This is a genomic window from Bifidobacterium ruminantium DSM 6489 (assembly GCF_000770925.1).
GTDB lineage: Bacteria > Actinomycetota > Actinomycetes > Actinomycetales > Bifidobacteriaceae > Bifidobacterium > Bifidobacterium ruminantium.
Genome location: NZ_JDTK01000008.1, coordinates 57,672 through 110,144 on the forward strand (window position 1 = coordinate 57,672; position 52,473 = coordinate 110,144).

Genomic DNA, 52,473 nt, shown 5'->3' on the forward strand with positions numbered 1-52,473 from the left:
GCCGGCCTCCTTGAGCTTGCTGGCGAGGGCCTGCGCGGCCTCTCCGCCCTTGGCCTGGCCACCCGCGATCGCGGTGGCGAGCTTGTCCACGCAGTCGGGCACATCGTCGGCTTTGGGCTGGCTGATGGAGACGGCGTCCGCCTTGGCTATCTCCTTGTCCGTCGGCACGTCTGGCATGATGCCGGTCTCCGTATAGGTCAGGCCTTTGGAGGTGCGCGAAGGATAGATGGCCGACATGGTGTCGGTGTTGTAATAGAACGAATCGGCATCCGATGATTTGGCGAATTCCACGCTGGAGGCCGCGCCAGATAGAGGCAGCCAGTAATCGTTCAAACCATCGTCGACGGTGAATTTCGCGGTGAACCGCTTGCCTTTGGCTGTGTTCTTGATCGTATCGCCAACACGGTGGTAATTGGAGGAATCCGTGGCCATGGTGGAATCGGACAGATTCCATACATTGCCGTCGAACCGATCCATGACCGCTAGGCGCACCGTCGAGCCGGCCGGCAGATCCCTCGCGGTCAGCAGCACATCGGTCTTGTGGCTCTTGATGTACGAGCGCATGCCGCTCAGCGGGCTGGTGTAGTCGTAGGGGCTCAGCGGCGGTTCATACCGGTCGCGCAGGATGGTGCGGTCCTGCCCGACGGCCAGACATCCGCCGATCGCCAGCGCGGCCGACAACAGCACGATGATGACGGAGCTGATCCAGCGGCCCAACTCCAGCAGCTTCCAACGCGCGCTGATCCAGATCACCAGCGCAATCGCGGTGAACGTGCCGACCGCGATGCGATGGAAGCCAGTCGAGGAACCCAGCAACGCGCAGATCGTAAGATTCGCGACGACGGGAATGATGGCGATCGTGGTGAATCGTCCATCCTCCGCCACCGCGAAAATGCCGGTGAGCAGCGCGGCCCATAGGCAGATCGTCCAAACGGCGAGCAACGAGCCGTCGCCAGTGCCGGTGGGCGGGTCGATGGCCAGCAGGTACTTGAACGAGCCGAGCATCTGCATCCAGCCTCGGGTCAACGTGCGCAGCGTCGGAACGACATGGGCGATGGTGGTGTCGTTCAGGAATATGACGGGACCGACCACCAGCTGTGCCAGTGCCATGAACAGCATCTGCCACCACAGACGCAATGCGGGGACGAGCCCGGCGAGCGCGACGAGCGAACCGATGATGGTGGCGGGAATCGCCGCCACCGCCCATGCCTGGGCCGATCCGTACACGTCGATGAGATTGCTGGCCGCGGCGAGCGTGAGCAGCGAGGATACGAGCAGACCCACGTACTGAGCCATGCGGGGGCGGTTGAGGTTCGGCAGCGCCTGCGATTTGCCGTCTCGGGACATCCAGATGACCGAGTGCGTGGAATCGGCCCACGATCCGGTGACGGTTCCGGTTCCGGTGAGGTTCGTGGTGTATGTGGAATTCGTAAGATTGGTGGTGCTCATGCCAACACCCCCATGATCAGGGGAAGATCGTTGAGGTCTCCCACGGTTGCCAATGTGAAGTCGGAATATCGTTTGATGGCGCGGGGTTGGTCGGTCACGGCCTGCAATACAACGCAGGTCGCGGAGCGGGGGAGCGCGAGCACCATGCGTTTGATGGAGTCGATGTCTTTGTTCCTGCCGACGGTGAAGAAGTAGAAGGTCGAGTCCGGGGCGTTCGCAAGCGTTGCCTGGGCGAGGTTGGGATTGTCGTCGAGATCCGGTTCGATGGCGCTGCACCCGTCGAGGAACTCTGTGGTGTTACGCGGCTTCGCATGCTCGGTTCCGGCCTGCGTGCTCACGGGACGGTGTTGTTGCAGGCATTGCACGCCGATGGAGGCGTGGATGGACACGGCTAGCTCGAATTCCCGGGCGTCCATGTAGTCGTCCGGATTGATGCTGATGGTCAGGGCGGTGTCGGTGCGGCGCGTGGCCTCGTATTGGCGTATCATCAGTGAGCCGGTTTTCGCGGAGCTGAGCCAGTGAACGTTGCGCACATCATCGCCGGGCTCGTATTCGCGCAGTCCGTAGAAATCGAGGTCGTCGTCCACGATTTCGCCGCTTGGCTGCCCCTCCAGATCGCGTGGAATGCCGGCGTTCAGGGTGTTGAGCATGACGGTCTGCGGGTGGATGAACACGTTGATCTGGTCGACGAGTTTCTTTTCGTGACGGATCAGTCCGAACGGGTCGCCTTTGCGGATCGACAAGGGGCCGATGGGCAGCACGGCGCGGGAGACGGCGGTGAATTCCACGTTCGTCTGGCGTGATTGGCCGGCTGCGAGCATCGGAATGGCGAACTTCTCGTGGTTGTCTCCGATGGGCAGATCTCCGCGGGCCGAGGCGGTGGGGGTGCGTCCGGGATTGTCCACGCAGACTTCGACCTGCACGGTGTCCGATACGGTGACTCGTTTTTCAGATACGTCGATGGTCGCTTTGAACGACGTGTTGCCAAGCGAGAGGATGACCGCTGTGACCAGCATGACGATGAACACCGCCGCCATGGCCAGCAGCTCATGCCATCCGAGGAGGCTGAACGCCACGAGCGAGGCGATGGCGAGCGCCATCACGACCCATCCGAGCGGGGAGACGTATGAGGTGACCAGCCGTTTGATGCGATGCCTGATGCGGCGCAGCGACCGTTTGAGGGTTCGTCTGCGCTGCATTGTCTGCGATTGCCGCATTCCTTGACCTTTCAGGTTGTGTCGGAGTGTATGCCGGGGTTCGGTTGCGTGGCCGGGTCCGGTTAGGGGATGGCTGGATTCAGGCGTTGGCGCCCAGCGTCGGGGCGGGGACTTCCTCGAGGATCTGCTTGATCATCTGCTCGGGGGTCGTTCCTGCGAAGGTGGCTTCGGCGGTGAGGGTGATGCGGTGCGCGAGGACGGGCACGGCGAGGTTCTTGACGTCGTCCGGAACCACGTAGCCGCGGTTGTCGGAGGCCGCCCATACGCGTGCGCAGCGGGTCAGCGCGAGCGCGCCTCGCATGGAGGATCCGACTTGGATGCGTTCGTTGTGCCGCGTGTTTTCGACCAGTCGCACGATGTATTCGAGGATGGCGTCGTCGAGATGCACTTTCTTGCTGATCTCGCGCATGCGCAGCACGTCGTCGCCGCTGAGCACCGGGGACACGGTGGAGGCGCGGTCGGTGACGTTGACCTGCTTCAGGATGTCGACGCTCACGTCATGGCTCGGATAGCCGATGGTGGTTTTGATGAGGAAACGGTCCATCTGCGCTTCCGGGAGCTTGTAGGTGCCGAGCTGTTCGATTGGATTCTGGGTGGCGATGACCATGAACGGCTGGGGCACTTCATGGGTGACGCCGTCGACGGTGACCTTCTGCTCCTCCATGACCTCGAGCAGCGCGGACTGAGTCTTCGGCGAGGCGCGGTTGATCTCGTCTGCGAGCACGATGGACGCGAAGATCGGTCCTTCGCGGTATTCGAATTCGCCCTTCTTCTGGTCGTAGAAGGTGACGCCGACCACGTCGGACGGGAGCAGATCCGGGGTGAACTGGATACGCTTGAAGGATATGGCGATGGAGTTGGCGAGGCCTCGGGCCAGCTGGGTTTTGCCGGTTCCCGGGTTGTCCTCGAGCAGGATGTGGCCTCCGACCACCATGGCGGTGGCGCATTGGCGGATCGGCTCCTCCTTGCCGACCACGACTTGGGAGACGTTGTCGACGAGTTTGGAGAACTTCTCATGGAATTCGACGATGTCCTCGCTCGGCGCGGACATCATGGAGGTGTCGATGACCGGCTGCTTTTTCCCGGATGGGGTGTTTTCGGCCTGGCGCGACTGCTGCTGGTTCGGAGTCACCGGGGTCGTCGGCTGTGCCGGAACCGTCGGGGAGACGGGCGCGACCGGAGAGACGGGGGACTGCTGCACGGTCTGCCGGGTCGGCACGGCCGGCGTGAACTGCTGGCGGGCGTTGCCCGTGGATGGTGCCACAGGTTTCGTGGCGACCGGGTTTTTGACGTTGTGCGTGCTCAGCACGGTGCCTTCCAGATCCTCGTCATCCTGCGGAAGGTGCGGCAGGCTGGGGGCGGGGAAGGCAGTATGCGGCTGCTGCGCTGGCGTGGCGGGTTGGGCGGGAACTCGCGGATTGTGTCCGATGGAACCCAGCTGGGTGGCGTCGTCGAATTCGTTGCTCATGGGATTGCTCCTTGTTGTGGTGGTGCTCGGATCGGTGGGTTGTGGTTGATTTCGATGGTCTCGTTCGCGTGCTGTCAGCGTCTCGCGTAGTAGGCCAGGCCGCGAATCCAAGGTTTGGATTCGCCGTCGATGGTGGACAGGGCGACGGATGCGGCTACGGGCTTGGTTTCGCGGGCGGATTGCGCGTCCTGTCCGGAATCGGTGTCCGGATCGGGATCCGGTACCGGTGCCGGAGGCGTGTACCGGTCCTTGTCAAGCAGCCGCTTGCCGTCGGCTTCGTTGTTCAACGCGGGATCGGATCCCACGACTCTTGCCTTCCACTCGTAATCGGCGCCTGTGGGCAGGATGTCCTTGACGTCCAGCGTTCCGTTGGTGCTCGGCGTCCAATCGAAGTCGTGGGGTTTGCCATTCACGGTGAAGGTGATCAGGGTCCTGCCGGGCTGGCCGTACATGGTCGCCGACCCGCCGCTGACCTTGATGAGGTTCGTGTCGTTGGCGTCCCATGTGAGCGTCGGCGCATTGATAACGGCCTTCACCTTATGGACGTATTCCGGATTGGCTTTGCCGGGCGTGGCGGCGCTTTGCGCGCCGTTGAATTGCTGGATGACTGAGGCTTCGGAGCAGGATTGCCATTCGGAGAGGCGGAAATCATGCTTTTTTTCGGAATCGCTGGCGGTATAGGAGCCGAGTCCGGTCGCGTTCACGATGAATCCGTCGGCATGCCCTGACGGCGTCCAGCTGACGGTGCACACGTCGTCATGTCCTTTGATGGTGACTGACTTCGGCGCCTGTATTGTGTATTTCGGTGTGAACTTCACGACGACTTCGTCGCTGTGCACGTTTTCCTTGCCGACCACTGCCGCTTTGATGGTGTATTCCTTTGTGTTGAGATCATGCTCGGGTATGCCGAACTGCGCGCTTCCGCCGCATTTCATGGTCTTTGTGACGTCTCCGGAAATCTCGACGGCACTGCATCCGGCATTGCGGGTGTTGCCCACCGATTCGATGGTGATGGTTCCTTCGGTGTCGTCGTTCGTCACGGAAATCTTCGGAGCATCGGGCTTGCTCCACGGTTTGACCGAGTCGGAGGACTTGGACGGCTGGCTCCAGTTCACCTTGTTGTGGGCTCTCACCGTTGCCGTATACGAGTCGCCATCGGTGATCGCGTTGGCTTCAAATTCGAAGTCGATTCGGGTGGAATTCGTCGTCTGTTTCGCCGGTGCGTTCCTGCCGGACAGGGTCACCTCGTAGGTGTCGATCGCGGAGAAATTGCCGTTTGGCGCCTTCCATGTGACGCTTATCGTGTTTCCGTTGACTTCGGCCTTCACGTCCGTCGGTGCATCCGGCAGCTTGTCCGGCGTGCCGTCCACGGTGTTGGATTCCTTGGACCAGCCGACTTCGTTCTTGGCTTGCACCTTGAACGAATAGGTTTTGCCGTTCTTCAAGCCGTCGATGAGGCAGGAGGTCTTCTGCCCGCACGATTGCTCTCCGGAACCATCGCCACTCCAGGCCACCTTGTATTCGGTGATCGGGCTGCCGTTCGCCGAACCGGCCGTCCAACTCAGATTCACGGCACCGTCCTGCGGGTCGCCGGACACTGCGGACAGCAGCGGCGCATCCGGCTTGTCCATCACCGAGACGCTGATGGTGCCGGTCACTTCGCGTTCCTTCGTCTTGGTGGCGTCGCGCGCGGTGATGATCACTTTGTTGGTGCTCGCGCCGATGTCGGATGCCGCCGTGATGGAGATCACGCCGCCGGATGGGCATTCCACGGTCAGTTTCGAAGCACCGTCGGATGTGCAGCCGGTTACGGTCAGTGGGGTGTCGGGGAACGGGTTGTAGGCGTCGGACAGCATATTCACCTGTTCTCTGGATCCGGCCTTGATCTTCACGGTTTTGTCGCCGAGCCGGGCCAACGGCCTGTTGGACGCGGTGACGCGAACGGTCATACCGGCACTCACCGTGCCCTTCGAATACTTGATGTCGACCGGCACGCTGATGGTAGTGCCTGGGGTGGCCGTCTTGTCCGCCGACACAGTCAATGTGCCGTCAGAACTCACCTTGGCATCCACGCCATTGGCGCTTGAACCGCCGGAATATGTGTACTGCTTCTCATCGTCGTACAGTCCGGAGACCGAATGAGTCAGTGCCGTCAGATCGATAGTGGTGACGCTTTCTCCGGCCACCACGTCGACGGTGGAGGAGGAGAACGTCGGCGCGGGCACGTCTCGTCCGATCACGGTGATCGGCAGCGTGAGCACCGCCGAATTGACGATTTTCACCTTGTCGCCCTTGCCACGCTTGCCATCCACCGCGGTGAAGGTGATGGAGGCAGGGCCCGCGTAGTCCTTCGGCGCGGTGAATTTCAGCGTCTGGTCGTTGACGTACAGGTCGCCGTCGGCCGCCTTTGTGGCGCTCACCGAATCGGCGCCGTCCACGTAGGCGGTCTTGCCCACGCCCACGCGCACGTAGTCGGCGATGTTGATGGTGATGGTCTCCCTTGCGTTCACCTTCAACGCCGGAGCCTTCGGGCGCAGGGTCGGCGGGAACACGCCATATGCGGGCACTTGGATGAACGCGGTGGATGTGATGCCATACGTCGTGTTGGTGACGGTGTATGGCACCGCGCGGGCCTCGCTGGTCAGGTCCACGGTGATGGTGGTGGAGCCTTTGCCGCCCTTGACATGCGCATGATCGGTGGCGGAGGCATCGACGCCCACCTGCAGTTCGTCCGCTGTGCCGGATGGGTTGGCGATCCACTGCGACACATCCACATCCACTGATTTCTTGTCGATTGTGGCGGCCGCGGGAACGCGGTAATCGTAGGCGGTCGGCGGATCGATGGGAGCGTTTTCGTCGACGTTCACCGTCAACGTGGCCGTGTCGGACAGACCTGCCTTGTCTTTGACGGTGTAGACGACGTAGTACGTGCCGGCCTGCTTCGGCGTGGTGAACGCCAGCATGTTGTCGACGACCGTGATGCCGTTGATGCCTTGTGATTGGACGTCCTTGGACACCGTCAGATTCGTGTTGTCGCCGGAGATGTCGTTCTGCGACACCGGTACGGTGGCCGCGATGTTCGGTCGCAGCGTGATCTCGTCGTCGCGCGCGTACACGCCGGAATCGTTGCCGGATTTGAACACGCCCACGCGGATCTGTGCGGTGGCGCGCTGTCCGGTCCAATCCTCCACGGCGTAGGAGAAGGTGTCGGTGCCGGAGGAATCGCTGTACGCCTCGTAGACGAGATAGGTGGCGCCCACTTCGGTGATGCGTCCGAGGGTCGGCGCCTTGTTGCCCAGGCCCAGAAGCTGCACGTCATCGCCATCCGGATCGATGCCGGTGAGCGTGATCGGAATCTGCACCTTCTGCCCGGCGGCCACCTGCGCCTCGACATCGGACGGTGTCGGCGCGGCCTTGTTGGACGCGTCCTTCTCATGCACGTTGATGGTGATGGTGGCGGAGGCCGCGTTGCCGAGGTTGTCCTTCACCGTATAGGTGACGGGGAAGGATCCGGTCTGTCCGGTGGCTTGGTAGCGCACGGTGTTGCCGGAGACGAACACCAGACCCTTGAACGTGTTCTTGTCATACTGCAGGTCGTTCTGCAGGCTCACCGTGGTACCGTCGGAATAGGTGACATGGTCGAGCACGTCCACGGAGACGATGCCTCCAGTGCGTACCTGCGCGGTGATGTTCTCGGCCTTCGGCACGGAGTTCGATGTGGTCAGCGCCGGCGGCTGCAATACGATCACGCCTGTCGACGATCCCGCGGCGTTGGCCACGGTGTAGGTGAGCCGCACCGGCTTCGTCGGCACTTGGCGGGCGGTGATATAGACCCTCTTGTTACTCACCACGCCTGTTTTGATGCCGCTTTGCGCATCGGCGGTGACGTTGGTCACCGACAGCACGCCGCCCATCGGATCGACGTCGTTGGCCAGCGGCTCCACAATCGCGGTATTGTCCGCGCCGAGCAGCGCCACATCGTTCGCAGCGACCGGCTTGGCCGCGTCGCCGGTCACTGCCTGTACTTCCACGCGTGCCAGACCGGTCGTCGGAATGGACCCCTGCGTGATGGTGTACGGCACATAGTAGGTGCCCGGATTGGAAGCGGTGAACGTGATCGACATGTCGGTGGCGTTCATGGTGGTGGACGCGCCGGACGGGGTTTCCGCCGCGGTCAGCTCGGCGGGCTCTACGGAGGTGCCGTGCACATACTGCTTGAGCGCGATCGTGGTACGGGTGTCGGGCGTGGTCTGCTTGACCACGGGGTCGATCACCGCGGCCAAAGTCTTCGCCGGTTTCACGGAGAAGTAGATCATGCCGGTGCCGGTCTGCTGGCCATCGGACACCGTGACCTCGATGCCGGCGCGGCCCGAGGACATGGAACCGGCGTTGAAGACGAGCTGGCCGTCGGCACGCGTGGACACGGTCACTTGGTCGGTGTTCTGCGGCGTCGCCGACACCAAAGTCAGCGGATCGCCGTCGGGATCGGAGAAGCTGCCCAACGCGTTGGTGGTGTATGAAGCGCCCTGCTCCACATCGATTTCCGGCGGAGTGTCGGTCTGCGCAGGCGCCTTGTCTGCATCATCGGCCAGCGTGAGCGACACGTTGGCGCTGGACGTCTGCCCACGGCCGTCGGAGATCTCATAGCTGAAGGAGACGTTGCCTGCGGTGGCCGCCGAAGCGTCGAGCTGCAGGTACCGCCCGTCGTATACGGGGGAGACGGTGATGTTGGCGCCGTCCGGTGCGCTCACTGAAGTGATGCGCAGCACGGAGCAGTCGGTCTGCTCGTCGTTGCGCAGCACGTCGAGGATCTGCTCCGATCCCACGCGTGCGCCGAAGGAATCGTCCTCGGCCTTGATCTGTCCCGATTGCGAGGAGCAGTTCTTGCTGAAGTTGTGCTGGTTGTTGGCGCTGTCGTTGTTCTGTTCCTGCTGCTTCGACTGCTTGGTCTCTATCTTGTTCCATTGGATCTTGATGACCTTGGTGGATTCCTGGGGATTCCATACATTGCCGTTGACCACGTCGTTGAGCACCACCAGACGATGGTTGGTGCGGAACACGAGCTGCGATGTGGCGTTGATGTCCTCGAGCGAGCCGAATTGCGCGGTGGCGTCATCCGCGGCGCACACCTTGACGTAGTTGCTGGCCTGCTGGGCCCATGCCGCGAACACGCATCCGTTGGTGGACACCGGCTGCGCGGCCTCGCCCTTGCCGGAATTGCGCAGTGACGTGACCTTCTTGCTGTGAAGATCGACCATGGCGATGCCGCGCGGCGTCGAAGCCGCCACCCAATCGGACTGTTTGCCATCCGTGGAAGGCGCCTGCAATGTCGTCTTGCCTTGCAAGCCAATGTCCGCGCTGCCTTTCGGCCAGAAGATCTTGCCTTCGCCGGCCACGACCGGCGTCTTGCCGATCACGGTGAACGATTCGGCGTTGCCTGCGCCCTTGATCGTATCTTCCTTGCCGAGCGTGCCCTGTGGTCCGTCGATGCTGAACACCGTGCCGTCGGATGGACGGTAGCCATATACGACGCCGTCGTGCGTCACCGCGATTTTGCCGCCGGATCCCAGTTTCATCTTCGGAGTGTCGGTGGTGGGGTTCATCGACTTCACCTCGCCGGCTGATCCAACCCAGACGTTGCCGGTCTTGCTGTTGATGAATGCCGCCGTGTCGCCGCCGATGACGGTTTCGATATCGGATTTGATGGTGGTGCTGCCACCTTCGCTGACGGTGGAGGCTTCGATGTTGCTGGCCTTCGTGCCTTCGGAGATCACGGTGTCGCCGTTGTTCTGGGCCACGTCGAACCGTGCCGCCGCCGAGGAGACGCCTGCGTTGGCGTCCTTGTTCTTCACGTTGAATCGGGCTGCCTTGCGGTCTTTGAGCGAGGTGATCCACACGGTGCCGTCGTCGAGCTGCACATGCCGTTGTGTTACCGAGCTGACGATGATGGCTCCGGCGACGATGCCGAGCAGCAGAAGCAGCATGACGATCGGTGTGATCCACTGGCGTCCGCCGGACGGACGCAGCTTGCTCAGCATCGATCCGAATCGCATTTGCCGTTCGTACGATTGCGCCGACTGGTTCTCGACGTTCCTATGCTTGCTCATGTGCTGGCTCTTCCTTGGCTGTGTTCGCGTTCTGTTCGGCTGCCGTATGATTCATTGGTTGGCCACGCAGTAGATCGCGGGGTCATCGGACATCTGCCGATCCGCCCGCACCAGACTGACTTGGATGCAGGTTTGAGCGCCGTCGGATGGATCGATCTCGACATGCGTCGACTTCGTGGAGGTGCCTTGCGTATTAGGATCGCTGCCCGAATCGCCGACCGGCGACCATACGTACGAGTCGCCTTTCTCCGGGGAGGGATTGACCCATGTGAACTTCACTTTGCCTCCGTCGGAGACGTAGGTTCCCGTAAGATCCTGCACGCTGGGCACGCTGCCCGTGGTGATGGCGGAATCGGAATCGTCCTCGGCATGGTCCTTGGTGCCTCGGTTGCGCACCTGCGTAGTGGTGTTGTCGGAGGCTGTGTCCATGTTCGGCGCGACCACGAAAACGAATGCCAGAACCAGCGCGACGATGGCCGCCGTCACGGACAGACCGATCGCGACGGGTTTCACCCATGACGAGCGTTTCGCCGGCTGCGGCACGGCGTTGCCTGAATCGTTGCGACGACGCAGATTCTGCGGATAATTCGGAATGCCCTCGATGATGGCCTGCGTCATGTGGCCATACAGCTCGTATTGCACGTTCTGCAGGGCGCGCGCGAATTCCAAGGCGGAGTAGAAGCGATTCTCCGGCGTCTTGTCCAAGGCCTTGCGGAGCACCTTCTCCACCTGTGGCGGAATGTCCGGCCGGTTGAACTTCGGCAACGGATTGTTGAGGATGATGGTTTTGAGCCGTTCGGCGCGTTCTTTGCCTTTGGCATCGCCAAGCAGCCCGGAATAGAAATATTCGTAGGGCGATTGGCCCGTCAGCGTGGCGAACAGCGTGGCGCCCAGCGAATAGATATCGGATGACTCCTTGCCTCCGCCGCCCTGGGCGAGCACTTCCGGCGCGGCCCATGCGATGGTGAAGCCGATGCCCGGACGCCCGTAGACGGATCCTGCGATGCCGAAATCGGACAGCAACGGCATGCCCTGCGCACTGATGAGGATATTGCTGGGCTTGATGTCGCGGTGGATGATGCCTCGGCGGTGGGCGGTGAACAGCGCGCTGGCCAATCTGATGCCCAGGTCGAGCATCTGCTCCACGGTGAGCCTGCTGTGCGCGAGGAGGGATTTGTAATTGCCGCCCGGCGCGTATTCGAATACGGTGTAGCCGCTGCCTGTGGCGGTTACACCGCTTGCGTAGACGGTGAGGATATTGGGATGCGAGGAGATCTGCCCCATGAGGTTCGCCTCGGAACGGAAGCGCGCGGCGGCCTGCGGATCAAGTTTGCCTTTGCTGATTTTGATGGCTACCTGGCGGGTCGGTGAAAGCTGCTGGTACAGGTACACGTCGGCTTCGGATCCGGAGCCCAAACGCTTGACAAGCGTGTAACCGGGGATTTGAGGGGGAATGCTCCTCGAGGCTTCCATGCTTCTTCCTTCTGTGGATTCCATGCGAATTCGCCGGTGCGCGGCAAAAGTACGCCGTTCCTGCGATGCTCTTCCAGATATAGTATATGGGGACATATCCGTCAGCCATGCTAAGGGGGTATGGTATGGCGGTTATATTCGAGCGATGATGATTTGAGAGGAAGAGAGAGAACAGGCATGTTCTGTCCGTTTTGTGGAACGGTCGTCGAAGGCGGCGCGCAATTCTGCCCTAATTGCGGGCAGCAGCTGCCTCGGAGCGTGGATGCGGGGCCGATTCCGACTGGGGGAACGATAATCGATGCCACGGTGCCGGATGGAACCGTGGTCGATGGTGCGATGACCGGAGGAACCATGCCATTGGGGAATCAGGATTTCGGAACGATTCCTGTGCAGGTGCCTCCCGTGGATTCCGCGCCGGCGGCTGCGCGGCCGAACAAGCCTGGATTGGATAAGGGCGTGTGGGGCATCGTCATTGCGTCCGTGGTGGTCATCGCTCTCATCATCGGCGGAACCATCGCGTTCCTGCATGTCGGAAACGCGGACAATGCCAAGCAGGCCGAGCAGATACAGACGGAATCAACATCGAAGAAGCCGGCCACGCGGTCGTCGAAAGGCGGGAACAGCGCCGAAAAAACGACGGAATCCGGTAAAAACACCGGAAAATCCGGGAAGAAGACCGAATCCGACACGTCGAAGGATGGAAACGGTCAGGAAGTTCGAACGCTGGACAAGAAATCGATGGATGCCATCGTCGATGGCGTTTCCACCACCGAAGTGGGCGTCTCCGTCATGACCGAGGACGGCCTGCGCAGCTATTCGTCACGCAATGCGAGCCTGCCCTATGTGGCTGCGGGACTCTATCTGCCGGCATGGGTCGACTTTCGCGATACCTATAACCGGAAGCCAGATGACTTTACGGATTCGCTGACCAAGATGGACAACGATTCGGCGAATGCGTTGATCGATGCGGTCGGTGGCGAAAGCGACCTCAACGAATGGCTGAGCGACAACAAATACAGCCGCACGCGATTCGAACGCGCGTATGGTGACGTCCAAGCCTCGAATTCCGGTGACGAGAACTACTCGTCGCCCAACGACGCGGCTCGTATGCTGGTCGAGATGGCCAAAACCGGCGACGACTCGCTGATGAATTACGACATCGCCTCCGAAGGAGTGTCCATTCCGTCCGGCGCCACCGTGCACGCCCTCCGAGGGCAGGGTATCAGGGACGCCTACAACTATTTCATGGTGATCTCCAACGGCAAGCGGAAGGTCTCCGTGGCTGTGATGACGCAGGATCAGGGCAGGGATGCGGCCGCTCGGCTCACCTCCCGTGTGCTGGACCAGGTGTGGAACAACATGCTGAAGAACTGAGGGATTGGATCGAGTGACAGGGGGAGAAACCCCGATTATCCCTGCCCGGTTTTCCGGATGCCCGGAAGGCCGGGCAGATCGCTGTCTGACATGTCGTGCGCGGGCAGAGGCGTCGAGACTCTGACAGGTTAGGATGGAAGCCATGATGGATTTGGATGATCTCGACGATGCGACACTGGTTGTGGGGGCACCTTGTAGCGGCAAGACCCGATACGCGCTCGACGCGCTGATCGCCGCGATGCGCAGATACGGCGGGGAACGGGCCGTGATGGCGGTGTCCGGCAGACAGGTGGCCGACGTGTTGGGCGACGCCGTGATCCGCGAGCTGTCCGCGGTGTCGCAGGCCCGTCCTGTCACCACATTGCCGGCTGTCGCATTCCGCATGATGACCGCCGTGCGTTCGCGCGAGGGCAAGCCGTTGCCGAAGCTGCTCAACGGCGCCGAGCAGGATGTGATCATCCGTCGCGTGCTCGCGGCGCATACCGGGCATGTGGAACGCGGCGACGAATGCGATACCTGCGCGCTGCTGCGCACCTACTTCGCGGTGGCCGACTGGTCCGGCATGATCGCCGACGATTCCGCCGACGCCTTCGCTGGCCAATTCCGTGACATGCTCGCTCGTATGAACGAGATCGGCGCGAAGCCGGAATTCGAGGATGAGCTGATAGCCCGTGCGGCCAGCCGAGGCGAGACGGTCGACGCACATCGGGAGCGGTTGCGCGTGCAATGGCGGCTCGCTTTCGCGCTGCGCGGCGAATACGACCAGGCAGTCAGGGACGCCTATCCGGACCAGTTCCGTCTTGACGCCTCACGGCTCATGATCGACGCGACCGCGGCCGTGGATGAGGCGGAGGAGAAAGATCTGCCGAAGCTCATCATCGTCGATGATTTCCAGGACGCCACGCTCGCGGGCTTTGATTTCCTGTCGGCGTTGCACAACCGTGGCGTGCGACTGCTGCTCGTCGGCAATCCCGACGAGGCGGTGCAGACGTTCCGCGGATCGTACCCGGAATACCTGTTCAATGCGGCCCAATCCCGAATGGGGGCACGTCTGGTGCGTCTCGAACCGGATCATGCAGCCGACGGCACTGATCGCGGCGCGGTGGCGAGCCGTGTGAGCCTCACCATCGCCAGCACGGAGGAGATGGATGACGCGCTGCCGAAGCGTCCCGGCAAAATGCCGCCGATCGAGCCACCCAAGGAGCGCGACGGAAGTCTGGGCGCCGCGATGTACCGTTCCACGGTCGAGGAGCTCAACGACGTGGCATGGAGGATCAAAACCGAGCATCTCGAGCACGGACGCGATTGGAACGACATGGCCGTCATCGCCCACGACAACGCCACCGTGCGCGCGTTCGGCGAGCGGTTGCGTTCCGACGGCGTGCCGGTGCGCTATTCGAGCGTGACGCGGCCGCTCAAGGACGAGCCGTTCGTGCAGGGATTGTTCGCCATGATCGAACTGGCCGAATTGAAACGGCGGGGCATCGCCGCCTCCTCGATGGATATGCACGAGGCCGGCGCGTACATCCGATCCCGTGTGAGGCTGATCATGGATTCGCCGCTGATCACCACCACGGGGGAGCGTCCGGCTCGCCTGTCTGTGGTGGAGTCGGCGATGGACGCGCTCGGATCGTTGGCCGCCGTACTGGATGGCGGTTCCGACGCTTCGAATGGCAGTTCCGCGACCGATGCTATTGCGTCCGTAACGTCCGACAAGGCACTGCTTCCACGGCTGCTCTCTGATTGGAACGATTACGTAACCGACTTCCACGCGGCGCGCGAATCGGCTCGGGATGCCGAATCGCGTGAATCGGCCGTATCGTCGGTTGTGACCGATGACAGTCTGCTCGCGGATGATGGGAAAAGCGGCGACGCGGACGATCCTTCCTTCGGTGTGGCTGCGCTCTACATCCTGCTGCTGGAAGGGAACACGGCCCGCGTGCTCGACGCGATCGCCTCGGTATTGAGGAAGAAGGATCCGCAATCCGTAGCCTTCTCACACCTATGGAAGGTTCTGGACGATACGATGGCATCGCAGGCGCGTCTGACGTCACGCGAACCGCAATACATGCTTGATTGCGCCTGGCGGGCTTTTGGCAAGGCCACGACGTGGCAGAGGATGGCGTTGCGCAACAACGCGGAAGGCCGTGCGGCCAATGACCGGCTCGACGTGGCGATGCGCCTGTTCAGCTACGCGTCCGGCGGCGAATCCGACGGCATGATGGCCGCGCGCACCATCGGCGCATTCATCGAACAGGTCCGTTCGCTCACCATCGAAGCCGATTCCCTCGCCCACACCGCGCCGATCGACCAGGCCGTGACGCTGACCACGCCGGCGGGTGCGGCAGGACGGCATTGGAAACTGGTGTTCATGCCGGCCGTGCAGCAGGGCCAATGGCCGAACCTCACACCACGTAACACCCTGTTCGGCGGCGAGGAGCTTGCCGACGTCATGCTGCATGGAGGGCTTTCCGAAGACATCGTCACATCGTCCGGCCGTGAAAACGCGCAGTCCGCGGCGGTGCTTGCCTCGGAGCAGAAGAGCTTCCTTGTGGCGCTGACCCGCGCCGACGAGCGTGTGCAGGTGAGCGCAGTCCTGAACGATGACCATGTGCCGTCCGACTTCCTGTATGGCTATCTGCCGGAATGGTTCGACCGCGACCGTGACGCCGATCCAGAGCAACGCGTGTATGCGACGGTCGGCGGAACCGGCGATTACGCGGGACTCGAGGCGGATCCGCGCGGCCTGGTCGCCGCCGCTCGCAGCGTGTTGGCATCCGCTCCGGCCGATTCGGATCAGGCGCGAGACGCGGCCGAAGCCTTGGCATTGCTGGCTTCACACGGTGTGGCCGCAGCCGATCCCGACCGTTGGCAGTTCATTTCCGACACAACCTCGCAACCGAATCGGTCAGAAGGCAAATCCACGGAAAAACGGCCGTCCGATGTGGTCACCCTCTCGCCGTCCGCGGTGGACAGCCTGTGGGCCTGCCCGGTGTGCTGGATGCTGGAGAACCGCTTCGCAGGCCCCCGCATGGGCAGCGCGGCCACCGGATTCGGCTCAATCATCCACGCGGTCGCGCAGAAGGCCACCGAAGCCGGACTCGACCTGCCATCGAACCACACCGAAACGAGCGACGAGGACAACATCGAAAGCATCACCCAATGGATGCTCAGGCAATACGAGGGCATGCGCGCCGACCCCGACGCGATCGCCGACCCCGAGGAACGGTACAAGGCGCTCGGCAAGGATGCGAAGGCGGCCGACGCGCTGCGCAACATCGCCACATACTTCGTCAGATCGAATCATATGGAATATCCGGTCAAAAACAACGAGACCATCACCGTCGGCACGTTGGAACGCGCCGAAGCGGAAAAGCAGTTCGCCGCGCGGTTCGGATTCGACGACATCCTCGCCGCGTACAACGCCATCGACGGCATCAGTCCGATCAGTCGCGACGAACTCATCGCCACCATGGGAACGCTTGTCGGCGGATGGCCGGAAACCGGCATGAGCGAACGGCTCACCGTACGTCTGTCCGGACGCATCGACCGGCTTGAATACCGGCGTACCGACGACGGCAAGGAGCAGGTGCGTCTGATCGACTACAAAACCGGTCGGACGCCGAACGGGCGTAACATTTTCAGCGATTTGCAGCTCGTCTGCTACCAGCTTGGCCTCGCCTTCCCGGAAAACGGCGGCGTATGCGGCGCGCAGGCGATCGCGGCCATGCCCGACATCACGCAAAGCGCGCTGTTCCACGTCATGGACCACACGTCGCCCGCACCGTACGGCGACTACGACGAGACGTATCATCAGCAGGCGCTGTTTTCCGGCGGAAGCATCAACGCCGGCGACTATGTGCCCCGCAAGTACGCGAAAACACTCGACAAGGTCTTCGTGTCGGCCCTCGACGGGGCCGAACGGCCGGAACAGGTGAGCGAGGAGCATTGGAAGCAGCTGCTCGACTTGCGTCCGACCATGGCCGTGTGGTCGCTGTCCATGATCGCCCGCGTCTTCTATGCGGCCGCGGCCAGCCGCGCGATCCGCATCACCGCGCGACCCACCCCGGAACACGTCGGATACTGCCGGTGCAAGGACGTCTGTCCGGCCTGCCAAGGAGAACAGAACACCATATTCGAAAGGACCGTGGCATGAGCGGAGCCGACGGCATGAATGGAACCATGCGGAAGAACGAGGCCGCCGCGATGGCGGCCAAACCGAAGATCACCGACAGTCCGGAACAGGCCGCCGTCATCCAAGCGCCATCCTACGAGGATGTCGTCGTCGTGGCGGGCGCAGGATCCGGCAAAACTTACACCATGACCCGGCGCATCATCACCCTCATCGGACAGGGTGTCAGTCCGGAAAAGATCCTGGGACTGACCTTCACGCGTAAAGCCGCGTCTGAACTGCTGTCGCGAGTTTCCGCGGCCGTGGCGCGCAGCCAGGCCGGATCGGACGGACGTGGCGGACATGCCGTCGCGCGCGCGGCCTTCCTCAAACCGGAAGTCTCCACATACGATGCGTTCTTCCAATCCATCGTGCGCCAATACGGACTGCTTGTCGGCTTCGACCAGAACACGCAACCGCTGAGCGAGGCGGGCGCGATGCAGCTCATCCACACCGTGCTCGACAAGCATATGGACCAGATCGCCACCTTCAACGATGGCGGTGATGGACTGGGATCGTTCGGCACCATCGCGGGGAACGTGTACGCCTTGTCCAACGCCATATCCGGAGCCATGATCGGCGGCGACTGCTCCAGCTTCGACGAGGCCGTGGCACGTGTGCGTGAATGGGACGAGGCGTTTGTGGCGCAGGTCGCCAAAGCGCTGGAGGACGAGGATGTGCCCGAGGACGCGCCGAAACTCGGCAAGGCGCCAAAACAGCGGAAGAAGGAATCCGACGCCGATTTCGAAGAACGCAAACGTGCATATCGCGCCCAATGCCACCAGCTGTGCGTCCACAACACCGCCCGATTGGCCGGCGTGGCACGCGAACGCGACCTTCTGCTCGACCTTGTGGTCGACTACAACGCCGAGAAACACGCGCTCAACATGGCGGAATTTAGTGATTTCACCATCGCCGCATTCCAACTCGTCACCCGATTCCCCTCCATCGGAGCCACCTATCGCAAACGCTACACGCACGTCCTGCTCGACGAATACCAGGACACCTCCACTACGCAGGCCGCCCTGCTGACCGCCCTGTTCCACGTGGACGACGCGCGCCGCAGCGCCATCAACGCCGTCGGCGACCCGTTCCAATCGATTTACGCATGGCGAGGCGCCAGCCCGGGCGCGTTCCGCATGTTGCAACACGACCTCGGCCATGACGTGACCGACAGGCCATACGCGCTCACCGTCACCCGACGCAACTCGCGCATGGTGCTCGAAGCGGCCAACAACCTGACCAAACCACTGCGACTGCCCGCGAAACGCGCCGGAAGTTCGCTCATGCGCGAAGTGGACGTTCCCGCGCTCGCCAACACCAAAACTGCCCCCGAAGGCACGCTCGGCGTGCTCGGATACGCCACGTTCGGCCAGGAGGTCGACGCCGTCGTGCGATTCGCCAAACACGCGATCGCCCTGCACACCCCAAGCGCGGACGACACGGCAGACGGCGAAAAGGACAATCGGCCGCACGTGGCAATTCTGTTCCGATCCAAAGCGCAGATGCCCGCCTACGAGGACGCGCTCGGACAGGCCGGACTCACCACGCTCGTCGTCGGGCAGGCGGCGTTGCTGGAACGGCCGGAGATCAAGGACATCATCGCACTGCTGCACGTGGTGTGCGACCACACCGACAGCGGCGCGCTCATGCGTCTGCTCGCCACGCCACGGTTCGCTCTCGGAGCGGACGACCTGCAGGCGCTCGCCGGCATCGCGGAGAGGCTCAACACCGCGCAACGCTACCGCGCGCTCGTCGCGGCCGGCATCGTGGAGGAGAAGGCGGAACCGTCCGACGCGGACATCCGCGCCACCGTGCGCGCCTACCGGGATCAAGTGCCCAATGCCGTGTTCCTGATCGACGTGCTGTTACGGGGTGATCTGCCGAAGCTGCTCGACGGCACGTTGAGTGAAACGGGCGCGGCCAGCGTGCTCCGCGCCGCCGACGTCATCCGGCAGGTGCAGCGCACGGTCGGCCATCCGCTGCCCGAAGTGGTGCGCGCGGCCATCACCGCGCTCGACCTCGACATCGACCTGCTGCTCGCGGAACGGATGCGGCATCCGCACGGCGATGCCAGTGATGCCGACGAGACCGACGATGCCGGCTCGTGGAACGCGTCATTCGCAACATCTCCGCTCGATGCGATGCTGTCCCTGGTGGACACGTATCTGCAGGAAATCGTCGCCCAAGGCACGCCAAGCCTCCGCGCGTTCATGTCCTGGGTGGATTCGCTGCGCGACGCGTCGGACGACAACGCCACTGCCCCTGACACCCCCGTCGATGTGATGCTCATGACCGTGCACCAATCGAAGGGACTGGAATGGGACGCCGTGGCCGTGGTCGGCATGCGCGACGGCGTCTTCCCTTCCGAACAAGGCGACCGTCTGAACGTGACGATGGATGAAGACCATCCAGGCGGCATGAGGGATGGTATATGGAACCCGCCGGAATATGGCGAAAAAGCCCACACATGGCTGGAGGATCCATCCGCGGTCCCGGTACCGGTGCGTGCCGACGCGGACATCCTGCCACGCTTTCCGCACGACGCGACCGTCGGCGGCGACCCGCTGGAGGCGCTTGCCGGATTGGATGATGTGGAGCTCATCGACGACGAGGTGTTCGGCACCTTGCGGACCATGCCTATCGACGACATGGAAGGCGTGGATCCGTCGCAACTGTATCTGACGCAGCAGGAGGAGTATGGCCGTAGACTGCATGCCGATGAGCGCCGTCTGGCCTACGTGGCGTTGACCCGCGCCCGTCATGAGGCGCTGCTCACCTACAGCGGCTGCAATGAGACGAGCCGCGATTCCCGTCTGGTGGAAGGGAGAAGGAAAAGCGAGCCGTCGAACTTCTGGCAGGAGGTGCGCGATTCGATGAACGGCATCGTTTCGGCGGCACGCGAACCGCAGAATCTGGCCGATTCGCCGGTGGTGTCCGACGGGCTTGGACACGTCGACGGCATCGATTCGGACGGCTCCCTGCATACGCTCGGCTGCGAACTGCCCGAAGGCTATTTCGTGGGCGAACATGCCCGTGATTTCGAGGACGCCGTGGTCGGCGACGCATGGAACGCGCCGCTCGAACCGGTATCCGACGACCGGTTCCTGCCATGGCCGTGCAATTTGACGGATAATGTCGCCGGCAAACTGCGCGTTGCGGCGGATGGCGTGCGTGAAGCCGAGAAGACCGCCACAACCGCGCCGTCGGAGGAATGCGGCAACTCGCTGCTGCGCTGTGCCCGGTTGCTCGTGGCCGACAGGCAGCTTATTCCGGAAGCCGATTTGGCTGACGTGGACGAATCGCAGGAGGCTTTCGACGCAGCAGTACGTGCCAAAGGAGAGCGGATTCTCGCAGCTGGTCGTCAGAACGTCACTTCGCTGCAGGCGCGCGCCGGCACCATGAGCGAGCGTGACGCGCGCGCATACTGGCGTGGTCTGGTTCGTCCGATTCCGCGCGTCGCCTCGCCGACGGCACAGCTCGGCACACAATTCCACGCGTGGGCGGAACGTTTCATTATGGCCGACGTGAACGCCGACGGCATTGGCGGTGAGGACGGTTTCGACCGTGCGAACGCGCAATCGCGTGCGGATATGATCGCGGCGATCGGTACGCAATCGCAGAATATGCCAACACAAGATGCGCAGTCGCAGGGCGAACAGCGGATTGCCCAATGGCAACAGCGCCTTGTCGAGTCGAAATGGGCGCAACGCCGTCCAGCGTGGGTGGAACGCCAGCTCGTCGTCAACGTGCCGCAACTCGGCACCATCGTCAACGGCAAACTTGACGCAGTGTTCTTCGGGGGTCTTGATGAATCGAACAAGACGAAACGCTACACCGTGGTCGATTGGAAAACCGGCAGAAAACCACACAAAGACGAGGAAATCAAGGAGAAGCTCGCACAGCTCGACATGTACCGTCTTCTGCTCTCGGCGATGGAAGGGGTTCCGTTGGACAGTATCGACGCCTGTCTCTACTATGTGAGTGAGCCTCATGAGGCCGATCGCGAGCTGGACGCTCTCGATAAAACAGAAGAAGAGATCCTTGCCGAGTTGAGCTACGGAATTCCGCAGCAATCCGACAACGACTAGTGCCGGTGCGCACGACTCCTTATTTGAAAAGCAGGGGGCGCTTTCCGGCCTGCCTGCGGACTAAACGCAATGCAGGCAGCGTTGTGGAGGAACGCCGCTACCCTCGTGCAGCATGTGTGGGCGGGCGCACATGCCGGACGCAACGACAGTTAAGGAGTATTCGATTATGGCTGCGAATGACGCAACCACTATCCCGAACACTGGCATGAATGCCGGAATGACCAACGATTCCCAGCGCACGGACGATTCGACGAAATCAACGATTGTTTTCCGTCCACTTGGCTGGAACGATTTGGGCACGGTGACTGAACTATTCGATCGCACTTGGCCGCAGGACGTGGACGAGCTCGGTCCGGACATGTCACGGCTGATTTCCCGATATTTTGTACTGCATTACCTCAAGCCGACCACTTTCGCCAATGGCGCGTTCACTACCGACGGTACGCTCGCCGGCGTCACGTTCATCCGTGTGGCGGGCGAAGCGCCGCAACTCGACGAAATCGAGGTCGGCGAGGAAATGAAGGCGTTGGAACGCCGTATCTGCGCCGATTCGAAAGCCGTTAAACACATGGCTGCGCTGAAATCCGGCTTTTCGGTGGAAATCGACCTTGAACGCGAAGGCCATGCCAACGAAACCACCATGGGTGAGCTGGAACTGTTCATCGTCAATCCCGATGTGCGTGGCCACGGTGTGGGCGGCCAGCTGTGGCGCCGCATGCAGCAGCATTTCGCCGCATGGGACGTGCCCGCATTCTATCTGCACACCGATTCCGACTGCGACGTAAGCTTCTACGACCACAAGGGACTGGACTGCATCGCACATCGCAGCGCGGAACGTCCGGCTGGCGCCCCGATCGAGGACAGCAAGGAGCCGTTGTTCGACGACATGTTCATTTACAGGGGCCGGGTGAACGCCTGATGGCCGCCGATAACGGACCTTCCAACACGACGGCGTCCAACGGCAAGAACGCATCCTCCGGCAAACGGCGCTCGCCGTACGCGGTGCTGTTCTCCATTCCCGGAACGAAGGCGTTCTGCGCATCGGGTGCATTGGCTCGCCTGCCAATGTCGATGATGGGCCTGGGCATCATCCTCGCCCTGAACCACCTGTACGACAACTGGACGATCGCCGGCACCATGAGCGCCGCCTACGTGCTCGCCACCGCAGCCGTCACCCCGCTGTATGCGCGCCTATTCGACCGCTTCGGCCAACGCAAGGTCGGCAAGATCGTACTTGCCATACAAATCGTCGCCATGCTCGGCTTTGCGTTCGCCGCGCTGGTGCGAGTGCCCATTCCGCTGCTGTTCCTGCTCGCCATCATCATGGGACTGACCCAGTTCGCCTTCGGCGCGCTGGTGCGCACCCGCTGGGCGTATGTGCTCGATCGCACCGGCAATAGCGAGATGCTCAACACCGCCTATGCGCTGGAATCCGCCATTGACGAAATCGTGTTCATCTTCGGACCGATCCTCGCGGCCTTCCTTGCCGCATCCGTGCATCCCGTCTCGCAGCTGTTCGTGCCGACGGCAGCCAGCGCTATTGGCGGCACGATTTTCTTCACGCTGCGCGGCACGCAGCCGCCTGTGGTTCAAACCATCGAAGTGAATGCCGCTAGCGCGGATGACGAGGACGTGCGTGCCGCCAACGTGCCGGGTCGCGCTGACGCGAAAGCCACCAGGCTGAGTCTCAAACAGCTGAAAGGAAACGGCACTAAGGCCAAGCGCAACGTGCTCACCTATGCCGGCGTGATCCCGCTGCTGCTCGCCTTCATCATCTTCAACATGAGCTTCACCGCGTTCGACACCTCCATGACCGCCGTGATGAAATCGCTGCACCTCGACTCCGTGCTTGGCGTGCAGCTCGCCATGCTGGCTGTTGGCTCATGCATCGGCGCGCTCGCGTTCGGTTCCCGCGAGCTCAAGGGCTCGCGCTGGCTGCACATGGTGTTGTTCCTATCCGCCATGACCGTCGGATTCGCGATCATCCACGCCTGCATGGGCAATCTAATCGTCATGGGTCTGATGGAGATCCTCACCGGCCTGACCGTCTCGCCGGTGTTTGCCTCCGGCAACCTGGTGATGAAGGATACGGTGCCTGAGGAATCACTCACCGAAGGCCTGTCATGGGTGTCCACCGCCGGCACTGTGGGCGCATCCTTCGGTTCCATGATCACCGGCATCGTGCTCGATCACGCCACGCCGAACACCGGCCTGATGATGCCATGGATCTTCGTATTGTGCTCGATTCCATTCGCGTTGCTCGGCTGGGCCATCGTCCGCAAACGCGGCTAGTCTCGAACGCATACGCACTATGTCGGATTCCGACGGGAGCTTCCGTGCGAGGAAACTCCCGTCTTCGCATATACAGTTTGCATATACAGAAGGAGCAACCATGATCAAGGTCTCGGTCGTAGGCGCCAAAGGACGCATGGGGTCGCACGTGGTCGATGCGGTCAACGGCGCGGAAGATATGGAATTGGCGCTCGCGCTTGACGCCGGCGATGACCTTACCCGCATCGAACCGGCCAATACCGACGTGGTCGTGGAATTCACCGTGCCATCCGTCAGTCTGGGCAATGTACTCGCGTTGATCACGCAGGGCGTGGATATCGTGGTCGGCACCACCGGTTGGACCGACGAGAAGCTCGCCCAGGTGCGCGAAGCCATCGCGGCCGGCCCGCGCCCTGATACCCAGAAGGTGTTCATCGCGCCGAATTTCGCCATTTCCGCAGTGCTCGCCGACTACTTCGCGACCAAGGCCGCCAAGTATTTCGAATCCGCCGAGGTCATCGAACTGCACCATCCGAACAAGGTGGATGCGCCGTCCGGCACCGCCATCCATACCGCGCACGGTATCGCCGAGGCGCGCAAGGCGGCCGGCTTGCGCGAGGTTCCGGACAACACCGAAACCGACGGTGGGTCCCGTGGCCAGGTGGTCGATGGCATCCACGTGCACGCCGTTCGTCTGCGCGGTCTGAACGCCCATGAGGAGGTGTTGTTCGGCAACGCCGGTGAACAGCTGACGATCCGCGCCGACAGCTTCGACCGCGGCTCCTTCATGCCGGGAGTGTTGCTGGCCGTACGCAAGCTCGCCGCCGACGCTCCCGCCGGTCTGACCGTCGGCCTTGACAACTTCCTCGACCTGTAACCCCCGCGACTGCTTCGTTTCCCACGCGATCCGCCGACGTGCCGCCCATGGCCGTCGGCGGATCGCGTCTTATTTCACCAGTCTGGCGATGGCGGCGCTGACCTCGGCGAGCTTCTCATCGGAGACGGCGCCGCCTTCCCTCGCCGCCTTGCTGACGCAATGGCCCAGATGGTCGTCGAGCAGCAGCAGCGCCACCGATTTGAGCGCGCTGTCCGCCGCCGAGATCTGCGTCAGGATATCGATGCAGTATTCGCCGTTCTCCGTCATCTGGCGGATGCCACGCACCTGTCCCTCGATGCGATTGAGCCGCGCGACGATTTTCCTCTGGTCGTCCGCGTATCCGTGCTCCGTGGTGTTCATGGCATGCTCCTCGCAACGCTGAAAACTTTGTCCTATGGCTAAAGATAGCGTACCGACACATGGAAATATACCCCATAGGGGTATATGGTGGTGGTATTCGTTAAGGCACGGACAACAATTCTGGAAGACAGGTGAATGATGCACATCGCAATCGCCATCCTGCTGGCGCTGCTCGTCACCGCGGGAGTGCTGTGGTTCTTCTTCGCGCCACGAAAGGCGCACCGCGCGCACATCCGCGACGGCGTGCAGGAGGCCGTCGTCGAAGTCAAAGGAGGCTACGATCCGGCAATCGTCGAAGCGGAGGCCGGCCTGCCGCTGCGGCTGATCTTCGACCGCAAGGAGGACGGCGAATGCTCCTCGCACGTGGTGTTCCCCGACTTCGGCATCGACCTCGCGCTGCCCGCCTTCCGCACGACGACGCTGACGATCCATCCCGACCAACCCGGCGACTACCCCTTCGCCTGCGGCATGAACATGCTCCACGGCACTCTGCGCGTCCTGCCGGGCAGACATTCCGGCACCGGCACGGACACCGACGCCAACGCGAATACCGCAACGGACACTGACATCACCACGGCCCACGGAACCGGCCCATCCAACGCCGGATCCACCGCCGAACCCTCCACTCATGCGGACTCTGGCACCGGCAGCACGACCGACGACGCGAAACCAGGCATCCGCATCCTCATCGCACGTCTCGTCGTGGCCGCCATCTGCACAATCCCCGTATTCGCCTCCACCATGCTCATGCTCTACCCGATGGCGAACTGGGTGCAGTTCCTGCTGATGCTGCCGATCGTCGGCTACGCGGCACTGCCGATCTTCCGCAGCGGATTCGCGGCCATCATCCACCGCTCACCGGAAATGAACGCGCTGGTCAGCCTCGGCATCGTGGCCGCATTCGCATACTCCTGCGTCGCCACCTTCATGCCATCGATCCTGCCCGCCAACGCACGCGAACCGTATTTCGAAGCGGTCGGCGTGGTCGTCACGCTCATGCTCATCGGTCAGCTGCTCGAAGCGAGGGCACGCGCCGGCACCGGCGAAGCCATGCGCGCGCTCGCCGGACTGCGCTCGAAAACCGCACGCGTGATACGCGACGGCAGGGAATATGACATCAGCGTCGACGACGTGCGCGTCGGCGACATCATCGCCATCCGTCCGGGCGAAAAACTGCCGGTCGATGGCATTGTCACCTCCGGCAGATCCACCGTCGACGAATCCATGATCACCGGCGAATCCATGCCGGTCGCCAAAGCCGAAGGCGACGACGTGACCGGCGCCACCATCAACGGCAGCGGCTCGCTACGCTACCGGGCCACGAAAGTCGGCAAGGACACCGTGCTCGCGCAGATCATCGGCATGGTCCAGGCCGCGCAAAGCTCGAAAGCGCCGGTGCAACGGCTCGCGGACCGGATTTCCAGCGTCTTCGTGCCCATCGTCGTGCTGATCGCGGTCTGGTCCTGCGCGATGTGGTACGCGTTCGGCCCGCAGCCACGCGTCACGCACGCGCTGGTGGCCGCGGTATCGGTACTGCTCATCGCCTGCCCATGCGCGCTCGGACTTGCAACACCCCTGTCCGTCACGGTCTCCACCGGGCGCGCCGCACGCATGGGCGTGCTCATCCGCTCCGCGGAAGCATTGGAAGCCTGCGGAAAAATCAATGCCGTCGTACTTGACAAAACCGGCACTATCACCACCGGACGGCCCACGCTGACCGACGTGCTGCCGCTCGGCACCTGGCGTAACGCCCCTGACGACCTGCTGGCGATCGCAGCCACGGCCGAACGCGACTCCGAACATCCACTCGCCGCCGCGATCGTGGCCGCGGCGAAGCAACGCGCGGCCACACCAGGGCAATCCACTGCGTTCCGCGCGATTGCCGGGCAAGGCGTCACCGCCGACATCGTCTTCCGCGGGCTGCCGCACACCGCCGCCGTCGGCAACACCGACCTGATCGACGCCCTCGACGTCGGCATGCCGCTCGCCGCCGCGGACGCCCCGCAGGAGGACCTCGACGCGATCATCGGGGATATGGAACGCCTGTCGGCCCAGGGGAAAACCCCGATGCTGGTCGCCATCGACGGCGCACTTGCCGGCATCGTGGCGGTCGCCGACGTGCCGAAGGAAGATTCGCGGCGGGCCATCGCGCTGCTTGCCAAGCGCGGCGTCATGACGGTCATGCTGACGGGCGACAACGCGGCGACGGCGCGTGCCATCGCCGACCAGGTCGGCGTCGGGCGCGTTGTCGCCGGCGTGCGTCCGGAGCGCAAGGCCGATGAAATCGCGAAACTGCAGGCGCAAGGCTACACGGTCGCGATGGTGGGAGACGGCATCAACGACGCTCCGGCCCTCGCACGCGCCGACGTCGGGTTCGCCATCGGCACCGGCACCGATGTGGCCATCCAATCCGCGGACGTGACGCTGATGAGCGGCTCTCTCATGGCTCTCGTGCACGCGCTCGACCTGACCCGCGCCACCATGCGCAACATCGTGCAGAACCTCGGATTCGCGCTCGGCTACAACAGCATCGGCATCCTGGTCGCGGCTGGCGCGCTGTACCCGTTCACCGGGCAGATGCTCAATCCGATGATCGCGGGCGCGGCCATGGCATTCTCCTCGCTGTGCGTGGTCACGAACGCGAGCCGCCTACGCCTGTTCGACCCGGGCGCGGCCGAACGCAGAACCTATCGGGTTCGCAAGCCGAATCCGAACACCAATACCCATCAACAGAAAGGAACCATCATGGGATTGTTCAGTGATCATCAGGCCAAGAAGGACGCCCGCAGCATGGCGGGCATGGATTCCGGCTGCTGCGGCGGCCACGGTGCGAACGCCGGCGGTTGCGGGTGCGGCCACGGCATGGCTGGCGCGTCCGATACGGCTGCGGCCACCGTCAAGGACCCGGTCTGCGGCATGACCATCGACCCGTCCACCGCTGCGGCCACCCGCGAATTCAACGGCGTCACCTACTATTTCTGCAACCCCGGCTGCGCCGACAAGTTCGCCCAGAATCCGCAAGACTACGTGGACTGAATTTCGGGACGCACGTTTCTGTTAGGCGCGCCTTCCGGGGTGCTGTTTTGCGATTGTGCACTCAAGTCCGACGCAAGCACACCTGTTTGCGTCGGACTTCGTTTGCTTTTTTTGAGATTTTCCGACCCGTTCTGATGCGCAGCCCCTGCTTTACGGTCTAGAGAATCCGGAGAGCAGCCCAACCATCTCTTTTGCGCCCGGATTGGCGAATTCCCGCCGTTTCGATGTACGAGCTCCGATGCGCACCAGACCTTCGACCAGCGCGGCCGCGGCTGCCACGCCATCAATCACCGGTACATGCAATTCATCCTCCAGCCTTTCGCACATGCCGGCCATTCCCGCACATCCCAATACGATCGAATCCGCGTCGCATTGCTCCAGCGTTGCCCGGCATTCCGCCAATAAGGATGTGTAAGCGGCGTCCGGATGCTCGTCGAGTCCCAGCACAGGAACCTCGCATGCCCGGTAGGCCACGCATTGCCGCGTGAATCCGTATTCGTCGACCAAATCCTGGGCACGTCCCAATGTACGTCCCAGCGTGGTGACAATCGCGAATGAACGTCCGACCAGCGTGGCCACATGGAACGCGGCCTGCGCGATACCCACTACAGGTTCCTGTGCAAGTTCCTGCGCCGCGTGCAGTCCCGGATCACCGAAACATGCCAGCACATAACCGTCGCACCCGTCGACCTCACCTTTGCTCACTTCGTCCATCACGCCGACTGCGGCAAGCGCTTCGTCACTGTGCGATTCGATGGAGACAGGCCCCATGGTCGGGCTTACCGCCTCGATCTTGACATCGTCGCTGACGGCTTTTCGCGCCGCCTGCTCAATTGTGCGCGTCATGGACCACGTGGTGTTCGGATTGATTATTTTGATTTTCATGTCGACCTCGGATGGAAAAGCAAGGATGGGGTCACTTCACTTGACGATATTGCCGTCGTTCACCTTCGGGTCGTCTGCGGACAGCTGGTCGATTTGCGGACGATGGCGTTCCAGCAGGGTGAAGGCCATCAGACCAAGACCGGCGCCGATGAACCAGCTGAAGTTCGACAACGCGGTCAAGTCGATGATGCCCATCTGCTTGAGAGGGCTTGGCAGTACCGCGCAGCAGATCGACGGAACGCCTGCCAGAATCAGTGCCAGGACCGCGTTCGGATTAAATCCGTTGCGGTACCAATAGTGTCCCTTCGGGCTCATGGTGAATAGGTCGTCTACGGCGATGCGCTGATGCGACACGATGAAGTAGCCGGCGATAAGGATGCCGAACAGCGGTCCGATGAGAGCGCCCAACAGGTCGAGCGTGTAGTGGATGGCCTGGTCGTTCGAATACCAGTTCCATGGGGTGATGACCACCGATCCGACCGCAGCGATCATGCCGCCGGTGCGCCAGCTGATTTTCTGTGGATTGACGTGCGAGAAGTCAAAGGCCGGAGAGACGAAATTCGCCACAATGTTGATGCCGACGGTCGCGGTGACGAAGGTGACTCCGCCCAGCAGGATCGCGAACGGGGTGTCGATGCGTTCCACAGTTTTGATTGGATCGGTGATCAGTTCGCCGAATACAGGCACGGTCGCGGAGGCGCAGATGACAGTGAGCAGGGAGAACACCACGAAATTTACCGGCAGTCCCCAGAAATTGCCCTTCTTAACATCCGTATAGGAATCGCAATAGCGCGAGAAATCGCCGAAATTCAACATCGGACCGGAGAAATACGAGACGACGAGAGCGATGGCGGTGATCATCACTGGAATTGATTCGACGAAGCCCAGCGGTTTACCATTCGAAAGATTCAAGTCGATGGCGCCGAATCCGCCTGCGCGTACCACCAAGTAGATGGCGAGGATGAACATTACCGCGTACACCAGCGGGCCGGCGAAGTCGGTGAACTTGCGGATGGTGTCCATGCCTTTCCAGAACACACACGCCTGGGCCACCCACAGAATGCCGTAGGAGATCCAGCCCAGTGCCGAAAGTCCGAGGAACGAGTAGTCTTCGGCAAGCGTCCGCGCGCCGGGGAAGAACTTCAGGAAGATGATGTTAAGTGATTCGGAGGCGAGGAATGTCTGCACGCCATACCATGCGACGGCGATGATGCCACGGATTATGGCCGGAATATTTGCGCCTTTGACACCGAAGACCGAGCGCATGGTGACGGGGAACGGCACACCTGTGCGCTGGCTGGGTTTGGCAACGAGATTGACGAGCGCCTGCACGATGACGATGCCGACGATGAGCGCGATGAACACCTGCCAGCTGGCGATACCGAGCGCGAACAAGCTTCCCGCGGTCACGTATCCGCCGACGGAATGCACGTCTGACATCCAGAATGCGAAAATGTTGTACCAAGACCAGGTCTGCTTCTTGAGAGGGGCGAGATCCTTGTTGGCTAGACGCGGGTCGTAGCCGTCTTTGATGGTGGTTTCCGCTTCCTTGGACCGAGGTTTCCTCGGTGCTGTTGTGGTGGAAGAAGACTTTCCGAATCCTTGGTCGATGATTGTCGCCGTCATCGTAACCTCCCTTGTGCTGGTTCGTGTTCTTGCAGAGCCTTCGCATATGGTTCACATATGGAATTGCGATATTGATTTGTCGATATGTCTATTAACGGAAATTTTTATTTCGTTCTCTAGGAAATCTGGATTTCAATTGGATTGCGGAATGTGCGATTTGGAAATAAGGACGTCACATTGCGCTTGGCGTGAGCTTGTATTTCTTGGAAAGATGGCGATTGTGTTAACGTCGTTGTAATGTTGCTTCAGGGAATGTGGCATTCAACTAATGAAATGATTATTTCAGTATCGAGTATGTTGTTTGCTGATATGCGTCATTGCATGTCGTTTCAAGGGTGATGTGCGTGCGGTGATGCGTGCGATTGCAATCCCGTATCGGTGCGATGGATACGGGATTGCATCGATACGGGACGATACTCGTGCGATTATGGGCTCCGCGCCGACGCAAACCGTCACACGGAATAGCGGAATTTAGACGGTGCCCGCCGCATGCCGGTACAGTTCCTTGGCTACGCGGATAAGCAGCTTGTCTGATCCGGCCGGTCCGAGCAGGCAAGCTCCGCAAGGCAGACCCTGCGCGGTCTGCAGTGGGATGTTGACGGCTGGCAATCCACCCACCCCGGCTATGGATGTCAGACGCAACGTGTGCGCGCGTGCGTTCTCGATGTTTTCCAGATCGCCGTCAGGGATAATCGCAGGTGCCGTCGAAGATGCGGATGGAATGAGCAGGACGTTGTTCCCGAGCAGATTGCGCACTATGGAGCAAGTTTGCCGTAAACGTCCGAGCCCCTGCTCGTATCGTGCTTGGGGGATATGCGAATCGTATTCGAAACGTGCCGCGATCTCCGGCGCGAGGTCGTCGTAATGCTTGCCTACCCAATCGCCGTTGTTGCGCCACGCTTCGAAACCGCGCACTGTTTGGAAAATCGACAGGAAATTGTCTAGCATCTGTTCGTCGAACTGCGCTTGGCCGATACCGTCCAGCATGCCGATCCGTCCGGAGCTCACCGCATCGCATGCGCCGGCGCGAAAACGGGAGAATGCGATGCGTACTTCGGACGTGACGCAACCGTCGAGTTTTGGGCATGTCAACAGTTTCGATACGCTTTGCGTGGCATCCTTGTCTGGCATCATCACCTTGCCCACGAATTCCAAGGTCTGCGCGTCTCTGGTCATCCATCCGACCGTGTCGAAGGATTGGGACAACGGATGCGTCGAATCGAGACTGATGCGTCCGTGCGTGGTGCGGATGCCCCACAATCCCTGATATGAAGCGGGGATTCGAATCGAACCGGCGGTATCGGTGCCCAGTCCGATATCCGCTTGTCCGCAGGCCACTGCCGAGGCGGGGCCCGACGAGGAACCGCCGCTGACGCATCCAGGTGCCTTCGGGTTCGGCGGCGTGCCATAATGCACGTTCGTTCCGGCTAACGAATAGGCGAATTCGTCGGTTTGCGCGATGCCCTTCACGTCGGCTCCGGCATTAAGCAGCAATCGCACCGCGGGGGCGGACGATTCGCATATGGGCGAAGTGCGCAGAAATTCCGGGTTGCCCGCTCCGATCCGTTGACCCTGCACGGCATACAGATCTTTCACGGCTATGTTCATGCCGGACAGCGGGCCGGGTTTCGCCGCTGCGACAAGAGGAGTCCCGACGATTCTCCAGATGCTGCGATCGACCGCGGGCGAAGGATAAGTCAGATGCGCCATGACGATTTTCCACGTATGGTCCGTACCGACGCGTCGCCATACCTGAGTCTGCACCACGCTGCCACCGGTGACTTTGTCGAACTGCGAGACAATGCATGCGTTCGATTCGTCAAGCTGTCGTGCGATTCGGCGGCGAAGCGTACGTGTCGGCACGTTTTTGCGGCGCTTGCGGAACGCTGTTATCGCAGTGTGCCCGACAAGCATTCCCCTGCCGTCCGAACGTACGACGGGAATGCCGTCCGGATCCGAAGCGAACAGGTCGTCAAGCGTGGCCGTGTCGTTCGCCATCAGAGCCCGCTCGTATCGTCGAATCGCGGTGAGCAGGTCGGGGGATAGTGCATTCTCGGCATTGTCGTAGGCATGCCGCGCGTCTTCGGCACCCTGCGGGGTGTCAAAGGTGAAAATATCGTCCATGGTTATTCGATTCCTGTGTGTGTTCAATGGAATGTATGTGCTACGGGCGCGTGATGATATTGTCCTCTCTGGCTTCGGTGTCTGCGCCCCCGACGAACGTGCGTGTGATCACGCCGTTGAGTGTCATGCCATCGAACGCGCTGATTGGATTGCGGCTTTTGAGTGTTGTCGCGTCTACCGTGAACCGTTCGTTCGGGCGGATAACCACCAGATCGGCGCGCTTGCCGGGGGTGATGACACCGCGGTCGGTGAATCCCGCGAAACGTGCGGTGTTTTGAGACATCCAACGGATGACGTCGGCAAGTCCCAAGCCGCGCTGCAATGCGCTGGTGAGTACCGCGCGGAAGCCGATCTGCAGACTGGAGACGCCGCCCCAGGCCGTGGCGAGCGTGCCTGACTTCATCTTGGCATCGGCAGGAGAGTGGTCAGTGGCGATGAAATCCAGTGTGCCGTCCACAAGTCCGCGCCATAGCGCGTCCTGTTCATGCGAGTCGCGGATCGGCGGACAGCATTTGAACGCCGTGGCGTTGTCGGGGATATGATCGCAATCCAATGTGAGGTAATGTGGGCAGGTCTCCGCGCTGACCGGCAGGCCCTCGGCCTTTGCCTGACGTATCACATCCACGGTCAGGCCGCTGGATACATGCAGAATATGGGTGCGACAGCCTGTGCGCGCCACCAAACGCATGACATTGCGTACCGCATCGGCCTCGCATTCGGCCGGGCGCGAATCCGCGAAACTCCGATAGGAGGAGCCCACCGATCCGGCGTGTTCCGCCAGACCGTGCGGATCCTCCGCATGACAGATGAGCTGTCCGCCGAACGAGGCGATTTCACGCATGGCCTGTTCCAGCTTGTCGTATGGAAGTGATCCGTATTCGTCGACGCCGCTGGGGGAGAGGAAACATTTGAAGCCGAACACCCCGGCATCCCATAACTCCTTGAGATGCCCAAGATTCGACTCGTCGACGCCGCCCCAGAACCCGAGTTGCACATGCGCCTTGTGCAGAGCGCAGGAACGCTTAACCTGTAAGGCTTCAACGGAAAGCGTCGGCGGATTGGAATTGAGCGGCATGTCCAGCACCGTGGTCACGCCTCCGGCTGCGGCCGCTTGGGTGGCGCATTCGAAGCCCTCCCATTCGGTACGGCCGGGCTCATTGATATGCACATGGGTATCGACGATGCCGGGAATCAGAACTTCGTCTTCGGACAATCGAAGCGTTTCATCCGCTTCGATTGGCGCATCGGCATCATCGAGCATTGCCGTGATGTGTCCGCCGCTCACCGCCACGGTGCCCTGCGTGACGACGTCGTGGGCGAGGATGGCGCCGCGGATGGCCAAGTTCGCGGATTGGAGATTCGCAAATTCCGTCATATGCCGGCTGTCCATGTCACGCCTCCTCGTCTAATTGCTGGACGCGTTCGACGTTGATGTTGCGGGCGGCAATGTCGAACACCGCTTGCTCGAATGCCTGCGCGCCATATGCCACATCATCTGCCCTGACCGATTCGTAGGGACTATGGCTGATGCCTCCCTTGCAGCGTACGTACAGCATCGCGATTGGCAGCAGTTTGGCCACGGCCATGCCGTCATGCCCCGGATAGCTCACCAGTCCGAACGCTTCCTTGCCTTCCGACTGCTCGATGCCTTCCTCGATGCAGGAGCGCAGGAACGGGTCGCAATGCACCGCGCTCGCGGTGTGGATCATGGTGTGGCTGACGCTCACTTTGCGGCGGTTGGCGATTTCGTCGGCGCGTTTCCAGATGCGGTCGAACACCTTGTCGCGAAGCTGGTCGTTGCCGGCGCGCACGTCGAGGCTGAATGTGGCTTTGCCCGCGATAACGTTCACTCCGCCCGGCTCGGCCGAAATCTCGCCCACGTTCGCACGGGTTCCTTCCTGCTGGCTGATTTCGTCGATGGCGCTGATGATTTCCGCGGCGGCGGTCAGCGCGTCGTGGCGTAGGTCGTACGGTGTCGCGATATGGCTTGACATGCCATCCACGGTGACCACGTACCGGCTTGCCGCGGCAATCGAAGTGACGGACGAGAGCGCGCGGTCGCGCTGTTCGAGGATCGGCCCCTGTTCGATGTGGAACTCGAGGTATCCGATGTAGTCCTCACGTTTGCGAGCCGCTTCGCCGACCTTGTCCGGATCGAGCCCGAAATCAGCGAACGCCTGCCGCATGCTCACTCCATTGACGTCGGTGCGGTCGAGCCATTCGTCGCGCCAGCCGCCGCCGAAAGCATAAGAGCCGAGCAGCGTGGCTCCGAATCGCGCGCCTTCCTCGTCGCCGAATCCCAGCACTTCGATGGCGAACGGCAACTCTTTGTTCCTGCCGGTTTCCGCCAGGTGGACGGCCACCGCGACCGCGGTGACCACGCCGAGTATGCCATCGTATTTGCCTGCATCGGGCACGGAGTCCAAATGCGACCCAAGCACGAGCGCAGGCAGTCCAGGCTCGCGTCCTTCGAGCCGTCCCACCAGATTGCCCGCTTGGTCGATGTGTGTGGCGATTCCGGCCTTTTCGAGCCATCCCGCCGTCAACTTATAGGCTTCGGCCATCTGTGGTGACAGATAATCACGTTCGATTCCGCCTTCCATGCTGGTTAGTTCGGCCAGCTGGTCGCAGCGATCAAGGATTTCATCGGCCGCGTCAACGGCCCATTGTTCTGCGCTCATCGTCGTTTCTCCAGAGATTTTGTGTGACTTGTTTTCCTTGTTTGCGACGTGTCCGGATCAGTTTCCGCTTTCGAACGCCTCGTACACCGCCAGTGCCGCTTCGATGCCCTTGCCGGGGGTCACGGCCACGCCGTTGCGCTCCAACACGTTGCCGAGCGCCGCTGCGCAGGTGAGGACCGCGTCCTTGCGGGCGTTGCATCCCATCACGCCGATGCGCCAGATGGTGCCCTTGAGAGGGCCGAACGAGGATGCGATCTCCACGGAGAAGTCGTTGAGCAGCTGCGCGCGTATGGCGGCGTCGTCCACGCCGTTGGGAATCACTACACCGATCACATCGTTCATGCGGTGGCTCTGGTCTCCATACAGTTTCAGTCCCATGCCCTCGATGGCGGCGCTCATGGCCATCCCATTGAGGCGATGGCGTGCGATGACATTGTCAATGCCCTCTTCCACGATGATGCGCGCGGCCTCATGCATCGCATACAGCATGTGCGTGGCTTCGGTATGGTGGTTGAGATGGCGCGGACCCCAGTAATCGAAGATTTGCGGTAGGTCGAAGTAATTGCTGCGGATGCGGTTCGTGGTGATTTCCTGCGCACCATCGGCCACGCCGGCCTCGATGCTTTTGCGTTGTTCCATTACGTCCACGGCTCTGTCGGAAACCGTGATGGGGGCCATGCCGGACGGTCCTCCGAAGCATTTCTGCATGCCTGTCGTGGCGATGTCGATGCCCCATTCGTCTACCCTGAGGTCGTTGCCGACCATCGATGCTGTGGCGTCGGTGTACAGCAGCGCACCGTATTTGTGACAGATGTCGCCCAGACCTTCCAATGGTTGGCACATGGTGGTGGAGGTGTCGCCTTGCACGGTAGCCACGAGTTTCGGTTTCACTTCGATGATGGCCTGTTCTATCTGTTCGAGAGGAAACACCTCCCCCCACGGACGTTCGATGACATGTACTTCGGCGTCGCAACGTTCTGCGATTTCCTTGAGCAGCATGCCGAAACGTCCTGCGCAGCAGACCAGCACAGGGTCGCCGGGCGCGATTGTTGACACGAACGCCGCTTCGATGGCGGAGCGGGAGGTGCCGTCCACCACCATGGTCTGTGTGTTATTGGTTTTGAAAATGGAGCGCAGCATAGTCTGCACCTCGTCCATCGCCTTGAACATATAGGGGTCGAACTGGCCGACTGTTGGTTTGCTCATCGCGGCCAGTACGCGGGGGTCCACATTGGTTGGGCCTGGGGCCATAAGCAGGCGGTGCGGAGGATCGAGAGGATCGATCCTTGGTGTTGTTTGCATAGGGTATGCTGTTGTTGCCATTTTGGTCATCTCCTAGTGGTGCGTGGCGCTGCATGAAGGTTTTGCTGCTGCCATTGTCGTGATGGTTGAATTTCAACATCGGCCAATGTCTGAAATTTTTCATTCATGTTAACGATTGTTTACGGCGGGCGATGAAGAGAAAAGGAATGCCGATAATTGGAGTATTCTCGATATAAACCAAGGTGATGATTTATTGCGGTATGTGATATGCAAGGAGCATTGGATATGATATTTGAAAAAAAGATTTCACAAGCTTCGAATGTTGAAACGTCTACAATGGCAGTGCCGGACGAAGGGGCTGGTGCAGCGGATCTCGGCTTGGTCGCCCGTATCAGGGGTTCCTACGAATCGCTTACCGCGACGGAGCGTGAGGCGGCGCAATTCATCCTCGGACATTTGACCGACGTGCTGATGTGCAATTCCGTGGAACTGTCACGACTAAGCGGCATCTCGCAGCCTACGCTCAGCCGTCTGTACCGCAAACTCGGTTATTCGAATGCGGGTGAATTCAGACGCGACGTGCGCCGTATCCACCGTCCAGGCGCTCCGGAAACCGTGCGAAATGTTCGCTGCGATGATTTGCTTGCCGACCATTTGCTCAGGGATTCGGAAAGCCTGAAACATACGTTTGAGGACATCGACCGCGCGCAATTGGATTCCGCATGCCGGGACATGGCCATGGCTCCGCATGTCGCGGTGGTCGGTTACCGCAATGGATATCCCGTGGCGCTTCATTTGCGTGAACAATTGCTGCAGCTGCGTGGAAACATCGATATTCTCCCGCATCCGGGGCAATCTATCGCAGAGGAATTGACTGACTACTCATCGGACGATGTGGCCGTCATCGTCGGCGTGGGTCGGCGTCCTCCTTTTTTCGCCCGACTTGTCGACGTGTTACTCGAACGTGGGGTCACCGTGGTGGTAATAGGCGACGTCGCGGCACGCAATGCCCTTATCGGACGCAACGTCGTCTTCTTCAACGTGGCGTTGAACTCGCATATGCTTTCAAGCTTCACTGCGGCGTTCGCTTTGGTTGCCCTCTTCGCGGACGAGGTGGGGGAACGTCTCGGAAGCGATGACGTCGACGTGCGGAAGCGCATTGAGGACATCAACGATTGTTTCGAAACGCTTGGCGAGCTTGGTGATTGACGGTATAGCGGCGGTCGGCCGGAACCATGGAGGCGAAAACGGGAATGGAGGCATTGTGAACAAGATAAACGGAGCGTTGGCGTACGACCTTCCTTCCACTGGACCGTGGGCTGCCTTGGTCTTCCTCGTATCGCTGAATCTGCGTCCCTCCATCGCGGCGGTCGGTCCGGTGCTCTCGCAAATAGGTACTGGCCTTCATTGGGCCGAGGGAGTGCAGGGCGTGCTGACCGCGATTCCCCTACTCGCCTTCGCTGCGATTAGCCCGCTCGCCACGTTCCTCGCACGTCGTATCGGCATTGACATGTCGATCCTGCTTGCGTTGCTGTGCATCACGGCGGGCGATTTCATCCGTTCGTTCGGCGGCGGTATCGGCATTTGGCTGGGCACGGTGGTGTTCGCTTCTGCCATCGCCGTTGGCAACGTGCTGGTTCCAGTGATTGCCAAACGTGATTACGCCGGCCATGTCGCGATGGCGACAGGAGTCTACTCTGGCTGCATCACCGCTGGCAGCGCCACCGCGGGACTGGTTTCCGCGCCGCTTGCGCAAGCGTGGGGCGGTTGGCGTGCGTCTCTTGCCTTCTGGAGCGTGCCGCCACTCGTCGTCGCGGCATTGTGGCTGCTACGTATACTGCACAATCGCAAGTCCTCCGTTAATACTGGCGATTGCGCCGCTTGCGCAAGTGGAGCGCCTTCCGCAAGTCCGGCTCAAGGAGCGTTCGCCCGCGTGCTGCGCCGGCCGATGACTTGGTACGTCACTTTGTTTATGGGATTGCAATCATCCGCCTTCTACACCATGTCCAACTGGATGCCGTCCATCTCGGCGTCCATCGGCTACGATGCCTCCACCGCCGGCGTGCATCTGTTCATCTTCCAAGGCATCGGCATCCTTTCCGGCTTGGTCATTCCTAAGCTCATGAACGTGCGCGGCAACCAGGTCTGCGCGGCGCTTACCGCCAGCGCTCCCATGCTGATCGCCGGTCTTGGCATGCTGCTGCTGCCGCATCTCATGCCAGTATGGGCATTCGTCGGCGGCTGCGCGCAAGGTGCTTCTCTGGTGGTGGCGCTTGCATTGATCGCTTTGCGTGGGAGGGACAGCGCCGAAACGGTGGTGTTGTCGGGCGTCGCACAGTCGTTCGGCTATCTGATTGCTTCGCTCGGCCCGCTCATGTTCGGCGTGCTGGTTCAGGCCACCGGCGGCCATCATGTGCCGCTGATGGTGTTCACGTTCGTCGCTTTCCTGCAGTGCGTCGTCGCGGTCATCGTCGGTAAGCCTTCCAAAATGTGATTTTCGCGTCTTGCGAAATCGAAAGCGTCCGCAGAGGGAAGTACCGTTAGCCGTATGACAAGCCCTAAGACTGACGGTACTATGCATTTGCTCGATCCTGCCCCATTTGGTCGTATTCTCCCGGCCATGGTTACCCCCATGAAAGCTGATGGAACTGTCGATTTCGACGCCGCGCAAAAGCTGGCGAAGCAGCTCGTGGCTGATGGTGCCGACGGTCTTGTTGTCAACGGCACCACCGGTGAATCGCCGACCACTCACATGGAGGAGAAGGTCGAGCTGGTCCAGGCCGTCAAGGAAATCGTGGATGTGCCGGTTATCTCCGGCGCGGGCTCCAACGACACCGCGCATACCGTGCGCATGGTGGAGCAGACCCAGGAGGCGGGCGCCGACGCGGTGCTCGTGGTCGCACCATATTATTCCCGTCCGTCGCAGGAAGGCGTGTTCCGCCACTACAAGGCGGTCAACGATTCCGCAGACAAGCCGATCATCGTGTACGATGTGCCGGGCCGCACCGGTCTGCACATCCAGCTGGAGACCTACTGCCGTCTGGCCGATCTTGATCATGTCAAGGCCGTCAAGGACGCCACCGGAGACATCGCCGGAGCGGTGCGCAAGCGCATGGAGACCGGTCTTACCTGGTATTCGGGCGATGACGGCCTGTTCCTGCCGTTCCTGTCCGTCGGCGCCGTCGGCATCATCTCCGTGATCGCGCACGCCGCCGCAGGCCCGATGCGCGATCTGGCGGCCGCGTTCGATCGTGGTGACATCCACGAGGCGCAGCGCATCGCCGTGCGTCTGGCTCCGCTCGTCGAAGCGATGAACGGCAACGGCTTCCAGGCAGTGATGGCCAAGGCCGCGCTCAAGGTGCGTGGCGTTCTCGATTCCACCGAAATGCGCCTGCCGAACGTCGGTCCGGGCGAGGCTGAGATCGCACGCGCGGAGAAAGGCATGCGCGCCGCGGGACTGCTGTGAATCGCGGATAGGGCAAAGTCCCACTGAAATTCCTCGCCTCCGCACAGGCGGAGACAATTAGTAACAGAAATCCAACTAGGAAATGGCAACAGAAGAAACCAAAACCACAACAACACACAGGCGCGGCAGCAAGGCTGCCAAGCGCGCCGAAACCGCAGTCAAGGCAACCAAGGCCGGAAAGGCTGTGAAGTCCGAGAAAACCGTCTCCAAGAAGACGAAGTCCTCCACGCGCGGCCGTGGCAACGGCGGATCGCGTGGCCGCGGCAACGGCTCGAACCGCCGTCCGTCGCGTCCCACGCCGCAATCCACCGCGCCGCAGCAGGACGAAGTGCTGATCGCCCCGCCGAAGTACCGCAAGGGCTCCATGCGCATCGTGCCGCTCGGCGGTCTGGGCGAGATCGGCCGCAACATGAACGTGGTCGAATACAACGGGCATATCCTGCTCATCGACTGCGGCGTGCTCTTCCCGGAAGAGGAGCAGCCGGGCGTGGACCTCATCCTGCCTGACTTCCACTACATCAAGGACCGTCTCGACAAGGTCGAGGCGCTCGTGCTCACCCACGGCCACGAAGACCACATCGGTGGCGTGCCGTACCTGCTCAAGCTCCGCCCGGACATTCCGCTGATCGGTTCCAAGCTCACCCTCGCCTTCGTCGAGGCCAAGTGCAAGGAACACCGCATCAACCCGACGCTCGTCGAGGTCAAGGGACGCGACAAGCTCAAGGTCGGTCCGTTCAATCTGGAATTCGTGAACGTCACGCACTCCATCCCGGACGCGCTCGCAGTGTTCGTGCAGACCCCTGCCGGCTCTCTCATCGACACCGGCGACATCAAGCTCGACCAGCTGCCGCTCGACCACCGCATCACCGATCTGGTGGAATTCGGCAAGCTCGGCGAAAAGGGCGTGGACCTCTTGATGATGGACTCCACCAACGCCGAGGTCCCGGGCTTCGTCAAGCCGGAGACCTCCATCGGCCCTGCGCTTGACCAGGCTTTCGCACAGGCCACGCGCAAAATCATCGTGGCCAGCTTCTCCAGCCACGTGCACCGCGTGCAGCAGGTCGTCGACGCGGCCCACAAGTACGGCCGCAAGGTCGTGTTCGTCGGACGTTCCATGGTCCGCAACATGTCCATCGCAGCCGATCTGGGCTACCTGCGTCTGCCCGAGGACACCGTCATCGACCTGAAGCAGGCCCATGACGTGCAGGACGACAAGCTCGTCTACATGTGCACCGGCTCCCAGGGCGAGCCTATGGCCGCGCTCGGCCGTATCGCCGACGGCAACCACCGCGACATCACCATCAACGAGTTCGACACGGTGATCCTCGCCAGCTCCCTGATCCCAGGCAACGAGCATGGCGTCTACAAGGTCATCAACAAGCTCGTGCAGCTCGGAGCCCGCGTGGTCAACCGAGACAACGCCGCCGTGCACGTCTCCGGCCACTGCAACGAGGGCGAACTGCTGTACATGTACAACATCGTCAAGCCGAAGTGCGCCATGCCTATCCACGGCGAAAACCGCCACTTGGTGGCCAACGGCATGATCGCCGTCAAGACCGGCGTCGATCCGCAGAACGTCGTGCTGGCCGAAGACGGCGACGTCGTCGACCTGTACCACGGCCAGGCCGCGGTCGTCGGCTCCGTGCCGTGCGGCTACGTGTACGTCGATGGTGATTCCGTCGGCGAACTGACCGACGAAGAACTCGAGAAGCGCCGCATCCTCGGCACCGAAGGCTTCGTGTCCAGCTTCGTGGTCGTCGACACCGAAACCGCGGATGTCATCACCGGCCCGAAGATCTACCTCAACGCGGTCGCGGAAGACGAAAGCGAGTTCGACAAGGTCCGTCACCAGATCGTCGAGCAGCTGCAGGACGCGATGATGACCGGCACGCGCGACACCTACAAGCTGCAGCAGATCATGCGACGCACGCTTGGCGGCTGGGTCGCACGCCAGCTGCACCGCAAGCCGATGATCGTCCCCGTCGTCGCCGACATCGCGCAGGACGTGGATGATGCGATGAATCTGAACGCATCGAAATAACCTGTAGACCATACGCAAATCGGAAGGCGACGTGACCGGCACAATCGGTCGCGCCGCCTTCTGCTACCAGAAAGAAGGAGTGACATGCCAGGAGCAAACCTCACCCGAATCGAAGCGGAAGAACGCAAAAGCATCATCGCCGCGCCAATCCATTACACGGTCAAGCTTGACCTGACCCGCGGAGCCAAGGATTTCGGCTCCGAAACCACCATCACCTTCGACGCGAAGCCGGGGAAGTCAAGCTTCCTTGACCTCATCGCCAACGAAGTCAGCGAGATCACCCTCAACGGCGAAACCCTCGACCCGGCCGAAGCATACGCGGACAGCCGCATCGAACTGAAGAACCTCAAGGAACACAACGAGGTCACCGTCAAGGCGCTGTGCCAGTACTCCAACACCGGCGAAGGACTGCACCGCAGCGTCGACCCGTCCGACGGCAACATCTACCTGTACACCCAGTTCGAAGTGCCGGACGCGCGCCGCGTCTACGCCGTGTTCGACCAGCCTGACCTCAAGGCTGTGTTCGACTTCTCCGTGCTTGCGGCCAAGTCCTGGATCGTTACCTCCAACATGCCGACCGCATCCGTCACGGACGCCGACACCGTCACCGAGGAAGGCACGCTCGGCAGCCACGAGCCCGAAACCACCAAGCTGTGGGTGTTCGAACCGACCCCGACCATGAGCTCCTACCTCACCGCCATCTGCGCCGGTCCATACGCCGAATGGCACACCGAATACGCCAACGAGGACGGCCGCACCGTGCCGATGGCCATGTACTGCCGTCAGGCGCTCGCCAAGGCCTTTGAGAAGGATGTCGACTACCTGTTCGACATCACCAAGAAGGGCTTCGCCTTCTACGCCAAGACCTGGGGCGTGCCGTACCCGTACGCCAAGTACGACCAGATCTACGTGCCGGAATACAATGCCGGCGCCATGGAGAACATCGGCATGGTCACCATCCGCGACCAGTACGTGTTCGAATCCAAGGTCACCGACGCCTATGCGGAACGACGCGTCGTCACCGTGCTGCACGAGCTCGCCCACATGTGGTTCGGCGACTACGTGACCATGAAGTGGTGGAACGACCTGTGGCTCAACGAATCCTTCGCGGAGTTCACCTCCACCATGGCCACTGCCGAGGCAACCGAATGGAAGGACGCCTGGGCCACCTTCAGCTCTGGCGAGAAGAGCTGGGCGTTGAATCAGGACCAGCTGAGCACCACCCACCCGATCGTCGCCCCGATCAACGACCTCAACGACACCTACGTCAACTTCGACGGCATCACCTACGCCAAGGGCGCCTCCGTGCTGAAGCAGCTCGTCTACTACGTCGGCCGCGACCGCTTCTTCAAGGGCATCAACAACTACCTCAACAAGCACGCCTACTCCAACGCCACCCTCGCCGACCTGCTCGCCGAACTGGAACTCACCTCCGGCCGCGACCTCAAGGCCTGGAGCGCCCAGTGGCTCGAACGGTCCGGCATCAACACCATCACCACGGAAGTGGAGACCAACGAGGACGGCACCATCAAACGCCTCGCCCTCCGCCAGACCGCGCCGGCCGAACATCCGGTCCTGCGCGCCCACCGCCTCGCCGTCGGCTTCTACAACGAGGATCCGGAAACCGGCAAGATCGTGCGCACCGACCGATTCGAACTTGACGTGGACGGTGCGCTGACGGTCGTCGACGCGGCCGCGGGCAAGGCACGTCCGTCGCTGATTCTTGTGAACGATGACGATTTGACCTACACGAAGCTTCGTTTCGACGACAAGAGCCTCGCCTTCGCCTTGGATAACCTGTACCGCTTCGACGATGCGCTCGCACGCTCCGTGATCTGGCTCGCCCTGTGGGACATGACCCGCGACGGCGAACTGCCGGCACGCAGGTTCATCGACACCTCGCTGGCCGCGCTCGCCACCGAACGCGAATCCACCACCTTCCGTTATGCGCTGGCACAGGTCAGCACCACCGCATGGCATTACACCGCTCCGGCCGATCGTGCCGAGGTCGTGAAGCATGTGGCCGCCGAACTGTTCAAGCTGGCCGGCGCGGCCAAGGCCGGATCGGACGAGCAGTTCCAGCTTGTCACCGCCTATCTGGGCTACGGCGAGCCGGGCGACGAAGCATTCGTGGCCAATGCGAAGGGTCTGCTCGACGGCTCCGTGGCATTCGAAGGCCTTGACATCGACAACAACTTCCGTTGGACCATCATCAACGCGCTGAGCACCGTCAATGCGATCGACCAAGCTGGAATCGACGCCGAACTGGCCAAGCGCGAAACCACCGAGAACCGTGAGTTCGCCTATGGCGCACGCGCTGTGGCCGGCACCGCCGAAGCGAAGGCATGGGCGTGGAACGAGGCTTTGCACGATGACGGTCTGACCAACATGCAGTTGGAATCCGTGGCTCGCGGCTTCGCCGCCACACCGCGCGCAGACCTGGCCGAGCCGTATGCCGAGAAGTACTTCGAAGCAGTCGATTGGATTTGGGAACACAAGACCTTCCACATGGCCGAGGCTCTGCTCGAGGGCCTGTATCCGGGCTATGCCGATCCGGCGAAGCTCGTCGAGCTCGGTGACGCCTGGCTCGCGTCCCATAAGGGCGCGGACAACGCCTTGCAGCGCATTGTGCGTGGCAACGTCGAGGCTTCTCACCGCACGCTGAAAGTGCGCGACTTCAACGCCGCGCTCTGATAGCAGGGGCGACAGGAACGTTCCCGCTTAAGAGCCGTCATGTCGTCGCACGACTTTGATTTTGGGTGCGATTTTCAAAGTCGTGTGACGGGCATATCGGCATTTATGCCCCCTAATCCTCGGTTTCCGCTTGAGAATAAGGGTCAGGGGGCATTTTTGCGTCGAAGGCTGTCGCACGACTTTGATTTTGGAGGCATTTTTCAAAGTTGTGCGACAAGCGTGCTGGCTTTCATACCCTCTAACTCTTATTTTTCGCTGGTTTTCAACGGAAAATGATAGTTAGGGGGTATTTCTTTATCAAGTGCTGTCGCACGACTTGATTTTCCGCCTTGAAATCAAAGTCGTGCGACACGAAAAGGGCATTGCGCGCCGTGAAATGCTTTGAATTGTGAAGTGTTATGCGATTGCGCCACAGGCTGCCGGTTTCGACGGCATGATTGAGTACGATAGGTCACGGAAATATCGTTTGCAGATAGCGAGGATTTGAGACTCATGCCACGTATGTTCGGAACCGACGGCGTTCGAGGATTGGCGAATAGGGATTTGACAGCACAGCTGGCGCTTGATTTGGGTGACGCCGCAGTGCGCGTGCTGGGCGATGACGACGACAAGGGCGAGTTCGCGAGCCGCCGTCGCGCGCTGGTCGGCCGCGATACGCGAGTTTCCGGCGATTTCCTTGCCGCGGCGTTGTCCGCGGGCATGTCCGCAGGCGGTTTCGATGTGATCGATGCCGGCATCATCCCGACCCCGGGTGTCGCTTACCTGACATCCGTGCTCAACGTCGAAATGGGTGCCGTGATTTCCGCCTCCCATAATCCGATGCCCGACAACGGCATCAAGTTCTTCGCGCGCGGCGGCTTCAAGCTGCCTGACGCCAAGGAGGACGAGATCGAAGCGGTGCTCGGCCAGGATTGGGAACGTCCTACCGGCGCGGGCGTGGGACGTATCAGCCATGACACCGCCACCGCAACCAACCTGTACATCGACCATCTGGTCTCCGCCATCGCACCGGTCGGTCCGGACAAGTCCCAGCCGACCCCGCTGAAGGGACTGAAGATCGTGGCCGACTGCGCGAACGGCGCCACTTCCGTGGTTGCGCCGGAAGCGCTGCGCCGGGCAGGCGCCGATGTCACCGTCATCAACGCGTCCCCGGACGGATACAACATCAACAAGAACGCCGGATCCACGCATCCCGAGCAGCTGCAGGCCATGGTCAAGGCCTCCGGCGCCGTCATGGGCGTTGCCTTCGATGGAGACGCAGACCGTTGCCTCGCCGTGGACGAAGACGGCACCATGGTCAACGGCGATCAGATCATGGGTATTCTGGCACGCGCCAAGAAGAACGCCGGCAAGCTCAACCACGACACCCTCGTAGTGACGGTGATGAGCAATCTCGGTCTGAAACTGGCCCTGCGTTCCATGGGCATCAAGACCGTGCAGACCAACGTGGGCGACCGTTACGTGCTTGAGGAGATGCTCCGTGGCGATTATTCGCTCGGCGGCGAGCAGTCCGGCCACGTGATCAACCGTGAATTCGCCACCACCGGCGACGGCACCCTGACCGCGCTGACCCTGTGCAACGAAGTCGTGCGCTCCGGCAAGAGCCTCAAGGAACTGGCCGCCGACTTCCCGCAGCTGCCGCAGACACTCATCAACGTGCCGAACGTCGACAAGATGGCCGCCAAGACGAACGCCAAGGTCCAGGCCGCAGTGGAACGCGAGGAGAAACTCTTGGGAGACACCGGCCGCGTGCTGCTGCGTCCATCCGGTACCGAGCCGCTCGTCCGCGTCATGGCCGAGGCCGAAACCCAGCAGCAGGCCGACGAAGTGTGCGATCGCCTCGCCAAGGTCGTCGCCGATGAGCTCGCCCTGTAGGAGGACCGCATGTTCGGACATAACACGAAAGTGAATCTCGAACTCAACCGCGAGGTCGAGAAGCTTATCAAAATCGGCGGCACGGAGAAGATCCTGCCGATCGTGCAGGCGGGCGAGCCGGTGCTGCGTCAGCAGACCGTCGCCTATGACGGGCAGCTGAGCCGCAAGACGCTCGACAAGCTCATCGATGCCATGCGCGTCACCATGCTGGAGGCTCCGGGCGTGGGTCTGGCGGCCACCCAGATTGGTCTCGGCCTGGCAATGGCCGTCGTGGAGGATCATGTGCGTGACGATGACGAAGGCGATCCGCGCGAAGCCGCGGAATTCCCCTTCCATGCCATCATCAACCCCAGCTATGAGCCGATCGGCACCGAAACCCGTAGCTTCTACGAAGGATGCCTGAGCTTCGACGGCTATCAGGCCGTGCGCAAACGCTGGCTTGACATCACCGCCCGTTGGCAGGACGAGGACGGCAACCAGCATGAGGAACATCTGCATGGCTGGCCCGCCCGCATCTTCCAACACGAAACCGACCATCTCAGCGGCGAACTGTACATCGACCAGGCCGAGATCCGAAGCCTGACTACCAACGAGAATCTCGAGGATTTCTGGTGCGAGGATCCGGTACCGACCGAAGCCGCAGCGGAACTCGGATTCGAACTGTGATCGCAAGGCTGTGACCGCATAGACGGACGCGGCAGACGCGACGAAAACACGAAAACGCAAGGGGTGCCTCTCAAGTTGCTCGCTTGAGAGGCACCCCTTGCGTTTGACGCGCATGCCATTCGGAATTCATATTCCGGCGATTATGCGGGATCCGTCAGCATTCCGGATTCACCAGCATGTCGCGCGCATCGGCTTCCCGTTCGGCAGCCGAACGCAGATCCCAGCCCGGTTTGCGCGACGCGTACAGCACCAGCGGCGGCACGCCGAGCACAATCACGACAACGGCCACCAGAATCGCATACGAGACGCTGTTCAAACCGGTGAAGCCGGCCGGACGTACGAAGGTCAGGACGAACGCTGCGGCGGAAGCGACGAAACCGACGCCCGCGACCAGCCGGATCGCTGGAACCCGATATGTGCGCCGTACCTCGGCATGTGTTCTGCGCAGACGGATCGCCGCGGCGAACATCAGCATGTACATCACCAGATACAACGCGGTCGCCATATCCACCAATGTCGCGAAAGCGGTGTTGCCATTGGGGATCAGCACGAACAGCAACGCCAGCACGGTCACGATGATGCCCTGCGGAATCAGAATGCCCTCCTGCACGCCATGGGCGTTGCGCTTCTGCAACGCGGGCGGCATAAGACCGGTTCGAGCGGCCGACAAAAGACCGCGGGAAGGCCCTGCGATCCATGCTACCACGGAGGAGAACGCGCCCAATGCGATGAGCAGCGAAATCACCGGAGTGCCCCAGCTCATGCCGAAATGGTCGAAGAACTCCTTGAACGCCAGATTGATGCCGTCGATGAGTCCCAGCTCACGATGCGGCACGGCGAAGGCGATGGCCAGGGTCGGCAGCACGAGCACCAGCAGGATCAGCGCGGTGGCCAACGCGATGGCGCGCGGGAACTGGCTTCCCGGATGCTCCATGTCGTTGGCATGCACGGCGTTGACCTCCATGCCCGCATAGGCGAGCACATTGGAGACGATCAGCACAATCGACGCGATGCCCGTCCACGACGGCAGCAGCGCGGACGCATGCAGGGAAGTATGCATCGGTTCGCCGATCGCCAGCCAGACCGCTCCGAAGATGATGAGCAGCAGTGCCGGGAACAGCGTTCCGATAAGTCCCGAAACCGAACCGACTTTGGCGAACAGGTTGCCGCCCCGCAGCGCCACCAGCGTGCTCGCCCAATACAGCACGATGATCACCGCGGCGACGTACACGCCGTTGCTGCCCAAGCCTCCCATGCCGAACACGTATGACAGGCTGACGGCGATGAAGGCGATCTGAATTGGATACCACACCACATTCTGGATCCACTGCAGCCAGATGGCAAGGAATCCGATTCGATTGCCGAAGGCCTCACGCACCCATACGTACACGCCGCCCTTCCAGCCGGTGGCCAGTTCGGCGGCGACCAAGGCGGTCGGTACCAGGAAGACCACCGCGGGAATGAGATACAGCAGAATTGATGCGAGACCGTAGTCGGCCATGGCCGGCAGCGAACGCAACGAGGCCACCGCCACCACGGTCAGCATGGCCAGCTGGCCGACCGACATCATGGCCTTGCCGGTTTTGCTCGCGACGCTTGAGGTTGTGCCGCCTGCTTCATTCTCCCCGGCATGCGCAGGTGCGCCCGTAATATTGGGGTTTCCTGCATCTGCAGATCGGCCGGTGGACGCGATGGGGGATGGATTGTTCGCCGTTCCGGTCGGTGTCGTCCGGGCATTCGCCCCGAAGTGAGCGGATCCTGGATGTGCAGCTGCGCTTGCGTTGTGCGCCACCACGGCAAGCGGCTTTTTTCATATGAACTGTCATTGCAGCCAGCTTTCGTGAACATAATCGTTGTGGGAATGATCATGGTTTTCCTTCAATTCCCCGGAATCAAGGAACATCAGTGATGGAATCCGGATACGTGCGCCTCGCTCGGCATCGGAGAACGAAGTCCGTCCAGATACTTCACGCACGCCTTCAGATCCCCGATGAACGCTTCGGCCATGTCGTGGCTGAAGCCGTTGCGCACCACGATGCGCTGCACGGTCACCTGCGTCAGATTCATCGGCATCGGATAGGCCGGCACCAGCCAACCCTTCATACGCAACCGATCCTGCAGATCGTACAGATTCCATTTGCGATTCGCCCGATCCTTGAGCATCCAAGCGAACACCGGAATGTCGGAACCGTCATTCCACAACGTGAAATCATCCATCTTCGCTATCTCGCCCGACAGGTACTTCGCCACATCGTGCGAGGTCTGCTGCATCCTTCGATACCCTTCGAATCCCAGACGCAGGAACATGTAATACTGCAGCAGCACCTGCGCTCCCGGACGGGAGAAGTTCAGCGCGAACGTCGGCATCTCACCGCCGAGATAACTCACCTTGAAAATCAAGCTTTCCGGCAAATCGGCGGTCTCACGCCATATAACCCAGCCCAATCCCGGATACACCAGACCATACTTATGCCCGGAGGTGCTGATGGAGTAGACGCGCTTGACGCGGAAATCCCAGGCGAGGTCCGGCTGGATGAACGGTGCGATCATGGCGCCCGAAGCGCCGTCCACATGGATGCGCACGTCGAGTCCAGTGCGTTCCTCGATACGGTCCAACGCCTCGGAGATCTTCTCGACCGGCTCATACATACCCGTATACGTCACGCCCATGATGGCCACCACGCCAATGGTGTTCTCGTCGACGTACTTGTCGAGGTCATGCCCGTCGAGCACCTTGTGATCTTCGGAAATCGGCACGTAGCGCGGTTCCACGTCGAAATAGTTGCAGAACTTCTCCCAGCAGACCTGCACGGCGCTGCTCATCACCAGATTGGGCTTGTCGGTGGGCAGGCCGACCTTCTCACGCGCCTCCTTCCAACGGCGCTTGAGCGCCAGTCCGCCCAGCATGCACGCTTCGGACGAGCCGATGGTGGAGGTGCCGATGGTGTTCATCGGATCGGGCGCGTGCCACAGGTCAGCAAGCATGTGCCAGCAACGGGATTCGACCTCGGCCGTCTTCGGATACTCGTCCTTGTCGATCATGTTCTTGTCGGCCGCCTCCATGTACAGACGATTCGCATGGTCATCCATCCACGTGCCGACGAACGTCGCGAGGTTGAGTCGCGCGTTGCCGTCCAGCATGGCTTCGTCATGCACCACCTGATAGGCGGTTTCCGGCAGGGAGCCTTCCCTCGGCATGGTGAATTTCGGGAACGCCTTGGCCTCCTTCGGCCGTGCGAACAGTGGATTGATTTCCACATTGTCCGGAAGGCGTCCGCTTCCCTTGGCTTCGTCGTCTTTGGTTCCGCATGCTTCGTGGAACTCGCTCGGTTCGCATGTTGCCGACATGGTCGTGCCTCCATTGACGTCCGCACCATGGCAGCATCCGCATCCATTTTCGTTGATGTCGCCGATGGAATGCGTTGGTTCGGAATGTGTCACTGACATTGCAGCTTCCTTTCGTTGATTTGGAACGTTTGATCGCGTTCCGTGATTCAAAATGAAAGTCAAGTCTGGGTTTTGCTGGAAAATCGTCATATTTGCGCTATGTGGTGATTCGCATGCCGGCCGCCGTGCATGGATATATCCGCGCGCGGTTTCGTAGGAAGCGATTTCGCACGTACCCATGCACCCACGTTCGCGCAGAGAGGAAGCCCACGCCGGTCCGCCGCATGTCGCAGTGCTCTGATGGTGGGTGTCGGCTACGATGGACAGATATGAGTGAATCGACGACGAATTCTTCCTGGCTTGATGACGCGAAACAGGACATCGGGCAATGGTCGGCATCGATGCCGAACAATGCCGACAACCAGCCGATTGATTGGCAGTGGGTGTCCTCGCTTGACCTGCGCAATGGCATCGGCGTCGCCGCACGGCAGCACATCGACCTGCTGGACATACTGCGCTCCGTACCGTCGCCGCAACTGCCCGTCCAACAATTGCATGATCTGCTGAAGGACGATCTTGCCATTCGCGACCGGCTCGAACCGATCATCGCGCAGTACAGCAGCACGTTCATGACGGATTTCGACCGGCTCATCGCCTCTTATCGGCTTCCCCGCGCGCTCGCCTACGCGAACCGGCGGCTGTGCGACGAAATCGCGGTTTTGCGACGCATCGGTGTGGATATGGGTTTGTGGACGGTCACCGAGGAACGGCGTGAACGCGTGACGGTGCCGGTGCTTCACCCCGGTTCCGCTTCGGTTTCCGGGGAGATCACGCTGGATGACATCCAGGATCGGACCGCCGATATCGTCAACGGGCGTGCCGCCCGACGCGCTTCGGAGAGGAGCCAGAAGCGTGCCAGCGATTATGCCATGTCGCGTGCGAATCTGAGCGGCGTCACCAGTCCGGGCGGCTCCACGGTGTTCGGCCAAGGCTCGGATTCAGCCGGCGCGCGCGGCAATGCGTCTCAAACCGGCGAATCGGCGCAAACTCGCCGTTTGGCCGAGTATCGCAAGTCCGATTGGCGTGACGCGTATCTGCCTGGCCGCGATGTGGACAACGTCATGGGCATCGACATCGAGACCACCGGTACGGATCCGGCTCGCGTGTACATCATCGACGTCGGTTTCGAATACATGAACATGATTTCCCCGCGTCCGGCTGATGCGCCTACTGAATACCGGTACGAGCAGGGCTATTACGAGGCTGGCGACGCGTACGGCCAGGCGCGCTTGTCGTTCGGTGTTCCCGCCGAGAACGCGACGCTTGGAAATCCTCTGATTCGTGACCTGACCGGCATCGACGTGACCCAGCGTGCATCCGGCTTCCGCCTGTTCGACGAGTGGCCGGAGGCGCAGATCGGCTTGTTGCAGCGATTGGAGCAGCAGCCGTATGTGGCGCACAACGCCCGGTTCGAGCATGGATTCTTCATGCTGAATGTGGCCGGATATGCGGAGAGCTACCGTTCGGGCAATATCACGATCATCGATACATTGCCGATGAGCCGCCGTTGGGATGAGGGTTCGATTCCGGATGACGAGCATCCGTACGGCATCAACACATTGGACGCGTACGCCAAGCGGCAGGGCGCGCTTGATCCGACCAAGTCGGAACGACACCTTGGTTTGGAGGACACGCACATCATGTTGGTTGCCATGAAGCATCACTTGGGTGTGCTGCGTGCCGAAGGACGTGGCCCATGGGGAGCGGGAGGCAAGTCCGGAGTCGGTGGAAAGCATTGCGGTCGCCGCTGGTAGATGTCTGGAAGGTATTTTCTTCCTGATTTGTCAAGTTTCGACACGCCGATGGAGTCC

Annotated in this window: 29 protein-coding genes (1 of these 29 cut by a window edge); 15 read left to right on the plus strand and 14 right to left on the minus strand. The window is 61.4% G+C overall.

Annotated elements, in window-relative coordinates; translation table 11 throughout:
• The 5 genes from OU26_RS04675 to OU26_RS04695 form a co-directional block, all read right to left on the minus strand.
• Positions 1-1,449 carry the 5' portion of a transglutaminase TgpA family protein gene (locus OU26_RS04675; RefSeq protein WP_026646822.1) on the minus strand. Its footprint begins 969 nt before the window's first position, so the window shows 1,449 of its 2,418 coding nt (coding positions 1-1,449); its start codon is at positions 1,447-1,449; its stop codon lies off the left edge, out of view.
• Complete coding sequence (locus OU26_RS04680; protein WP_033498918.1) at positions 1,446-2,666, minus strand: DUF58 domain-containing protein; 1,221 nt, start codon at positions 2,664-2,666, stop codon at positions 1,446-1,448. Before OU26_RS04680 ends, OU26_RS04675 begins: the two co-directional genes overlap by 4 nt.
• Positions 2,667-2,745: 79 nt before the next feature.
• The gene (locus OU26_RS04685) at positions 2,746-4,134 is read right to left on the minus strand and encodes an AAA family ATPase (protein ID WP_026646824.1); all 1,389 of its coding nucleotides are present in this window, start codon (positions 4,132-4,134) and stop codon (positions 2,746-2,748) included.
• 74 nt (positions 4,135-4,208) lie between these two features.
• On the minus strand, positions 4,209-10,241 hold the full coding sequence (locus OU26_RS04690) for an Ig-like domain-containing protein (protein ID WP_033498919.1): 6,033 nt from the start codon (positions 10,239-10,241) through the stop codon (positions 4,209-4,211).
• Positions 10,242-10,292: 51 nt separating this feature from the next.
• Positions 10,293-11,714, minus strand: coding sequence for a serine/threonine-protein kinase (locus OU26_RS04695; RefSeq protein WP_026646825.1), 1,422 nt, complete (start codon positions 11,712-11,714; stop codon positions 10,293-10,295).
• Between the two features lie 177 nt (positions 11,715-11,891).
• On the opposite strand from OU26_RS04695, the gene OU26_RS04700 reads away from it, so the two are divergent.
• The 6 genes from OU26_RS04700 to dapB all read left to right on the plus strand — a co-directional run bounded on the left by OU26_RS04700 (position 11,892) and on the right by dapB (position 24,498).
• Complete coding sequence (locus OU26_RS04700) at positions 11,892-13,088, plus strand: serine hydrolase (protein WP_160257599.1); 1,197 nt, start codon at positions 11,892-11,894, stop codon at positions 13,086-13,088.
• Between the two features lie 142 nt (positions 13,089-13,230).
• Positions 13,231-17,244, plus strand: coding sequence for a PD-(D/E)XK nuclease family protein (locus tag OU26_RS04705; protein WP_026646827.1), 4,014 nt, complete (start codon positions 13,231-13,233; stop codon positions 17,242-17,244).
• Positions 17,245-17,294: 50 nt separating this feature from the next.
• Positions 17,295-21,350 (plus strand): ATP-dependent DNA helicase, encoded by a 4,056-nt coding sequence (locus tag OU26_RS04710; protein ID WP_026646828.1) that lies wholly within the window; start codon positions 17,295-17,297, stop codon positions 21,348-21,350.
• Between the two features lie 166 nt (positions 21,351-21,516).
• A complete protein-coding gene (locus tag OU26_RS04715; protein ID WP_026646829.1) occupies positions 21,517-22,269 on the plus strand; it encodes a GNAT family N-acetyltransferase in 753 nt (250 codons plus the stop codon).
• The gene (locus tag OU26_RS04720) at positions 22,269-23,642 is read left to right on the plus strand and encodes an MFS transporter (protein ID WP_026646830.1); all 1,374 of its coding nucleotides are present in this window, start codon (positions 22,269-22,271) and stop codon (positions 23,640-23,642) included. Before OU26_RS04715 ends, OU26_RS04720 begins: the two co-directional genes overlap by 1 nt.
• 100 nt (positions 23,643-23,742) lie before the next feature.
• The gene (gene dapB / locus OU26_RS04725) at positions 23,743-24,498 is read left to right on the plus strand and encodes a 4-hydroxy-tetrahydrodipicolinate reductase (protein WP_026646831.1); all 756 of its coding nucleotides are present in this window, start codon (positions 23,743-23,745) and stop codon (positions 24,496-24,498) included.
• Between the two features lie 69 nt (positions 24,499-24,567).
• Here the strand turns inward: dapB and OU26_RS04730 are convergent, their stop codons facing one another.
• A complete protein-coding gene (locus OU26_RS04730; RefSeq protein ID WP_026646832.1) occupies positions 24,568-24,858 on the minus strand; it encodes a metal-sensitive transcriptional regulator in 291 nt (96 codons plus the stop codon).
• A 138-nt stretch (positions 24,859-24,996) separates the two neighbouring features.
• Here OU26_RS04730 and OU26_RS04735 point away from each other — a divergent pair, with 138 nt between their 5' ends.
• Positions 24,997-27,894, plus strand: coding sequence for a heavy metal translocating P-type ATPase (locus tag OU26_RS04735; protein WP_026646833.1), 2,898 nt, complete (start codon positions 24,997-24,999; stop codon positions 27,892-27,894).
• A 150-nt stretch (positions 27,895-28,044) separates the two neighbouring features.
• Here the strand turns inward: OU26_RS04735 and OU26_RS04740 are convergent, their stop codons facing one another.
• From OU26_RS04740 to OU26_RS04765, 6 genes are all read right to left on the minus strand, one after another.
• Positions 28,045-28,779, minus strand: coding sequence for an aspartate/glutamate racemase family protein (locus OU26_RS04740; RefSeq protein WP_026646834.1), 735 nt, complete (start codon positions 28,777-28,779; stop codon positions 28,045-28,047).
• A 36-nt stretch (positions 28,780-28,815) separates the two neighbouring features.
• Positions 28,816-30,405 carry an NCS1 family nucleobase:cation symporter-1 gene (locus OU26_RS04745; RefSeq protein ID WP_033498920.1) on the minus strand — a complete coding sequence of 530 codons (1,590 nt, stop codon included), beginning with the start codon at positions 30,403-30,405 and terminating at the stop codon, positions 28,816-28,818.
• Between the two features lie 471 nt (positions 30,406-30,876).
• Entirely contained in the window at positions 30,877-32,529 is a 1,653-nt protein-coding gene (locus tag OU26_RS04750; protein WP_051592967.1) for an AtzH-like domain-containing protein, read from the minus strand.
• Positions 32,530-32,569: 40 nt separating this feature from the next.
• A complete protein-coding gene (allB, locus tag OU26_RS04755; RefSeq protein ID WP_152571321.1) occupies positions 32,570-33,919 on the minus strand; it encodes an allantoinase AllB in 1,350 nt (449 codons plus the stop codon).
• A 1-nt stretch (position 33,920) separates the two neighbouring features.
• Positions 33,921-35,210: an allantoate amidohydrolase gene (locus OU26_RS04760; RefSeq protein WP_051592968.1), complete on the minus strand. Its 1,290-nt coding sequence runs from the start codon at positions 35,208-35,210 to the stop codon at positions 33,921-33,923.
• A gap of 57 nt (positions 35,211-35,267) precedes the next feature.
• Entirely contained in the window at positions 35,268-36,542 is a 1,275-nt protein-coding gene (locus OU26_RS04765) for a pyridoxal-phosphate-dependent aminotransferase family protein (RefSeq protein ID WP_337588530.1), read from the minus strand.
• A gap of 267 nt (positions 36,543-36,809) precedes the next feature.
• Here OU26_RS04765 and OU26_RS04770 point away from each other — a divergent pair, with 267 nt between their 5' ends.
• The 7 genes from OU26_RS04770 (at position 36,810) to OU26_RS04800 (ending at position 47,215) form a co-directional block, all read left to right on the plus strand.
• A complete protein-coding gene (locus OU26_RS04770) occupies positions 36,810-37,682 on the plus strand; it encodes a MurR/RpiR family transcriptional regulator (RefSeq protein ID WP_026646838.1) in 873 nt (290 codons plus the stop codon).
• A gap of 55 nt (positions 37,683-37,737) precedes the next feature.
• Positions 37,738-38,967, plus strand: coding sequence for an MFS transporter (locus OU26_RS04775; protein WP_033498921.1), 1,230 nt, complete (start codon positions 37,738-37,740; stop codon positions 38,965-38,967).
• 81 nt (positions 38,968-39,048) lie between these two features.
• Entirely contained in the window at positions 39,049-39,939 is an 891-nt protein-coding gene (dapA, locus tag OU26_RS04780) for a 4-hydroxy-tetrahydrodipicolinate synthase (RefSeq protein ID WP_026646840.1), read from the plus strand.
• An 82-nt stretch (positions 39,940-40,021) separates the two neighbouring features.
• On the plus strand, positions 40,022-41,980 hold the full coding sequence (locus OU26_RS04785; RefSeq protein WP_033498922.1) for a ribonuclease J: 1,959 nt from the start codon (positions 40,022-40,024) through the stop codon (positions 41,978-41,980).
• Positions 41,981-42,064: 84 nt separating this feature from the next.
• Positions 42,065-44,674, plus strand: coding sequence for an aminopeptidase N (gene pepN / locus OU26_RS04790; protein WP_026646842.1), 2,610 nt, complete (start codon positions 42,065-42,067; stop codon positions 44,672-44,674).
• A 492-nt stretch (positions 44,675-45,166) separates the two neighbouring features.
• Positions 45,167-46,549, plus strand: coding sequence for a phosphoglucosamine mutase (gene glmM / locus OU26_RS04795; protein ID WP_026646843.1), 1,383 nt, complete (start codon positions 45,167-45,169; stop codon positions 46,547-46,549).
• Between the two features lie 9 nt (positions 46,550-46,558).
• Complete coding sequence (locus OU26_RS04800) at positions 46,559-47,215, plus strand: peptide deformylase (RefSeq protein ID WP_026646844.1); 657 nt, start codon at positions 46,559-46,561, stop codon at positions 47,213-47,215.
• Between the two features lie 154 nt (positions 47,216-47,369).
• Here OU26_RS04800 and gadC read toward each other — a convergent pair whose 3' ends face one another.
• Positions 47,370-48,785, minus strand: a complete 1,416-nt coding sequence (gene gadC, locus OU26_RS04805; protein WP_237743736.1) for a glutamate/gamma-aminobutyrate antiporter GadC — start codon at positions 48,783-48,785, stop codon at positions 47,370-47,372.
• Positions 48,786-49,117: 332 nt separating this feature from the next.
• Positions 49,118-50,662 (minus strand): glutamate decarboxylase, encoded by a 1,545-nt coding sequence (gad, locus tag OU26_RS04810; RefSeq protein ID WP_237743737.1) that lies wholly within the window; start codon positions 50,660-50,662, stop codon positions 49,118-49,120.
• 269 nt (positions 50,663-50,931) lie between these two features.
• On the opposite strand from gad, the gene OU26_RS04815 reads away from it, so the two are divergent.
• Complete coding sequence (locus OU26_RS04815; RefSeq protein ID WP_026646847.1) at positions 50,932-52,416, plus strand: DNA polymerase III subunit epsilon; 1,485 nt, start codon at positions 50,932-50,934, stop codon at positions 52,414-52,416.
• Positions 52,417-52,473: the final 57 nt, after the last annotated feature.

Excerpts from the sequence above, each read along its gene's own strand:
- OU26_RS04705 (WP_026646827.1), top strand. The coding sequence starts at position 13,231 with ATGATGGATTTGGATGATCTCGACGATGCGACACTGGTTGTGGGGGCA.
- dapB (WP_026646831.1), top strand. The coding sequence starts at position 23,743 with ATGATCAAGGTCTCGGTCGTAGGCGCCAAAGGACGCATGGGGTCGCAC.
- allB (WP_152571321.1), bottom strand. The coding sequence starts at position 33,919 with ATGGACAGCCGGCATATGACGGAATTTGCGAATCTCCAATCCGCGAAC.
- OU26_RS04785 (WP_033498922.1), top strand. The coding sequence starts at position 40,022 with ATGGCAACAGAAGAAACCAAAACCACAACAACACACAGGCGCGGCAGC.
- OU26_RS04685 (WP_026646824.1), bottom strand. The coding sequence starts at position 4,134 with ATGAGCAACGAATTCGACGACGCCACCCAGCTGGGTTCCATCGGACAC.
- pepN (WP_026646842.1), top strand. The coding sequence starts at position 42,065 with ATGCCAGGAGCAAACCTCACCCGAATCGAAGCGGAAGAACGCAAAAGC.
- OU26_RS04695 (WP_026646825.1), bottom strand. The coding sequence starts at position 11,714 with ATGGAAGCCTCGAGGAGCATTCCCCCTCAAATCCCCGGTTACACGCTT.
- OU26_RS04800 (WP_026646844.1), top strand. The coding sequence starts at position 46,559 with ATGTTCGGACATAACACGAAAGTGAATCTCGAACTCAACCGCGAGGTC.
- OU26_RS04690 (WP_033498919.1), bottom strand. The coding sequence starts at position 10,241 with ATGAGCAAGCATAGGAACGTCGAGAACCAGTCGGCGCAATCGTACGAA.
- gad (WP_237743737.1), bottom strand. The coding sequence starts at position 50,662 with ATGTCAGTGACACATTCCGAACCAACGCATTCCATCGGCGACATCAAC.
- OU26_RS04715 (WP_026646829.1), top strand. The coding sequence starts at position 21,517 with ATGGCTGCGAATGACGCAACCACTATCCCGAACACTGGCATGAATGCC.
- OU26_RS04710 (WP_026646828.1), top strand. The coding sequence starts at position 17,295 with ATGGCGGCCAAACCGAAGATCACCGACAGTCCGGAACAGGCCGCCGTC.
- OU26_RS04680 (WP_033498918.1), bottom strand. The coding sequence starts at position 2,666 with ATGCGGCAATCGCAGACAATGCAGCGCAGACGAACCCTCAAACGGTCG.
- OU26_RS04750 (WP_051592967.1), bottom strand. The coding sequence starts at position 32,529 with ATGGACGATATTTTCACCTTTGACACCCCGCAGGGTGCCGAAGACGCG.
- dapA (WP_026646840.1), top strand. The coding sequence starts at position 39,049 with ATGCATTTGCTCGATCCTGCCCCATTTGGTCGTATTCTCCCGGCCATG.
- gadC (WP_237743736.1), bottom strand. The coding sequence starts at position 48,785 with ATGATGTCGGTCGGCCAGCTGGCCATGCTGACCGTGGTGGCGGTGGCC.
- OU26_RS04700 (WP_160257599.1), top strand. The coding sequence starts at position 11,892 with ATGTTCTGTCCGTTTTGTGGAACGGTCGTCGAAGGCGGCGCGCAATTC.
- OU26_RS04770 (WP_026646838.1), top strand. The coding sequence starts at position 36,810 with ATGGCAGTGCCGGACGAAGGGGCTGGTGCAGCGGATCTCGGCTTGGTC.
- glmM (WP_026646843.1), top strand. The coding sequence starts at position 45,167 with ATGCCACGTATGTTCGGAACCGACGGCGTTCGAGGATTGGCGAATAGG.
- OU26_RS04735 (WP_026646833.1), top strand. The coding sequence starts at position 24,997 with ATGCACATCGCAATCGCCATCCTGCTGGCGCTGCTCGTCACCGCGGGA.
- OU26_RS04815 (WP_026646847.1), top strand. The coding sequence starts at position 50,932 with ATGAGTGAATCGACGACGAATTCTTCCTGGCTTGATGACGCGAAACAG.
- OU26_RS04730 (WP_026646832.1), bottom strand. The coding sequence starts at position 24,858 with ATGAACACCACGGAGCACGGATACGCGGACGACCAGAGGAAAATCGTC.
- OU26_RS04745 (WP_033498920.1), bottom strand. The coding sequence starts at position 30,405 with ATGACGGCGACAATCATCGACCAAGGATTCGGAAAGTCTTCTTCCACC.
- OU26_RS04765 (WP_337588530.1), bottom strand. The coding sequence starts at position 36,542 with ATGACCAAAATGGCAACAACAGCATACCCTATGCAAACAACACCAAGG.
- OU26_RS04740 (WP_026646834.1), bottom strand. The coding sequence starts at position 28,779 with ATGAAAATCAAAATAATCAATCCGAACACCACGTGGTCCATGACGCGC.
- OU26_RS04760 (WP_051592968.1), bottom strand. The coding sequence starts at position 35,210 with ATGAGCGCAGAACAATGGGCCGTTGACGCGGCCGATGAAATCCTTGAT.
- OU26_RS04720 (WP_026646830.1), top strand. The coding sequence starts at position 22,269 with ATGGCCGCCGATAACGGACCTTCCAACACGACGGCGTCCAACGGCAAG.